Consider the following 56,154-nt stretch of genomic DNA (forward strand, 5'->3'; position numbering starts at 1 on the left):
TGTCAACAGGATTTGAGACGCGCTAACCCTGACTCTTAACAGGGAACAGGGAATAAATTGGTGTGTACTTCATTAGACTGGGAAACGCTATATTATCCTATAGTGAAGCAAAAAAAATGGATACTAGGACTTACGCATTGACAGAATAACAAAATAGTGCATTGATAAATAAGAGTCGTCGAGTAATGGGTATGAGAGAATGAGAGAAATTACTAAACCCTCGACAGCACAATGCAATCTAGACATCTACACCTTATTTTTGCTGTCAGAGCCAAAGTATGGAGGGTGCAGTAGGTTAGCGGAGATATTGGGAGATGTTTCACATGATAGTGTAAACCGCTTTTTATTGAGAGAGAGATACGAACCCAAAGATTTATTCAGCATAATAGAGAAAATTATCAATCTGGAAGGAGGGATATTAAGTGTAGACGATACAGTCATAGAAAAGATTTACAGCGACCCTAAAAATGCGGAATTAATCAGTTATTTTTGGTCAGGGAAAGCCCATAAAACTATTATTGGCTTAAATTTAATTAGTCTATATTACAGTGATATTAATGGTAATTCAGTACCAATAAATTATAGAATATATGATAAAAAGGAGGGAAAAACAAAAAACGATTATTTTAGAGAAATGGTAATTGAAATAATAAGCTGGGGAGTCAAACCCAGAATGGTAACAGGAGATAGTTGGTATTCTGGAGTAGAAAACTTGAAATTTCTAAAAAACCAGAAATTGGGTTTCCTATTCGGAATTGAAAAAAATAGAACTGTTTCAAATGAGCCACACAAGTATTGTCAAGTAAGCACTCTGGCTATTCCCCAAGAAGGATTAAGGACTCATCTGAAAGAATTTGGATTTATAAAATTGTTTAGGAAAGACTTTAAAAAGGAAGACTCTAGACATTATATTTTATATCTACTAGATGAATCTGATTTCCTGTCGTTACCGATGTCAATCCCGAACCCACCACACCACTTAGTGTAGCTTGACCTACCGCGAGTACATGATTACCGATAGCTTTCCGTACCGTTAACTCAAAATTATCGCTTTTGAGCGTTACTTCTGCAATATCCGTTTGTGCAATAGTTGCCAGTAGTTGGCGGATTTCATTAAAGTCTAATGGCACAGTTTTTTTTACCTCGACCTAAACGTAAATGAAAATCTTAAGTGTGGCAGAGATTTAATCCCTTTATAAACAAGGGATTGAAATCGGTAATACCAATTTTGGATTGGTAATTGGTAATTGGAGAATGATTCCCTATTACCCAGTCACTATCAGGTGTAGAAACTTTGTTTTTATCACAATTCATGATACCCATTGGGGTATTGAAACATTTCATCGAGCCATAAAACAAGTATGTGGAATTTGTCGGTTCATGGTTAGAGATACCTGTGCAATCAAAACTCATATATTTTGTTCACTTCAAGCTTTTGTGAAATTGGAGTTTATGCGCTCTGAAAATATAATTAGCAATTGGTATGAAGTACAAAGGAATCTGTTTACTTCTGTTGTCCGTGAGCATATTTTTGCCAACCTTCGCAAGGATGCCATTATCTAGACTACATAGATGATATTTTTTGTCAATGCGTAAGTCCTAGACTATTAATAACCTAGAAATTTTATAGTATAGGTTAACTTTGTCAAGATAATTTAGATGCGTTTCGCCTGATGAAGCAGCTTGAGGAGCGTGTTTTTTAATTACAGGAGTAATGGTTGAAATAATGGTGGCAAATTCTATGATCATGTCTAATTACCGGAAAGTTACCGAAGAGGACGCGGAGAGTCGTCTGTGTCCGACGTTCGACGCAAATGGTTTCAAGCCCCCGACTTAAGTCGTGGAGAATAAAAAAGACATTCCTTGCTGGAATCTCCTGGCTTTAGACATGGGGTATCCCCGTGTCCCCTTCAAAATTCAAATTCACACACCTAACACTGATACTTGCATACTTCTTTTCTATATCAGTCTTGCGAATTTTAGATAATTAATGGCAAAGTATTTACCGCATAAGCTTTCCAGCTTGTTATCTGTCGCCATTATTTTTTGTATTGGTATTGTATATTACAATTTTTTATAATAAAACTCTTATCCCCTGACCGCCTTACACTGAGATATATACATTTGTAAATCATTCTTAACAAAATGTTTAAATCTTTATGTAATAACAAATTTAAATATATATGTAGGCAAATTTTGAAAAATAACTTATTGAATTATTGATATATTGTGGGGTAAGCTACAAATTCACTGATGTGCAACTTCTTCTCCCTTGCCCATCCCATGACTAAACCTCTCTTAAGTGAAATTGCCTGATGATGAATCTTTACCGTCTTTAGGTAAAGGTATCAGACTAAAAAAAAGACAATTGCAGCAAACCAGCTTTATACACTGGAATGCAACGGTTTTTCAGGCAAAAATTCCTCAGACGGCTTGTAAAGCCAAAAAGTTGATCTTGAATTAAGTGGGTTTAGTAGGGTATGCAAACTCAAGATGAAAAGATTTTGTATTCCTGGGACGAAAAATAACAGCGTCAAATAGTGCGTCTGAAAAATATGGTAAAAAATTTGTTGCGGTAAATTGCTACTGTAACCAGGTTTGTGCAGCAGTAATACTGCCACCATCGAGCCGTATCGCCCCTAACTATAAGCAAAACTTATAATTTCATTAAGAATGAAGAAAGGATAGGGATGAGAAGAAGTTGCACATAACGTGATTTGATAGTAAAAAGAGAGACTTGTTGGAAGGAAAATATGTCTTACGCTCAAACGAAAACTCAGGCTAAGTCTGGGTATCAAGCTGGGGTTAAAGATTACAGACTAACTTATTACACACCTGATTACACTCCTAAAGATACAGACCTTTTAGCAGCATTCCGGATGACTCCCCAACCCGGAGTTCCTCCTGAAGAAGCTGGTGCGGCTGTAGCTGCTGAGTCTTCCACTGGTACTTGGACAACAGTTTGGACAGACTTGTTGACCGACCTAGATCGCTACAAAGGTCGTTGTTACGATATCGAACCAGTTCCCGGTGAAGACAACCAGTACATCTGTTACGTTGCTTATCCTTTGGATCTGTTTGAAGAAGGTTCTGTAACCAACGTATTGACCTCTATCGTCGGTAACGTATTTGGTTTCAAAGCTCTGCGGGCGCTACGTTTGGAAGACATTCGTTTCCCTGTAGCTTACATCAAGACTTTCCAAGGACCACCTCACGGTATTCAAGTTGAACGCGACAAGTTGAACAAATACGGTCGTCCTCTGTTGGGTTGTACAATTAAGCCCAAATTAGGTCTTTCCGCTAAGAACTACGGACGCGCTGTATACGAATGTTTGCGTGGTGGTTTGGACTTCACCAAAGACGACGAAAATATCAACTCCGCACCATTCCAAAGATGGCGCGATCGCTTCTTGTTCGTAGCTGAAGCTATCAACAAAGCACAAGCAGAAACCGGCGAAATCAAGGGTCACTACCTGAACGTTACCGCTCCTACCTGCGAACAAATGTTGCAACGGGCTGAGTACGCTAAAGAACTCAAAATGCCCATCATCATGCACGATTACCTGACCGCAGGTTTCACAGCTAACACCACATTGTCTCGTTGGTGTCGTGATAACGGTATTCTGTTGCACATTCACCGTGCTATGCACGCTGTAATTGACCGTCAGAAAAACCACGGTATCCACTTCCGCGTATTGGCTAAAGCTCTTCGCTTGTCTGGTGGTGATCACATCCACACCGGTACAGTAGTTGGTAAGTTGGAAGGTGAACGTGGAATCACAATGGGCTTCGTTGACCTATTGCGTGAAAACTACGTTGAGCAAGACAAGTCTCGCGGTATTTACTTTACCCAAGACTGGGCTTCTCTACCTGGTGTAATGGCAGTTGCTTCTGGTGGTATCCACGTATGGCATATGCCCGCGTTGGTAGAAATCTTTGGTGATGACTCCGTACTACAATTCGGTGGTGGTACTTTGGGACACCCCTGGGGTAACGCTCCTGGTGCTACCGCTAACCGCGTAGCTTTAGAAGCAGTTGTTCAAGCTCGTAACGAAGGCCGTAACTTGGCTCGTGAAGGTAACGATATTATCCGCGAAGCTGCTAAGTGGTCTCCTGAATTGGCTGTTGCTTGCGAACTGTGGAAAGAAATTAAGTTCGAGTTTGAAGCAATGGATACCGTCTGATGATTTAGGATTTGGGATTTTGGATTTGGGATTCATTAAAAATTCCCAATCTAAAATCTAAAATCTATAGGGCTGGGGTCAAGCATGGATCTAAAGCAAATTGCGAAAGACACAGCCAAAACTCTTCAAAGCTACCTGACTTATCAGGCGCTAAGGACGGTATTGGCACAGCTAGGCGAAACAAATCCTCCTTTAGCACATTGGTTGCAAAACTTTTCCGCTGGCAAAATCCAAGACGGAGAAGCGTATATTGAGGAACTGTTTCTGGAAAAGTCAGATTTGGCTTTGCGGATTATGACTGTCAGGGAACACATAGCGGCGGAAGTGGCAGATTTCTTACCAGAAATGGTTTGTACTGGCATTCAGCAAGCCAATATGGAACAGCGTCGCCAGCATCTCGAACGCATTACGCAACTAAATTTATCAAGTCCCAGCCCGGAAACACCAAAGACAGACAATATCTGATAGCCTGCGTGGCGTAGCCATTCCTAATTTGGATAATTTATCCAGTTAGTTCAGTCAAAGAAATAGTAAAAAATCTCCCCCACTTATCAAAAGCTATGCAAACTTTACCAAAAGAGCGTCGTTACGAAACCCTTTCTTATCTTCCCCCTCTGTCTGACGCGCAAATTGCCAAGCAAGTTCAGTACATTATCACACAAGGTTTTATTCCTGCAATTGAATTCAACGAAACTTCTGAACCTACAGAACTTTATTGGACAATGTGGAAGTTGCCTTTGTTCGGCGCTAAAACTGCTCAAGAAGTATTGAGCGAAGTTCAAGGTTGCCGTTCTCAGTATAGTAACTGCTACATCCGTGTTGTTGGTTTTGACAACATTAAGCAGTGTCAAGTTATGAGCTTTCTTGTTCACAAACCCAGCAGATACTAAGAGCTAATTAGCTAATAGTTATTTGATAAATTAAAAAGAGGGGTAGAGTTTTCTATCTCTCTTTTTTTAGTTTTGATAGAGAATAGAATTGTCGGTTGAGTCGCACACACAAAGCTAAAGGTGATTATTATGCAACAAATTACTGTTAATGAAGCATCTCAACATTTATCTGATTTAATTGAAGCCGCACTTGGTGGTGATGAAATTATCATCATGAAAGATAATCAACCTGTAGTGAAATTAATTCCTGTATTACCAATTAAACACCGTCGTCAACCTGGTAGTGCTAAAGGAATGGTAACAATGGCTGATGATTTTGACGCACCTTTAGAAGATTTTCAGGAATATATGTGATGATGTTTTTGATAGATACACATACATTTATTTGGTATGTAACAGATAACTCTCGACTTAGTAATCAAGTTTTAGAATTGATTAACGATGAGAATAATCAGATCTCTTAAAAATCATAGCCCATGATATAGTCATCCATGACAAATCCACCACCAAAGTCTTTAACCTGACTATCAATAATTTTAAAACCAAATCTGGTATAAGCTTTAATTCCTTTTTCATTCCTTTTATTGACATTGAGAATAATTTGTTTAAAATTCATTTTTTGCGCTTTTTCGTGTACATGAGATAACATCTTTTGACCATAACCCAAACCATGTAATGATGGTAATAAATAACATTTATGTAATTTTAAATAACTAATATTATCCATTATTTCTGAACCATAGGATAAATAACCCACTAATTCAGAATTATGTAAAACCTTATCATAAAATATCCCTTGGCTATAAATTTCATTTTCAATTATTCCTGTTCCATACATTTTACTCAGCATATAATCGATTTGTTCATTGCTGATTATTGTAGAATAATGGGTATACCAAATTTTTTCACTGATTTTTCTCATTTCTTCTAAATCAGAATCTAATAACTTGGTAATGGTAATTGATGAATCATTCATAGTGATAATTACAGATAAATTAAATCTAATGAAAGTAAAAATTAAGGTAAGGATTCAGGTGTAAGTATTTCCAAATTTAATTTACCATTTAATTGACTATGGTTACAAAAAAAATCTATGATGATCTCAATAAATCATAACTGGAGATAATTCTATGAGTTACTATATTGCTCCCAGCTTTCTTGATAAACTTGCAGTTCATATTACCAAAAACTTTTTAAATATTCCTGGTATTCGAGTTCCCCTGATTTTAGGTATTCATGGCCGCAAAGGAGAGGGAAAATCCTTTCAATGCGAGTTAGTCTTTGAAAAAATGGGTATCGAAGTAACTTTGATATCTGGGGGAGAATTAGAAAGTCCAGACGCGGGAGATCCTGCGCGGTTGATTCGGTTACGTTATCGGGAAACAGCAGAATTAATCAAGGTACGGGGGAAAATGTGCGTACTGATGATTAATGATTTAGATGCAGGTGCAGGGCGCTTTGACGAAGGCACTCAATATACAGTAAATACCCAGTTGGTAAATGCCACACTGATGAATATTGCTGATAATCCCACAGATGTGCAGTTACCGGGAAGTTATGATTCCAATCCTTTATGTCGTGTTCCGATTATTGTGACTGGAAATGATTTTTCTACTCTCTATGCACCATTAATTCGTGATGGGAGAATGGACAAATTTTACTGGGAACCTAACCGCGATGATAAGGTGGGAATTGTCGGCGGAATTTTTGCGCCTGATGGACTTTCACAAAGAGAAATTGAACAATTAGTTGATACTTTTCCTCATCAATCTATTGACTTTTTTAGCGCCTTACGTTCTCGAATTTATGATGAACAAATCCGCGAATTTATTCATCAAATCGGTTTTGAAAATGTTTCTTTACGAGTGGTAAACAGTTTAGAGGGACCGCCAGCATTTAAAAAGCCAGATTTTACTCTATCTCATTTAATTGAGTCCGGTAAATTTATGGTGGGTGAACAAAAACGGGTGGAAACTTCTCATTTAGTTGATGAATATAATCGCTTAAATCGAGGGAAAGGTTATCAAGCAGCTTCTCCTGTTGCGGAAATTCCAGTTAGTAAACCTGTGGTTAATCAATCTACCCATTTAACTTTAGAAACTCAAGAACAAGTCCGCCAAATTTTAGCTCAAGGTTACAAAATTGGGATTGAACACGTTGATGAACGTCGTTTTCGCACAGGTTCTTGGCAAAGTTGTGGTTCTTTCAATATTGATGCACATTCCGATGCTATTTCTATGTTAGAATCTTGTTTGGCTGAATATAGCGGTGAATATGTCCGCTTAGTAGGTATTGATCCGCAAGCCAAGCGTAGAGTATTAGAAACAATTATTCAGCGTCCGAATGGCAAGTAATTAGGATTTTTTAATGTAGAGACATTCCGGCGGAACGTCTCTACAGAAGTTGAATTTAATATTTAGCGAACTGGAGTTAAAAATAGTTTGGCTTCTGCCTGTCTTCTCCGCCTTAAACCTGCTTCTACATTAGTTCCGGGATTTCTATATTTTAGAAAAGTTTCTTCAATTTCATCCCATTTTTTATCTCTCAAGACTCTAGTCATGCTTTGGAAGTTGGAACCACCATAGAAGTTAGCACCTAAGTTATAACCAAAGCTTAATAAAGCTCCTTGTTGGTTGACATTTAATTCGTTCCAAACAGGTATTTTGATTAGGGGTGGTAAATACTTAGTTTCTAACTGAAAAATTAAAATTTCCTCTGCTTCTGCTTTGGTAATTGTTTCACCCAGTTTCCATTCACTACCATCTTTTTTGCGAGTAGTTCCCCAACCAATGGTGATGGGTTTACCTCCAGAGAGAGGATCTGGATAAGCTTTTAGAAATAATCCTTCAAATTCTTTAATGAGAGCAACTCCAGGAAGTGGTAGTTTTCCAGATGAACCACCATAAAGATTTTTGAAATCAATATTTAGACTTTGTTCCTGAACTAGGGCTTGGGCTGGGGGTTTGTTTGGTGTGGTGATGAGATTATCAAGAGATTGATTTAAAGCATTCTGAGTTTTTTTTCCTACTATTCCATCTGCTATTAAACCCTGTTGTTGTTGAAATTTTTGGACGGCGGCGAAGGTTTTATTACCAAAATCACCATCTATTGGGCCGGGATTGAGTTTAAGGTTTGTTAAAATTCTTTGCAACTGCTGAACTTTTTGTCCTTTCGTGCCTTTTCTGAGAATTTCATTACTATTGAGAATCAATTTGGTGGTCATAAGGCTATCCTTTTTCTAAGACAATTGTGAGAACGTTGCTGAATTTAGATATGAATTTCTACAATACTCACTTTTCAAGTTTGATTTTTGGCATTTACTTTGAGAGGATGTTGGGAAAGTCATAAAATTAACCCTAAAATCTATCTCCTTGTAAAGAAGAGGGATTAGATTTTTGGAGGTTATTGGTTTTATGGAATACTTTTTAAACATCCTCTTATGAGTAAAGCTCATTCATATTCTTATTCAGCAAAGCTTTTTTAGTTTTTATCTTGGGAGTTGGTTGTAAATAGTGACGGCTTTTTCTGCTTTCTTAACCGATTAAAGGTTCAGACATAAAAGTGTACTCAGTTGATGCTTTTGATATCAAAGAGTATAAAACCAATCCTGGTATTTAGGCTTATACTGTGTAAAAAATTAATGATGATAATACAAATAGATGAAATTTAGAAATCAAATAACGAATTATGATAAGTTATTGCCAATCTAAAATTCCAAAATTGATATGCCTTGGTTTGTAAAGATTGAAGCAGGTAGAGTAGATAAACCCACCTTTGATCAATATGTACCCGCCCATACAGCTTATGTACAAAACTTGATAGACAAAGGACATAAAGCCAAAACAGGCTATTGGGCGCAACGGGGAGGCGGGATGATGCTGTTTGAGGCGGCATCTATGGATGAAGCACAGGCGATAGTTGCTGGTGATCCCTTGGTACAGAACGGTTGTGTCAGTTATCAACTTTACGAATGGCGAATTGTTATGGAATGACACACAATTACTGACTTTTGATGTTATGATACTAAAAGACCTGGATCTATGCGACTTCAACGCCCAAATCTTGTCAGGACCGGAAGGTAGCAGCAATACGGGATGCTTGTGGTAGGCGTAGTCTCCGGGTCGCCCCATTTTTAGGAGCGCTCTACAGCAATGCCTGGTTTTGGAGATATTGTTCAAAAAGCTTTTTACCTCGGTGTTGGCTTGGCTTCTTACGCCGGCGAAAAAGCGGGGGGGAAATTAGCCGAACTGCGATCGCAAGTCCAAAAACTGGCTGATGAAATGGTGGCTAAGGGCGAAATGAATACCGAAGAAGCTCGTCGTTTCGTTGAAGATATGATGAAGCAAGCCCAGCAGCCCCAAACATCCAGTACACAGCCTGAAAAAACAGCCCCTTCTGAACCTCGTCGCATCGAAATTTTGGAGGTAGATGAAGAACCAACTGTGAAACAACCAGCAACCGAAAATGTTGATCATTTACGGGATCAAGTGCTAGAACTGCAAAAACAACTAGAAAGATTGAAACATGATCAGTAAAAGCTACTTTTTACTCTGATCATCAGCACAGTCGGTAAGTTGAAAATGGCGCGATACTTAAAGCTGGGTGATGTGCATTAATATGTATTTTAGCACTGCCAACCTAGCTGAATAAAGCGCCCTATTTTTAGGTATTAAGGGCGTTAAGTTTATGGAACCGTGGCAAAAAGATTTAGTTGACATCATCGAAACTGTGGCTGATGAAGTAGAACGCTTCTTCCTAGGAATGAATGACATGGTTGATGCATTTTTTGAACTAACGGAAGAAATTACTGAGCAAGTAAGCAATAATATTGCTATTGAAATTGATCAGTATTTACAGGAATTGGCTGAACCGCTTCTAGAAATTTACTGGGAACTGGAAGACGTAGCAGGAGATGTAGATCCGGGTTTTCCTTATTCAGTTGAAGCTACGGCAGAACAAAATTCCGCTTGCATAGGTTGTAGCAATTATCATGGCCAAGTGTATGGCGGTAATTTATTAGTTTGTGCTATGCACCCCCACGGTTGCGATGATACAAGTTGTCCAGACTGGGAAAAAAGTAATACTGAGTTTTGAGTGTTAAGTTAATATTTATGAATCTCTGCATTTTTTTTGAATAATTTTATGAGTAGTTCCTTACCTGAGACTGTAACCCCAGCTAATCCAGAAATGAAGTATGGCGAACGTGAGATTGAGGAAGGAAAACTGATTACATTTCCTAATCCGCGTGTGGGTAGACGCTACGACATTAATATTAGTTTGCCGGAATTTACCTGTAAATGTCCATTTTCCGGTTATCCTGATTTTGCGACCATATATATTTCCTACATACCTGATGAAAGAGTAGTGGAATTGAAGGCGCTGAAACTCTATATTAATAGTTATCGCGATCGCTATATTTCCCACGAAGAATCAGCTAATCAAATTTTAGATGATTTTGTTGCCGCTTGTGACCCTTTGGAAGTAACGGTAAAGACAGATTTTACTCCCAGAGGGAATGTGCATACTGTTGTGGAAGTAAGACATCAAAAATAAGTTTTTTAACGTAGGTTTGTAGTGAGGACTTAAGTCCTTACTACGAACATTTTGGATATTTTTTCTGTATTACTAACCATATCGGCTCAATTTTTCAGAGATTTGCGACCAATTAATTTGTTAATAAATTTAAATACATTACCTGCAAAAGAACTTACAAAGCGGTAGGTTTTGCGAACCTTATTTAAAAATGAATAAGGTACTCGTAACCGCAAAGGATAGAAAATAGGCAAATATATAAAATAATAAGCCTTTTTCAGATCATCCCATTTTGAGCAGCGGTCCTGGTGGAGAAAATCAGAAATATCAACAACTAAACCCCGTCCCTCAAACATCATCACATTCTTTCCATGAACATCATGAGGTAAAAGTCCACGAGTCCGCGCATAATCCAAAGCACTATCAATATCTTTGATCACCTGGGGAGGAATACGCAAACCTCTGTGCAGACAGTCATAAAGGGTAACACCATATAATCTTTTTAAGACTAACAAGCCTTCTTGAGCATAAAAACACTCAGAAAAAGCCGGGTGGTAACCAAGACGACGGTAAACTTCTAGTTCCTCCTCAAACCCAGGACGACCGGTTGCGTAAACTTTGACTACCAAGTCTGGGTATTCAGGATGATAAACTACTGCTGCGTAGTTTCCTGTACCTAGAAGTTGCCAAGGGGGAGGAAGATGCCGCACTTGTGCTGGGTTGTGAGGATGGACACTTTCCACAATTAACTGGGGTATCAGTTCTTGGTGGATACTTGTAATCAGTGGCTGAATATTGGATTTATCCATAGGATAGAAGCAGCATTATGAGTGGTATCACATGAATAAAATACACCACTCAATTGCTATTATGCCCCATGAAGAAAAAATTATTTTTTTTCTGGGTCACTAAGTTGATCTAAAATTCCTAAAACTTCTTGTTCAAATGCCACTTGGGCGCGGTTAGTTTTACCACCGACATAGAGAATATTACCTTTTTGTAATGCCCAAATTTGGGAATGGGAAAAATAACTCATGACCACACCTAGCATTAGTAAACCAAATCCTGCATAAACAATGGGTATACCAGGATCATATTTAATTTGTAAACCTGTGCTACCAATAACATCAAGAATTTTCAAATTTATCCCATTCACAGGTATGGACATTCCCGCACGGACAGTATTAATTAATTTGCCTTTAGCATCATAAATTAAAACCATTCCTTGCAAATCTTTTGCTAGTAAGGAAACACCTTCACTTAAATCAGGTTTAGTTGGTATCCAAGTTCCCCAAAGTCTGCCTTTACCTTTGGTATCTAATTGTGCCATTGGTAATTGAAAAATCGGACTTTTATTTAATCTCACACGGACACTAGAAATTCCCCAATCTGTTTGATAGAAAACTACACCATGATAACGCAGTGGTTTGTTGACATAAATCTTCTCATGGTCAACTTCTTTCTCATCTTTATTCAACACAGACAGATCAGAATAAAATTGGTCAATTCCCCCCGTAGGTGTGTAATCAATCCAAAACCTATTTACACGCACTGACCAATCTTTTAATACATCTTGAGATGACCAAGCCCCAGCATCAATAAGATTTTTGACCTGGAATGTATCGCCACTAGAAATCATTTCTTGAGCCATAAATCCGGTCATTGCGCCCCAAATTCCACCCAGCAAAATGGCAACAATACCAATATGAACAATAATCGGACCAATGCGTCCAATTATGCCTTTACGGGCGTAAAGCATATCATCTTGTTCTGGATTTTTATCTTGAAATATTTTATAACGGTTTTTTTGTAAAATTGGCGTAAGTGACTGTAAAGGAACAGTCTCTAATTCTGCGCTCAAAGCTAATTTTTTAAAGTTGCGGGTTTCTTCGTAATATTTCCACTTTTGGGCAGCTTTTAGGGCTGGTAATTGACGGGTGAAAGTACAAGCTGTTAAGCTAGTTCCAAATAACACTAATAAAGCCAAAAACCACCAAGTTCGATAGACATGATCTAACCCAACTACTTGAATGACTTTCCAAGTCAAAAAACCAAATAAAGCCGGATGTTCTGGGTAGTTAGATTGGTAAAATGCAGGTGATTGTCCCTGTTCAATGACGGTACCACTAATGCTAAATAAGGCAATTACTAATAAGAGGATAATTGCCAAACGTAAATCAGTTAATACAGGCAAAATCTCCCGCCGGATAAATCGCCCAGGGATTAACCACCAACTTAATTCTGTGGATGTTGTATTATCTATAGTCATTGTCTAGAAACTGCCAATAGGAATGCGAGAAAGTAAAGAAAAAACACCAAAGCCTACCAATAATGCACCGCTGACAGGATTTATCCAACCTGACCAACGGCGCAATTCTAATATTTTTTTAATAGAAGCAGTAAACGTACCTGCTAAAATTAATGGTGCCACATATCCGGCTGTGTAAGAAAGTAATAAAACAGCACCTAAAATTAAATCTTGAGTATTAGCAACCCAACCTAATAAACTGGCTAAAACTGGTGTGCTACAGGGTGAAGCGACTAACCCAAATGTTAACCCAATCGAGTATGAACGCACTCCAGGAGGTAAATCTTGGGAAATCCAATTTGTCTCATTCAAAGATGGAAATTGTAGGGGTAGAGCTTCTAATAAGTTCAATCCCATAATAATAGCAATAATGCTAACTATAATTGGTAAACCAATTCCTATTTGCCCATAGACTTTTCCAACTAAACCTGCTATAATTCCCATCCCTGCCAGTGTAGTTGCTAATCCCAACGCAAACCAAGTTGATTGGGCTGCTGCTTGTAAGCGGGTTTTAGCTTCATAACCGCCGATATAGCCGATGGTAATGGGCAGCATGGAGAGCATACAAGGCGTGAGGCTGGTGAGCAAGCCGGCGGCAAAAATAATGGCAATGCTGACGACGCTAAGGTGGGTGAGTTGGTTAGCAACAAGGCTGTTTGCGAACTGTTCAAGTTGATAAATTTGTGTTTGCAGAGTCTCCAGCATGATTATTGTTAAAGGGGAAATGCTTACTCTGTTTGCATTTTAGCGTATTTTAGTTTGTTGTTTATCGGTTGGACTGACTGTGTGGAAAATCGACATCAATATTTAAAGATAATTTTTTCTAATATATTTAGGTTCAAAAATTGTTCTATCTGACAGTTTTCGCAATAGTTAAAGCTAATTCTCAACAATATTGAGAATATTATCAATAAGTTGACGAGATTTGGTGATTACAGGATTGATATTTTAGCTGTTCTGTGTTTATAATGTTTTTGAGTAAGATCCAAGGGTGTGTTATTACCTTAATTAAACATATAACCTCTGGGATAGCATTCCCAGTCTGGAGACTGGAAACTAGAAAATTGCTTCATGAATAATTTAGGATAGCTAAATATCCTCCCAGGTAATAGTCATCATCATTTCTTTATTGACTGCGGCTATTTTCACTAATCTGTTAGCTTGTCTTTCGATTGTTTTCTCAAAGATATTCCTAACAAGTCTACCATTTCCAAAACTATTATTTTTTTCAGAATATAACTTTGTGAAGTGTATTAGAAGTTTTTCTTTACCTCTGGGGGTTATTCTATAATGCTGTTGCTTACATATTCCCTCGAAAATATTTAATAGTTCTTCCGGTTTATAGTCATCAAAATAAAAATATCTATTAAATCTCGACTGTAAACCAGGATTAGCATCAATAAATATTGACATCTCATCACTATAACCAGCGACAATCACAACTAACCTATCTCGATAGTCTTCCATTCTTTTTAATAAAGTATCTATTGCTTCTTGTCCAAAATCTTTTCCTGAACCTGCTGGTGCTAGTGCGTAAGCTTCATCAATAAATAAAACTCCATCTAATGCTGAATTTACGACTTCATCTACTTTTAAAGCTGTTTGTCCAACATAACCTGCAACCAAACCTGATCTATCAGTTTCGACAACATGGCCTTTAGCAAGTATACCTAATTCTTTGTATATTAGACCCATTAAACGTGCAACCGTTGTTTTACCAGTTCCCGGAGGTCCACAAAATACTGAATGTAGGGAAATAGAAATATTTGGTAAACCTTGTTCTTGACGCATTTTCTGAACTTTCAAAAAATTGATAAAAGTGTTAATGTCATTTTTAACATTTTCCATTCCCACAAGGTGATTTAGTTTCTTAATCACATGATCTAAACCTTGAGAGTTAGAATCATGATTACCTGTACTATTAACCCTCTTACTTCCAGAGATATTTAACTCTCTTTTCATGCGTTGTAGTTCAGCTTCAATATTAGGATCTCGATAAGTCATCTTGTGTTAAGAATTTACTATTTTATGTATAAATACGGTTGGCATTGGTTCATTATAAATCAAAATATAAAATCAAGCAACCGACTACAAATCTTTTTCAATTGCAACTTACAAATTTTTATAATGAATATAAATCACTGTTCTATTTTATGAGAAATAAATTACCTAATATAGATCGTATCCGCGAACATCAAGCAAACGAGCGTACTTTTTTAGCTTGGTTACGCACTTCTATTGCATTAATTAGCTTTGGTTTTGCTATTTCCAGATTTGGTATATTTTTACGTCAAATTAATGCTGCTTTCACACAACAAGAATCTATTGTAAACCCCTTAATCAACTCTGAAAACTTGGGAATTTTTTTAGTAGTATTTGGTATTATTACTATTGTTTTAGCAGCATGGAGATACAATCAAATTTTCTGGCAAATTGAACAAGGCGACTATAGACCTAAACGTTTACCAGTGTTAATTATGACTGGAGCAGTTATAGTTTTTGGATTGCTGAGTATTCCCTTACTCTTAATAAGAAATCAACTACCTCAACGTCCGGTTTCTACACCTAAACAAAATCAATCTTTTCATATTCGGTAATTTTTTTAATTTAGTTAATAATTTACCCGCACCTATACCCTATTTTAAACATAAAAATTAGATGAAATACTTGTAAATTCTGGATTATTTGTTTTTGAGTACATTATTAATATAAAATAGAGCAGTATAAGCATAAGATGATAATATCTAAAAAATTGGCTATAAGCCAAAAATAATTAATATTTTGTAATTCATAAAAATGTAGAAAATATCACAATTTAACTTCCTGACTTTAGCTATTTTCAATGCTTATCTTTTGGGGTTCTCTGCATACAGTTTAAACAACCACAAAAGACACAGGAAGGAAAATCATGAACAAATCTTTTGCCACAATTGATGGTAATGAAGCCGTAGCCCGTGTAGCTTACAAATTAAATGAAGTAATTGCTATTTATCCTATCACCCCCTCTTCAAATATGGGTGAATGGGCTGATGCTTGGATGTCGGAAAATAAACCGAATCTTTGGGGTACTGTTCCCAATATCACTCAAATGCAAAGCGAAGGAGGGGCAATTGCTGCGGTACATGGGGCATTACAAACAGGTTCACTAAGTACAACTTTCACCGCTTCTCAGGGATTATTATTAATGATTCCTAATTTATACAAAATTGCGGGAGAATTAACCAGTTTTGTACTTCATGTTTCCGCTCGTTCTTTAGCTACACACGCTTTATCTATTTTCGGTGATCATAGTGATGTCATGGCTGCAAGGGCGACTGGTTTCGCTTTTTTGTGTTCGGCTTCTGTACAGGAAAGTCATGATTTTGCCTTAATTTCTCATGCTGCAACTTTAGAAGCAAGAGTACCATTTATGCACTTTTTCGATGGGTTTAGAACATCCCATGAAGTGCAAAAAGTTGAATTATTATCAGATGAAGATTTAGAGGAATTTATACCTTTAAAATTAGTATCTGCACATCGTCAACGGTGCTTAACTCCAGATAAGCCAGTATTACGAGGAACAGCCCAAAACCCCGATGTTTACTTTCAATCTCGTGAAGGTGCAAACCCTTATTATGATGGTTGTGCTGATATTGTCCAAAAAATTATGGACAAATTTGGAGAACGCACAGGCCGATATTACAAACTCTATGAATATCATGGAAGTACTGACGCAGAAAGAGTAATTGTAATTATGGGTTCTGGTTGTGAAACTGTCCATGAAACCGTAGATTATCTCAACAACCAAGGGGAAAAAGTCGGAGTTTTGAAAGTGCGCCTTTTCCGCCCTTTTGATGTGGCTAGATTTATAGAAGCATTACCTAATAGTGTCAAATCTATTGCCGTTCTTGATAGAACTAAAGAAGCCGGAAGCGCAGGAGAACCACTATATTTAGATGTGGTGACAGCCATTTATGAAGGCTGGAAAAAAACTACATTCCCGAAAATTGTTGGGGGAAGATATGGACTTTCTTCTAAAGAATTTACTCCCGCAATGGTGAAGAGTATTTTTGATAATCTTACCCTCATTAAACCCAAAAATCATTTTACAATTGGGATTAATGATGATGTCAGTTTCACTTCTTTGAATTTTGACCCCAATTTCTCAACAGAACCAGATCATGTAGTGCGAGCAATGTTCTATGGTTTAGGTTCAGATGGTACAGTGGGTGCAAATAAGAACTCCATCAAAATCATCGGTGAAGGCACAGAAAATAACGCCCAAGGTTACTTTGTTTATGATTCCAAAAAATCTGGTTCAATGACCGTTTCTCACCTGCGTTTTGGAACTGGCAAAATTCGCTCAACGTACCTCATAGACAAAGCTAATTTCATCGGTTGTCACCATTGGGGATTTGTGGAAAGCATTGATATTTTAAAAGCTGCTGCACCAGGGGCGACTTTGTTGTTAAATAGTCCTTATAATGCAGATACAGTTTGGGAAAATCTACCCCCAAGAGTTCAACAGCAAATTATTGACAAAGACCTGAAAGTTTACACTATTAACGCTAGTCAAGTAGCGAAAAATAGTGGTATGGGCAGAAGAATTAACACTATCATGCAGGTGTGTTTCTTTGCTTTAGCAGGAGTATTGACAGAAAAAGAAGCGATCTCTAAAATCAAACAAGCCATAGAAAAAACCTATGGTAAAAAAGGCGTAGATGTTGTCAACATGAATTTAAAAGCCGTAGACAACACCTTAGAAAATCTCCATGAAATCGAAATTCCCCTAGTAGAAAAAGGTAAATTATTTAATGTAGAGACGTTTCATGAAACGTCTCTACAAAAAAATAAACCCGAATTTGTCGAGAATGTTCTTGGGAAAATCATGGTTTGGGAAGGTGATGATTTACCTGTCAGTGCTTTACCTGCTGACGGAACTTTCCCCAGTGGAACTGCAAAATGGGAAAAACGCAACGTTGCGGAAGAAATACCCGTTTGGGATGGTGATGTCTGCGTTCAATGCGGTAAATGTGTGATGGTTTGTCCTCACGCTGCTATTCGCGCTAAAGCTTATCAAGCTAGTGAGTTAGTCAACGCACCGATAACTTTTAAATCAACTAACGCCAAAGATAAGGACTTTGCTAACCAGAAATTTACCATTCAGGTAGCCCCAGAAGACTGTACAGGCTGCGAAATTTGCGTTAGTGTCTGTCCTGCTAAAAACAAGGCTGAACCCACCCGCAAAGCCATTAATATGAGTCCGCAATTACCGTTGCGAGAACAAGAACGGGAAAATTGGAATTTCTTTTTGAGTTTACCAAATCCCGACAGTCGAAAATTGAAATTAAATCAAATTCGTCAACAACAACTCCAGGAACCATTGTTTGAATTTTCCGGTGCTTGTGCTGGGTGCGGAGAAACGCCCTACCTTAAATTATTAACACAATTATTTGGCGATCGCTCACTCGTTGCCAACGCCACCGGTTGTTCTTCCATTTACGGTGGAAATCTCCCCACAACTCCCTGGAGTCAAAATGCTGAGGGAAGAGGTCCCGCATGGTCCAATAGTTTATTTGAAGATAACGCCGAATTCGGTTTTGGTTATCGCTTATCTATAGACAAACAAGCGGAATTTGCAGGGGAATTATTGTCACAATTAAGTAGTAAAATTGGCGATAATTTAGTTAATGCAATTCTCAAAGCCGAACAAAAAACCGAAGCAGATATTTGGGAACAACGAGAAAGAATTGTCATTCTCAAACACAAATTAGCTGAGATTTTGGAAACTACAAAAGACGCAAATCTAAAATCCAAAATCCAAAATCTAAAATCCCTCGCTGATTATTTAGTCAAGAAAAGTGTGTGGATAGTTGGGGGTGATGGTTGGGCGTATGATATAGACTTTGGTGGTATTGATCATGTGATTTCCACAGGACGAAATGTGAACATTTTGGTCATGGATACAGAAGTTTATTCTAATACCGGAGGACAATCTTCTAAAGCCACTCCCAAAGCCGCAGTTGCAAAATATGCGACCGGTGGAAAACCTGCACCCAAGAAAGATTTGGGTTTAATGGCGATGACTTATGGTAATGTTTATGTGGCGAGTGTAGCGTTAGGGGCGCGAGATGAACATACACTCAAAGCATTTTTAGAAGCGGAAGCTTTTGACGGGCCATCAATCATTATTGCTTACAGTCATTGTATTGCTCACGGTATTGATATGACCAAAGGTTTACATCAGCAAAAGGCGTTAGTAGACTCAGGAAGATGGTTGTTATATCGCTATAATCCGGCATTACAAACCCAGGGGAAAAATCCCCTACAATTGGATATGAAAGCACCTTCTGAATCGGTAGAAAAATCAATGTATCAAGAGAACCGATTTAAGATGTTAACGAAGAGTAAACCAGAAGTTGCGAAACAGTTGCTAGAACAAGCGCAAGCAGAAGTTAATGCAAGATGGGAAATGTATCAATATTTAGCGAATAGGTAAAGAGTTTTCATCATTTGTGTAGGTTGGTTTGACGCAAGGAAACCCAACATTACCGAAGCTTTTGTTCGGTGGCGCTGTTCCTGAAGCCAACCTACAATCATATTACCATTTTATGGTAATGGTAAATAAACTATGCGGTCTTTATATTCACCATCTTCAGAAGCTAAAGCAACTAATATTAACTCTTCTATATTTTCACCAACACTTAAATTAGGATTGAGAATAAAAATTCCTGGTATGTGACGATTCACAGCAACATGATCAGCTAAATGTACTGGCATAGAAGTGCGGTTATTTGTCACTAATATAAAATTATTTTCCTCACACCAACAGAGAATTTCAGGATCAAGTGTCCCTTTCGGTGGTATTCCTGGTTCTCCTACTACCTGAACAACAATATCAGGTTCTTTGAGTTTAATTTGTTTTGGATATAAAGGATTGATATTTTCATCAATCAAATATTTAATTGTCATTTCCTTATACTTTTGCTTGTCTTTCTATTCTAAGTTGGCGGAGTTTTTCTGATACTGGTGGTGGATTAAGTCGCTGTTGTTCTCTCATTCTATGACCATGTTCTATCCAATTCTTCATGTAAGCACTGATAGTCTCTTGGTTTTGCAGATAGTAAAGAATAGTCGCATATACTTGTTCTAAAGAAAGTGATTGATATATTTGGGCAATTTCCTCTGGAGAGCGTCCACAATCAATGTATTCATAAAGTATTGTTTCAATTCCAATTCTTGAGTTTTTTAATCTAATATCTCCAGGAGAGAGAAAATTGAAATACTCTACAATATCCTTAGTAGATATAGTTTGGCTGTTCATAAATTTAAAACTATGATTTTCAAAGATTTGGCAATTAACAGTTTAGATTAATTATAACTTATAGGTAGCTTTTATCGTTCCTATACTCCAGATAAAAGTAAGGTTATGGTAGTCATTTACGCGAATTCTTATAAACTATGTATAATAGCAACTTTCTAACTGAGTAAAAAATTGTGGCAATAATTATAAATTATATAAATGTGTTGAACAAATAGGTAATCAGTTTTCACCAAATAAAATTGAATAAATAGAGAGATAGACAAATCCAATCTATCTCTCCACAATAATTATTTCTTGGCAATTATCCAAACGGCGTGAATAATTCCTGGAAGATATCCGCACAAAGTCAAAACTATATTAATCCAAAAGTCTAGACCGAAACCTACTTGCAGAAATACTCCTAAAGGTGGCAAAAAAACCGCGCATAAAATCCGTACTAAATCCATTTCAGCCTCCTGTTAATCTCAAAGATAAACTCACATCTTACAACTATAATTCCTGAAAAGATACGGGAAACCGTACCCTTCAACCACCACTGATTTTAGCCTTGTAACCAAGTTTGACCAAAATCTCTAAAATCTTCTGTTTATGATCTCCCTGAACTTCAATTTCGTCATCTTTCACCGTCCCACCCGTACCACATTGGGCTTTTAACTGTTTTAATAAAGTAGCTAAAGTTTCGGGTTTAGTTTGAAACCCAGTAATGACTGTGACAGTTTTACCTTTGCGTCCAGCACGAGTGGCTTGGATTCTCACATTTTGCTGATTTGGGGGTAAATCTTGGATTCCACGTTCCACAGCGCGTTCGAGTGCGGGTGAACTACCGTTACCAAATTCTTGGTAGACAAAGCGTTTGTCAGATTTGGGATTAGAAGCCATACAATTTAATGCAGAAAAAATAAACTTTCACTGTAAACAATTTTAGTTTAGATATTGTCTATTGTAGACTAAGCGGGGGTAATCGGATATATAATTGCTACATGATAGAGTATAAGAAGGTAAGAGGAAATGAACCACGTTCGCGGAGCGTCCCGAAGGGATAGAAGCGAAGAACACGTTCGTCGAAGACGTTCCGAAGGAAAGGAAGAAGAAGAAGAAGGAAGGATGAGTAGGTTGGGTGATGAGGTGGAGAGGTTGGCTTATGCTGTGATTGGGGCGGGTATTGAGGTGCATAGGATGTTGGGTGCGGGGTTTTTGGAGAGGGTATATCAAGAGGCGTTGGGTTTGGAGTTTCGTTTGCGGGGAATACCTCATAAACCTAAACATTTAGTAGCAGTAAATTACAAAGGTTATCCCATTGGTGAGGGGGAATTAGATTTTCTTGTTGGTGATTCTCTAGTTGTTGAATTGAAGGCTGTGGAAAAATTAGCCCCTATTCATGAAGCGCAAGTTATTTCTTATTTAAAAATGACTAATTGTCCCCTTGGTCTTCTCATCAATTTTAACGTCCCCGTTCTCAAAGAAGGCATTAAACGCATCATTCTTTCCTCTTAACTCTTCTTCTTCTTTCTCTTCCTTCGTGTTCTATCCCTTCGGGACGCTCCGAGAACGTGCCTTCGTGGTTAGTTAATTAATTATTATCTCAATTCCATTTTCTACTTCCATCAATTCTTGACGCTGCTGCTCTATCCAGGCGTTTTCAGCTTGGCGTTGTTCTGGTGTTTCTTGTTGATACCGTTTCTGAAGTTCTAAAAAATCATTATAGAATGCGATTGCTTGTTCAATGGCTTTAGTAACTAATTTCGATAACTCATCAAAAATAGAAACCACTATCTTTTCTAACTTTTTAGCTACTTCCTCATAGGTTTTAGTAAATTGATCTCGGCTAATTCCTAAAGTGCCTTCTTTGGCTAATCCTTTAGCAGTGTTACTCACTGAATCAATTAAATTATTAACACTGTATACATATAAACCATTGCCAAATGATCTTTCTAGTAAGGTGGCCAACGATTCTGTAATTGAATTAAATTTATTAGTTACTTCGCTTTTCTTTCCTGCATTTAACTGACTACTACATATTTCAATAAAAGGTTTTTGAGGCTGAAATCCTTGAATTATTAATAAGATAGTTTCCGATAAATTAGTTTTCATACCATTGATTTGCAATTGTATTTCTCTGTCAAAGTCTTTAATAAATTTATCTTTTTCAAAAAGATTTAATGAATTTTTAGTCTTATTTTTATCATCTTCAAAGTATTGTCTTTTTAATCTTTCAATTCTAGCAGTCCAAGATTTTTTAACTGTTTTTAAAGTCTCAGACTTAGATTGATTGTATAAATTACGAGCTTTAACAGACAAGCCACTCCAATCGCCAATTTGCTCCCATATTTGAGAAGTAGGTACTTCAATTACCCTTTGCTTGCTATGCCAAACATCTTCTGCATGATATAAATCATTAAAACAATTTTTAACTAAACCCTTGAGTTTGGTGGCTGATTGTTTCAGTTCTGTAATACATGGTTTAACTGATTTATTAAGTTGAGTAGCTGATTGCTTCAGTTCCTCAGAACTACCTTCATCAAGCATAATTTGGTCAGCCGACTCAATCACACCTTGAAATGTTTTGTAATAATTATTCATGACTAACCACAGGGATTTACTTTTATAGTTGATTTATACTAGTATTAACACTAGAGATAAGCTAATAAGCATTCTAGTATTTATACTGCTATTTATAATATACCAAATTCAACTCTATGCAACATATTAAGAAAAATAGGATTTTTTTGTGTAAGTATAAAGGCTAGGCTATAAATATCACTTTTCTTATCCCTAATATGCTGTTCACGTTTGCCCCTGCAATTGAAGCTGGAATTAAGTCTGGTACATATGAAATTGTCTCTAATTCATCTACCGGAGAACTAATAGGTATGGCCAGAGATAAAGTATCTGGTCAGTTTGTAGCTCACGCAATCGGTGTAATTGTAGATCAGTCCGCAAGCGTCAATCCTCTAACTGTTCCAGTAGATTTCGTCATGGGTGGGTTGCAGATGTTTCAAACCCATCGGGGGTTTCAAAAAACTTACAGAATGCTTGACACACTTCAAAACTCTGTGGGAGTTTTACAAGCTACTATCCCTGTAATTGGTCTTGGGGTAGGTATAGGTATTGTGTTATCAGCAGTCAATCTATATCAGACTTTCAAATTGCGGAAAGAAGTAGAATTACTCCATCTAGAAGTCAAAAATGGTTTTATTGACTTGAAAGCAGCTTTAAAAGACGAAGGAAAAGAAATCATCAAAAGAATTGATGAAGTTGCAGCAGATGTAAAATTTCACGCACATCAATTAATTTTAATTACAGCACATGGGCGATTTCAAGGAGCATTACAATCAATAAAGACAGCATTGTTGTGTGAAGAAAGTATTAGAAATGCTACGTTGGACAACGCACGGAACACATTAAGTCATGCTTTAGATGACTACAAAAATCCTCTCATTTTCTCAGATACTTGTGCAGCGGGATATCTTCGCCGGATGGAATGTGCTTGGGGAATTGAGCAAACAATAGCTTTAACCTATCAATTACAAAATCAATATGATGCTGTTTTTAATCAACTTGCTCACCTTCAAAATACAATCCGTCAAGATTGTTTGACTGTAATTGATAAATGTCAATCAGAAGAAGAATTAGATTTTCTATTTCCAGAAATATCTTGTATTGTCAATAATGATTTAGCTGTATTATCATCCTGGCAAAATCATATAGATTGGATAAAAACTTTACCTGTCAGTGAACGGAAACTTTTAGCAAGTTCTGAACTTGGATCTGCTGATGATTTAGAAACAAACCAAAACTCACATATGGTGACAGAACCACAAGAATTAGTAGTTTATCAAGATTTGAAAAATAAATCTCATTATTTATCACTACAGGATCAACTAAGATTTATGATTCAGCCTGATTTACGCAGAGAATACGAATCTTATATAACCCAGCAAGCAACAGCTTCTGGCTATAAAGGCTTAGTTCCTGGGAATTGGCAAGAAATAACAGATACAATTCTAGCTAATCTCTACTGGTACTTTCAGGATAAAAGCAAAATAGCAGTTTCTAGCTAAACTGATTAGCTGTTTTTCTGCTTCCTCTCGTTCTCTTTCTCTCATTACCAAGCTCTGCCTCTACTATACCTGGAGGTAGAATCTCTAAGACGGCATTCCCAGTCTGGAGACTGGGAACGAGAAGAGAATTTTCTTTCTTTGCGTCTTTGCTCCTTTGTATGTTTGCGCGAAACCTCAACTAGATTAGATATAAAAATTACTCAATTACCGTGAAAACAGATACTATTTTCTATAGCTTATTTCAAGCATTTCCTAGCATCTTCTTTGAATTAATTAACCATTCTCCCGCAGAAGCAGGTATTTATGAATTCACATCTCGTGAAGTTAAACAACTAGCTTTTCGTTTAGATGGTTTATTTTTACCAACAACCAAAGATCCAGAAAAACCATTTTATGTAGTTGAAGTTCAGTTTCAGCCAGATGATGATTTATATTATCGTCTATTTGCGGAACTTTTTCTCTACCTACGACAATACAAAACTCCTCATCCTTGGCAGGTTGTGATTATCTATCCCAGTCGTAATATAGAAAGAGAACAGCTTTTGCAATTTGGTGAAATCTTGCTGCTGGAGCGAGTTAAACGCATTTATTTAGATGAGTTGGGAGAGAGTTCTTTAGGGGTGGGTGTTGTTAAACTGGTGATAGAAACAGAGGAAGCTGCACCAGCACTAGCAAAACGCTTAATTGCCCAAGCAAACCAACAACTAACTGATGCAACCATCAGACGGGATTTAATTAACCTCATTGAGACAATTATCGTCTACAAATTACCCAAAAAGAGCAGAGAGGAGATTGAAGCTATGTTAGGTTTAAGCGAGTTGAAACAAACTAAGGTTTATCAAGAAGCTTTAGAAGAAGGGGAAGTTAAGGGTAAAGCTGAAGGTAAAGCTGAAACAACAAGAAAGTTGGCTTTAAATTTGCTGAGAATTGGGATGAGTTTAGAACAAATTGCTGAAGTTACCGAATTATCTCTTGAGCAAGTTCAGGTTTTACAAAAGGAGATACAAGAATCTTGATTTTCTCTAGTTCCCATACTCTCTAGTTGCCATGCTCTGCGTGGGAATGCAATTGAGAGGCTCTGACTCTACTATACCTGGAGGTAGAACCTCCAAGATGGCATTCACAGTCTGGAGACTGGGAACGAGAGAATAATGCTCTTTATCGGCATCCTCAACAGTTCTAGAATTAAAATTAACTTTGTTCTTTTATTTTACCCAATCCGTGACTACTACTCCCCTCTCCCCTAATTTCTCACAAACTGCTTCCGTTCCCGATAATCTAGGACGCTTTGGCCGCTTTGGTGGTAAGTATGTCCCAGAAACCCTAATGCCTGCTTTAGCTGAATTAGAAACAGCATATCAGCAATACCGTAATGAACCTGGTTTTCAAGCCGAATTACAAGGGTTACTACGCGATTATGTAGGACGTGCTACCCCATTATATTTTGCTGAACGCCTCACTGCTCATTATGCCCGTCCTGATGGCACAGGGGTGCAAATTTATTTAAAACGCGAAGATTTAAATCACACCGGCGCACATAAAATTAATAATGCTCTCGGTCAGGTATTATTAGCCAAGCGCATGGGTAAACAGCGCGTCATTGCTGAAACTGGTGCAGGACAACATGGCGTAGCTACAGCGACGGTTTGCGCTCGGTTTGGTTTAGAATGCGTGATTTATATGGGTGTTCACGACATGGAACGCCAAGCTTTAAACGTATTCAGAATGCGGCTGATGGGGGCAGAAGTTCGCCCAGTGTCTGCCGGTACGGGAACTCTTAAAGATGCCACTTCTGAAGCCATCCGGGACTGGGTAACGAATGTAGAAAGCACTCATTACATCCTCGGTTCTGTCGCTGGCCCCCATCCTTACCCAATGATGGTACGGGATTTCCACGCTGTCATTGGTGAAGAAACCCGCGCTCAAGCATTAGAAAAATGGGGCGGTTTACCTGATATTCTCATGGCTTGTGTGGGTGGTGGTTCTAATGCAATGGGACTATTTCACGAATTTGTGAAGGAGCCATCTGTGCGGTTAATTGGGGTGGAAGCTGCTGGAGAAGGTGTGAATACTGGCAAACACGCCGCTACCTTGACAAAAGGACAAGTTGGTGTATTGCATGGGGCGATGAGTTATCTTCTCCAAGATGATGATGGCCAAGTCATTGAACCTCACTCGATTAGTGCAGGGTTAGATTATCCAGGTGTGGGGCCAGAACACAGCTATATGAAAGATATTGGTCGGGCTGAATATTACAGTGTGACTGATGCTGAAGCTTTGGAAGCATTTCAACGGCTGTCGAAGTTAGAGGGAATTATACCTGCTTTGGAAACTTCTCATGCGATCGCTTACCTAGAAACTCTCTGTCCCCAACTAACTGGTAGTCCCAAGATTATCATCAACTGTTCAGGACGGGGTGACAAGGATGTGCAAACAGTTGCAAAATTTCTCACTCCTCAGTAAGTTTCACCGATAACATTCACACCAGATCAGTTTTTTTTGAAATGTTTTCCTGATAGTTTTAGTGTCCACGACATCTGTCAGTGGATACTATTTTTTGGAGATTTTTTGGTTAATAATGTTGTGTCAAGAACACTTGAGGCGGCATCTACCAGAGACATCAACCAATGGATACTATGGTAATGAAAAAGTCATAAAATTGGCAGATTTTCAGATAAGTAAAATGCAATAGTCATAAAAATGAACTCCTAACTCTGAAAATTCCGATAATTACTCAGATCATGAAGACTTAATAGTATCCTGGTATGTATTCTCAGAATCAGAAGATAGAGTATATGTCTTATAAATCCATACACTACTTAATTCTCTATGTTTCGACAAACTGCTTTTGGCATCGCTTTAAGTACGCTTGTCTTCGCTAGTGGATTCATGACCGCTCCTGTAACCAGCAATAATTCTCACAAAAAAACCGCTCAAAATCAGCAGTCATTGAATACTTCTAGTCAAGCAGCAATATCGAATCTTAATTTTCAAACTACTACGCTAGAAAAATCAGTTTTTGAGCAAATTAATCAATATCGGGCTTCTCAAGGACTACCAAGTTTAACCTTAAATACCAATATCACTCAGCAGGCCAGAATTCACAGTCAAAACATGGCTAAAGGAGTGGTTAAGTTTAGTCATCATGGATTTGAACAGCGAGTTAAGGCTATCCCTCTTACCTTGAACAGTGCAGCCGAAAATGTGGCTTTCAACGTTGGTTATAACAATCCGGCTAACCAAGCTGTGATTGGTTGGCTTAACAGCCCTGGACATCTAAAAAATATACAAGGAAAATACAAACTTACAGGAGTGGGTGTCGCCACTAACTCCAAAGGCGAAGTCTACCTCACGCAGATTTTTTTGAACACCAGATGAACACGAGATAGATTTTATTACTGATTTCTTGCACAATAATGATGTAGTGTCTGATGAATTATTTGTCTGATAGACACAATCATTTATTTTGTGAACCATTCATGACATTACCAGATTTTCAGGTTAGCGATCGCGATCTTGATGACGCTAACCTCTCCCAGTATTTAGAATCTGATGCGATCGCTGTCGATACCGAAACAATGGGACTATTACCACAGCGCGATCGCTTGTGTCTCGTCCAGTTGTGTAACCCAGAGGGAAAAGTCACAGCTATCCGCATCGCTAAAGGACAAACAACAGCCCCAAATTTAAAAAAACTCTTGGAAGCAACCCACGTCCTCAAAGTATTTCACTTTGCCCGTTTTGACGTTGCTACCTTACACCACAACCTAGAAATTAAGGTTCAGCCTGTTTTTTGTACCAAGATTGCCAGTAAGTTAGCCCGCACTTATACCAACCGTCACGGACTCAAAGATGTAGTGCAAGAGTTAGAACAAGTAGAACTGGATAAAAGTTCTCAAAGTTCCGATTGGGGTAACGCCGCTAATTTATCTGAAGCCCAACTCAATTACGCCGCTAATGATGTCCGTTACTTACTGAACATACAGCAAAAGCTGACGCAAATGCTGCAACGAGAAGGACGTTGGGAATTAGCCCAAGAATGCTTTCAAGTTCTGCCCACAATAGTGTCTTTGGATTTGTTGCAGTTTAAAGATTTATTTGAACACTGAGGCACAATTCTCCCACAATTCCCAATTCCCAATTAAGGAACACCAAAAAAGAAACTATCCAATTTTGGGGGATAGACTTCTAGTCTGTCCAGGGTAATTGGATATTTTTCTATTTTCTATTTGTAAGTCCCTGAATTATTAAGTAGTCATCATAAACTGCGTACACCAGGACACATGAAAAAAACTTCTTATTCCCCTCCTCGCTTGCGGGGAGGGGTTAGGGGTGGGGTCTTATTTTCAAGTCAGGTGAACGGAAAAAACGTAGACGCGAAGCGGCTTCTCGAAGAGTAATATGTAACGAAAAGTCAAGTTGCCCAAAACCTTTTCTTTGTTCCCTGTTCCCTTGTCATAACGACAATTTTTAACGCCAAACTGCTGTAATTACGAATTTCATTTCTGTTGGTTTTCTAAGTGATTTTGTATCCTAGATACAACATTATAGTCGTCTGCCCCTGCGGGCGTTAGTGCTTCAATAATGCCTTCTGTTGCACCACCGATAGCTTTCCATGCACCAAAACCACCTTTGATTTGAGATACATTTAAAAACCCAGCAGCACGCAGTATTTGAGCAGCTTGAGCAGTTTGCTCCTCATTCATACCGTAAACGTAAATATCACGCTTGTGATCTAAAGATAATGCTGCACGGTCTGCTAGTTCATCTATGGGCATAGACATTGCTCCCATAATATGACCTTCGTTGTAAATCGAGCGATCGCGCACATCTAAAATTGTAAAAGCCGGTTCCCCCCATTCTAGACGAGATTTAATGACATGAACATCAGACTCTGTTTCTATTGATTGCTGATGGGTATTAATACTACTGAAAACATTGTTAGTCATAGGTTTCACCGATTACCTGATCAGCAATTTAGCAAAATATCTCAACTTGATTTATCTTTCGTTAGTATGAAAATTTCCAACCTCTTTCTTTGGGTACAGTTAGAGATACATAGCATTCCTAAATCATTTACAAACACCTTCTGTTCCCTATTCCCTGCCCTCATGAGTCAATTTACAAATCAAATAGGATTGCTATATACTAAATAGGTTTTAAAAACCCTGTAGGTTTGATGTGTAGCATTTATTAATGATATTTGTATCAAAATCTAGATCAGCAGTCACGCAGATAAGATTTTCTGATACAAAAAGTCTAATTTATAACCCGATTTACTTCATTCCATTTGAATAATAAAATGTAACGATTTGACCCAGATAATAATGATTGCTACGGATACATGATAGCTCTCGTTTTTTGGGCTGTTTGTAGTTCTAGGGATGCTTGAAAATTACATGACTTTGAAGGGTAGATTGTCGAATTTATACCTAAACTTTTTCAAAAAATCCCCAAATTGTACATTACGCATACATTTTTTAAGCATTATCATGTTTTAAGTTTTGATGAACTTTATGGAAAATTTAGGGTATACAAGTATTACAGGATTTCTCACCTCTAGCCAGATTAGGAGCGAATGGACTCTAAAAAACAACACTTAAACCCCAATTTATCGCTACAGCAAATTGCCAAATCAATAATAGACTGCATTGCCTTATGGATACGCCTTCCACTAATACTCCCAAAATTCTGATTGTAGATGATGATTTCAGCGTCCGAAATCTCGTATACCGTTTTTTAAGTCGAAAATATCAAATAGAATCAGCCGCAGATGGTAAGACTGGACTGGCTTTGTTTGAGCAATTCAACCCAGCTTTAGTAATTCTGGATTGGAATTTGCCAGACGCTAATGGTTACAAACTTTGTCAAGAAATGCAAAGTCGTACCAATGTTTTAGTTTTGATACTCACTAGCCGCAATGATGAAGCTGATAAAATTAAGGTTCTAGCCGCAGGTGCAGATGACTTCATGACTAAACCATTTAGTTTGGCAGAAGTGGAAGTCCGAGTAGAAGCACTTTTAAGACGCATTCGTTATATCCATCCCAGTCAATCACAGCGCCTGATCTTTAAACAATTAGCGATTAACCCAGAAGGTAGAGAAGTAACGCTAAACGATAAACCTTTAGCCTTAACTGCTTTAGAGTTTAACATTTTACATTTTTTAGCCAGTCATCCAGGTCAAGCTTGGAGTCGTCCCCAACTCATCCAAAAAATTTGGGGTTGTGATTACGTAGGAGATGGACGAGTTGTCGATGTCCATATTGGTCAGCTACGGAAAAAAATGGAAGTTGATTCTAGTTTGCCAGAGTTTATCAAAACTGTACGGGGATATGGTTACAAGTTTGAACCACCCGAAGGTAGCAAAATTTAAACTTTAGAAAAAGCAACTCATCACCACAATATTGCTGTTCTTGCTTAACAACTTGCTTTTAATAAGGATTTGCCTAAGTACGTTTATTGAGGCTTGATTAGATAATTCATGTTATTTTTGTACATTGGAACCAGCAAAAACCAGGAAATTTGTGTCTACTCAAGCCTCAATACAAAGCTTTAATTTTTTTCTTGCAGATAAACAACAAAAAAGTCACAACATCCCCTCTCCCGATTTTACAGATGAAGCCTGGGATACCATTGATACTATAATTCGGAGAATTCAAGCTGACTTCACTGTTACTGCTAACTGCAATCCCAAAGCATCAAGTAAGGTACTTAAAGAATAAAATTCAATTTCTCCTTTTTCGGCAAGAATTTGGGAAAATTTATCGTAGGATTGCTGTACTGCTACGGAAAAATTATCAATTCCACCCTGAGCCTCAATCACATTTCTAAGTGCTTTATTTAACATAGTAGGATCACTTTCTTCTATAACTACTTCAATATAAGCTGCTGCTTCTAGAGGATCTTGTAAGTCTTTAATTAGTTTTTCGTGATAGCTTGTACTTCTAGGCATCATTTTGACTCCGATAATCTTCCCAATATTCTTTAGCTTTAAGAATATCTTGGACTTGAGTGCTTTTGTCACCACCACACAAGAGCAAAATAATTTTTGATTCTTCCTGTCCAAAGTATATCCGGTAGCCTGGTCCATAGTCTATTCTCAGTTCAAATACACCTTCTCCAACGGACTTATAATCTCCTAAATTACCATCTTCAACTCGGTCAAGTCTGGCTCTAATTTTAGCTTTTGCTCTTCTATCTCGTAGAGAATCAAACCAATTATCAAAAGGATTTGTACCATCTACTGTTAAATAATTCTTGATTTCTCTAGGTTGGATGTTCATGGAGTTATGTTTTAAATTACTACACTCCCAACCTACATCTCTCTGGCTTAGATATTCAGGGTGGGTGAATTTAAAAGACACACCACAACTTACACAGCCAACCTGCGATTAACCAATTCTACGGCCAAATTAATCGCCTCTTTCATACTCGTAGCATCAGCAATTCCCTTACCCACAATATCAAAAGCCGTTCCGTGATCAGGTGAAGTCCGCACAAAAGGTAAACCAATCGTAGTATTTACAGCCCGATCAAAAGCCATCAACTTCACCGGAATTAAACCTTGGTCGTGATAAAGTGCTAAATACGCATCAGCCGGATTTTTGATTTCAGCATTTCCAAACCAAGCAATACCCGGTTTAACCCACATAGTGTCTGGTGGTATTGGTCCCTCTAGCTGCATATTTGGACGCTTGCACCTTTCTGACTCTATCCAGGGAATTAACCAATCTATTTCTTCGGTTCCCAGTTGTCCCATTTCACCGCTGTGGGGATTCAAACCTGCGATCGCAATTCTCCCATTTTCAATCCCAAAATCTCTCTCTAAACACTCCACCAGCAAATCTAGTTTCTGAGTTAATAATTGCGGTGTCAGAGTATCAGCTACTTGACGTAAAGGAATATGTGTGGTAGCTAGTATTGTGCGGATTGTCCAACCAGTAATAGGCGATCGCGCGACAAACAACATTCCAAAACGCTCAACACCAGATTTATCAGCTAAAAGTTCCGTTTGTCCAGGATAATTGTAACCTGCGGATTTCCAAGCAGATTTAGCAATAGGTGCTGTCACAATCCCATCAAATTCACCAGCTAAAGTTTGAGCTATCGCATATTCCATATAAGCAAAACTCGCCGCCCCACTTGCTGCATTACCCACACCGGGAATAATTTCACCCGTAGTCGGCACATCAATCACAGACAATTCTGCTGGATTTGCCAAAGATACTGAACTTTCTGTTAAATTTCTATAAGTACGTAACAGTAAATCCCTGCTACCTACCACAACCAGATCACAGTTTTTGCTAACTTCCGGATCTGCTAAAGCCTTCAAAATCACCTCTGTTCCAATTCCCGCAGGATCTCCCAGCGTCAGCGCCAAACGTGGACGTTTATCTTTAAAAGGATTCATTTGATATATAAATCTCATTCATAATAATTATCATTCATTTGCCCCTCTTCCCACAAGCACAAGGATTTGCCGCCAAACCAGTGGAGATTAACTGCTAAAGTAGTTTAAAATTGTTCACACAGGTCTAATCTCAAAGTACCTCTTGTAGAGCTGCTGTTAGACCTAGTTTACCTGAGTTGCTGGACTAGCAAAAATGAGATTTGAACCTTCAAGTCAAATCCAGTAGTCACAACAACGGGAAACATAAACAAACCATTCACAAAGGAGAATCACAGCAAATGGGTGGCGAAATCTTAAATGCAGCTTTATTATCCTTCGGTTTAATCTTCGTAGGTTGGGCCTTAGGTGCATTATTACTTAAAATTCAGGGTGCAGAAGAATAGAGAAGCAGGGAGCAGAGGGCAGGGAACAGAGGAGAGAAGAGATGATTTTTTCAGTTCCCTGCCCCTAATCCCCAATTCCTTTTTCTGAAAATTAATGTAAATTTTTATTTACATAAGATAATTCTGTTAAGATTCTTTTCATAAAACATTAAAATTTATAAAGACCCCATGACATTATTAATCGTCGGTGCCACTGGCACCTTAGGAAGACAAGTGGCTCGTCGTGCAATCGATGAGGGGTATAAAGTGCGCTGTTTAGTTCGCAGTACCAAGAAAGCTGCTTTTCTAAAAGAATGGGGTGCAGAACTTGTAAAAGGTGACTTGTGTTATCCCCAAACCTTAGAGGGAGCATTAGAAGGTGTAACCGCAGTCATTGATGCCTCCACATCTCGCCCCACAGACTCACTAACCATTAAGCAAGTGGACTGGGATGGCAAAGTAGCATTAATTCAAGCTGCGAAGGCTGCTAACGTTGAGCAATTTATCTTCTTTTCGATTTTGGATGCCGAGAAGTATCCCAATGTACCGCTCATGGAAATTAAGCGATGTACAGAACTATACTTAACTGAATCCGGCTTAAACTACACCATTTTACGTTTAGCTGGCTTTATGCAAGGCTTAATAGGTCAATATGGCATACCTATTTTAGAAAACCAGCCTGTGTGGGTGACAGGAGCATCTTCTCCAGTTGCCTATATGGATACTCAGGATGTTGCTAAATTTGCTATCCGTGCCTTGAGTGTGCCAGAAACCCGCAAGCAATCCTTCCCCGTAGTTGGTACTCGTGCTTGGAGTGCAGAAGAAATTATTAGCATTTGCGAACGCTTATCTGGAAAAGATGCCAGAGTCACAAGAATGCCCATTGGCTTACTGCGTACTGTACAGCGTTTGCTGCGATGCTTTCAGTGGGGATGGAATGTTGCTGACAGACTAGCTTTTACCGAAGTCTTAGCTAGTGGTTCCCCCCTCAATGCCTCAATGGATGAAGTATATACAGTATTTGGCTTAGACAAACAACAAACTGCTACCGTAGAAACCTATCTGCAAGAGTACTTCAGCCGAATTATGAAAAAGCTGAAAGAGTTAGATTACGAGAAAACTAAAATTAAAAAGCAGAAAAATAAAAAGACCCCTTTTAAACAATCTTCAAAAGTCAATAGTCAATAAATTGAAGATTGATGACGACATTAGTCAAAAATGTGTAACTATTACAGTGATTGAAGCGTTCATCCCGCTCCTCCGGGGATTGGGATGGTTGCAAAACACCTTTCTACTTAGATGCTGTCAAAAATCTGGTAAAATTAAAACGCCAAGGTGAAACTCCTCTACCATCGCGAAAATTCTGCTGAAACTATGCAGCACTTTCAGGTAGGAATTAGGGGCAGAAAGTGAAAAAAATCAGGTTTTAACCTATTTTTACACATGATTTTAGAATCTTCGCGTCACTAGACCGGAGAAAAGTCAAAAAAAAGTCAAGCATCGCCTAAACTTGGATATTTGAGTGTGCCGAAAGCAGGCATTATCTACAACGACATTAAACCGATAGCGAGTCGTGTCGCTATCGAACTGAAAGACCAGCTAACCGCAGCTGGTTGGGATGTGTGTGTAACAACGAGTATCGGTGGTATATTGGGCTACTGTAATCCACATAGCCCCGTATGCCACACCCCCATAGAAGGTCTAACACCCCCTGGTTTCGACTCAGACATGGAGTTTGCAGTAGTGTTAGGGGGAGATGGCACTGTTTTAGCTGCATCGCGTCAAGTCGCGCCCTGTGGTATCCCACTCCTGACGGTGAATACTGGTCATATGGGATTTTTGACGGAATCTTACCTTAACCAATTACCCCAAGCAATGGAACAGGTGATGTTAGGTAAGTATGAAATTGAAGAACGAGTCATGCTCACCGTCAAAGTTCTGCGAGGAGATTCGGTATTATGGGAAGCCCTTTGTTTAAATGAAATGGTGCTGCATCGAGAACCATTAACCTCAATGTGCCATTTTGAAATCAAAATTGGTCGTCATGCAGCAGTTGATATTGCGGCTGATGGAGTGATTGTCTCCACACCAACAGGTTCAACAGCTTATTCCTTAAGCGCTGGTGGTCCAGTGGTTACTCCTGGTGTACCTGTGTTGCAGTTAGTACCGATTTGTCCTCATTCCCTGGCTTCGAGGGCTTTGGTGTTTCCCGATAGCGAACCAGTCAACATCTATCCGGTTAATGTCCCCCGGATGGTGATGGTGGTAGATGGGAATGGAGGCTGCTATGTTTTACCAGAGGATCGAGTATATTTAGAGCGATCGCCATACACTGCTAGGTTTATTCGTCTACAATCACCAGAGTTTTTCCGGATTTTACGGGAAAAATTAGGTTGGGGTCTGCCACATATTGCCAAACCCACGTCAGTAGAATTGCCTTAATTGTTATGAGTTAGTTAGTGTAATCTTGGGGGGTAAACGCCAATTTAGTGTAACTCGCACTTCTCCATTAGGTAAAGTTGATATTTCCCATTTACCATTGAGAAGTTCATCGGCTATAGTATCCATAATCTTAGTACCATAGCCGCCTTTTTTGGATCTATAAGTAGATGCTAAAATAGCTCCATCATTTGCTATTACTAAAGTACATTTATCTCCCTTTTGCTCTAAACTAACAAATACTTGGGTAGCCGTACCGTGAGGTGGTTGAGCGTGTTGGATCACATTATTCAATGCTTCACGGAAAAAGCGGTAAACTTCCTCTCTGTGTTCAATCCAAATACTGTTTAATTCTGGTTCTTGAAGAGGCTGAATTTCTGTAATTACTTTCAAAGTTAATTTTTCAGAAATCACTAATTCTTCTAATGTGGTTTTTATTCCTATATCTAACCCTTTTTGAAGTATGGGATTAACTGCAATTTTCTCACTTAAATCTCGAATACTGCTCAATTTATCTCTAATTTCCTGCCCTAAAGCTGTCAACTTATCTAAAATTAAATCTATATCTAAATCAGATTCTAATTCAATTTTGTCCATTACCAATTTTAATTCTTGTAAAGCCCCATCATGAATATCAGCCGCAATACGATTGAGGATTTTGCGGGTGCGTGAAAGAATAGCTTCTTGTTCAGCGGCTTTTAGTTGGGTAATTTGATAGTTTTGTAGTGTAATAACCTCTTTTTGTTGTCCAAAAATAAAATAGATAAAAATAGATATTCCTGTAATTGTCCACACGAATAAAGGTTGAATAATCAATAATATCCATTTATATTTCCAGATAACTAAACACAGTCCCAAGTACCCGCTAAATATTGCAAAAACCATGAATAATAAATGCCAATTTTGATAATTATAAATACCCGTACTGATTAAAAATCCCCCCAAAATAACAATTATTAACTCAACCCAATGGCTGGGAATTTGTAAAAATGAATCTGTCATTAAACTGGCCATAATATTAGCCTGAATTTCTACGCCGGCCATGCTGTCACCGTTCGGTGACAGCATGGACATTGTTTGTATGTTGTTCGCTTCTACAAAACCAATAAAAACAACCTTTTTGCGGACTTGTTGAGAGAGTTTGTGAGGAGAGGCAACTAGACATTTTTTGTCTTTATTAGGTTGACAAATAGATGTTAATTCTAAAAAAGGAAAAGTTCCCGACTTCCCCCAAAATTTGATTTTTATGGGAGTTGTAATTTTCGCAAATCGTGAGGAATGATTAACTTTTTGCTGTTGCTTTTCCCACTTTTCTAAAGCTAGAAGGGTCACAGATTTAAAAGTTTGTATTTGGTCAATTTTTTCTGAGAGAAAGAACTGACTCACTAAATGAGAACTCCGCGCAGTGCTACTTAAATGGGTGGGTGCTTCCGCTTCGGGTTCGTACTCAAAAAAACCCTGAATAGTCTCAGGAAGTATTAAAGGTTGAAGTCGTTCGCTATCAAAAGGAATAAGATGATTGTAGATAAAAAATTTTGGTTTTTTGGAATTAGTAATTGAATTTGTGCGCGTGACTAAAACAATTTGCTTATGATGATTTTTTACGAGATTTTTTAGAGGTTTATTGATTATTTCATTTATTTTGATGGGGTACTCAAGTTCTGGTGATTCTTCCCAGTCATTGTGGAGGTTCAAAACGACGACGGAAGCACCTGCTTCTAAAAGATGCTCTACTAAATCTGCATAGAATAATCTGCCTAAAGATAGCTTTTGATTGGCTAAATCCTTTGGTTGAATTTTTACTAAAATGATTTCTGGAGGTGGAGTTTTTAGCTGGTTCAATCTCAGGAAAGTATCTTGAAGTTGTAATTCCAATTTTTGAACTACAGGAATTTGAGAAAAAATGAAATTGTAGAATACACTGCAACTGATTCCTAAACTGAGAAATTTAATTTGCGAACCTTTTCTCCACAACATTTGGTTACGGTTTAAGAAATAAACGATAACGAATAATTCGATAGGGATTATTTTGAGACAAGCTGATTCCTAATTCTTTCCCTGTTTGGAAAAATTGCCAAGTTCCAGCTTTTGTCTCTACAGTTCCATTGATATCTGTAGTGTTATTTAGCTGAAATGGTGGTTCATTTTTTGAAGGTCCAGAGAGAAACTGCACGTTGTTGTCTGTTATCTCCAATTTTAACCCAACTGTGCCACCTTCACCAGCACCACTGACAATTTTGCCTGTTCCTGACCAAATTTGTTGAGCTAAAGCAGGTGAACTTAGTCCCCACAGTAAGGACGCTGTGGTGAGGATGATATGCAGTTTTTGGATAGGGAATTTCATAATTGCAGTCTGAACAGGTGGAGAAATGATGTTCTCACACTTATCAGATTTGGGTTTTTAGATGGGTTCGTATGTTCGCAATTTTATTTGCGGGAGTTCGCACATTTTTCTGCGGGGATACACATTGATTTTTTTGGTGGGTAAAAATACTATCGGTGAAAGGTTGATTTTAGAGAAAGCTTTCTAAAACTAACAACTTAGTAATTCACAGTATTTTTGAAAAAAAGCGTATGAAATTGTTAATTAACATAAAGCCAAATTTTGTTTTCCATGCTTGTTTAGCAGCAGGCGTATCCGCTCTTGGTATTTTATCAGCCTCAGTTGCTTATGCTGGTAATGGTGTCCCTGATTATATTGTTGAATATAAAGGACAGCCAGCAATTGCAGTTTTTGAAGATGTAAAGCAATCTTACGCGCTCGGTTGCCCAGGATTCCGTAGTCTTTGGAAAAAAGTTCCAGTACAACGGGCTGTCAGTTCCAAAGTGTTTAACAACATTGTCAGTGCGAATCCTATCGTTGCGGATATCCCATGCAATGGTTCAGTTAATTCATATGCACCCTCTGGAGAACCAGGCGCATTGGTGTTTAGTCACCGTGATGGTCAGTCTTACAGACATTATATAAACAGCCTCGATTTTGTCAAAACTGTGGGGGGCGGCGAGTTGATTCCGATTTCTAGAGAGGAGTTTTACAACCGCTATCCAAATCGGGGTATTGACTTTCGTGTAAGTCGGTAGTGATTCTTGCAAAGGCGATCGCTCTTTTGAGAACAGGATGATTTTGGGCGATCGCTCTTTTGATAAAACGATGATTTTCAGATCCCCGACTTCTTTGAGAAGTCGGGGATCTAGTTTCCCAAATCTATTTACAAAACATCTATTTTTGTTATATGATTAGAATACATTTGTAAAATATTGAGAAACTTATGACTCAGATTACAATTGAAGAAGCTACTAAAGATTTATATAAACTTCTAGAACAAGTCGCTAAAGGTGAGCAATTTGTTTTGATGAAAGAAGGCAAAGAAATTGCTCGTCTTCTTCCTCCTCAACAGGCAAATAAAGTATTTCCTAGTTTAAACTCTTTTAGAAAATCCATAGTTTTAAAAGGAAGTGCAATGAGTACCACGATATTAGAAGAAAGAGAGAACGACAGATATTGATTTATTTAGATACTAGTGTCATTGTTCCTTATTACGTGCCTGAAAAATTAAGTGATGTTGTGGAACAACTATTACAAAAACAAGAAGATAAACCAATAATTAGTCAATTAGTTGAGGTGGAATTGTTTTCTGCTTTATCTCGTAGGGTAAGAATGGGTGAAGTTTCCCAAAATGACGCTAGACGGATTACAGAATTGTTTGAAAATCACCTTAATGAAGGTTTATATCGTCTTGTTTTATTGGAAAATCAACATTACCGTTTAGCTAGAGATTGGATATCCAGATTTGATCTGCCTTTAAGAACTTTGGATGCTTTGCATTTAGCTGTATGTAGCATTAATAATTTTTCTCTGGTGACAGCAGATGATAAATTAGCTCAATCTGCTACTATTTTAGGGATAGATATTCTTTTATTAAATTCCAATGTCAATTTTATTTAGATATGCGATTACTAGGTCGCGGTTTGCGATTTCTGCGGAGCGCTTCGCTATCGCTCTTTTGATAAAATATACGTACTTAATGTAAACTGTACGTATATAATCATTACCCAGGACATGAACGCCAAGCCACTCCGGTTTCTTGTTGTAGAAGATCATCCAGAAGTAGCCCAAAACAATTGTGATTTTTTGAGAAAATTCGACTCTTCTGCTATTTGTGTCATCGCTTCTACTCCCCAAGAAGCAATACAACGTCTAAAAATAGAAACACCAGATTTAATAGTCCTTGATTTACAATTTGCTTTACCTTCTGGTTCTCAGTCAGCTAAATCTTCTTTAGAATTATTAGAGTTAATTTTTAATACTTATTCCTATTTAAATATCCTCATCTATAGCAGTGAACCAGCCTGGATGATAAAACTTGTTAAATCTATTAATCATCACTGCGGTGGATTTGTGGTGGTAAATAAAATGGAACGACGCAGATATTTTTTAGAAGGGGTTGAAAGTGCGCTGAATGGAGAATTGAAACTGCCTAGAGAATTACGTCAAGAATTAAACTTGAATGATAAAGAGTTGGAAGTTCTCAGGCTGTTGTGTCATGAATCCTTAACAGATCAAGCGATCGCTGAACATCTTTACATATCACTCAGGGCTGTGCAGAATCATATCCAACATCTAAAAGTGAAATTGGGTGTTGATGAAGTTAAGCAAAAAGACATCAATACCCGTGTTGCTCTATGTATGACAGCACTTGGGCAAAAATTATTATAGTTTTGATTGAGTTACAACCGGAAAATTAGTAACTTGAGTTAGTATTGTGTGAAATATCAGTAAGAGGGTAACAGGTTATAACTCATATTACCAATTAATTACCAATTACCAATTACCAATTACTAATTAATATGATACTTGCTCACAGTCCCTGTGTTCTAGTGATTGAACCCGATGAAAGTCTAGCTAATCAGCTGGCTTTTGATTTACAAGAAGCTGGCTATGATGCCATTTTAGCTCACGATGCAAACAGCGGTTTACAACACTGCCGCGATAACTCCGCCGGTAATAACCATCGCCAACCTGCTTTAATTGTTGTAGACAGAATGCTGCCAGGAGAATCAGGACTCTCCTTGTGTAAAAATCTCCGCAGCATGGGTAACTGTTCCCCCGTGCTAGTTTTAATGGCTAGGGATACGGTTGATGACCGTGTAGCTTGTCTAGAAGCTGGTGCTGATGATTACATTCTCAAACCATATCGTGCAGAAGATTTTCTGAAGTTGATTCGCCTCTATCTTAAACCTGATGTTGATACTACAGAGCAATTACGCTTTGGCGATCTGGTTTTAGATATAGGAACCCGTCGCGCTATCCACAATGGTAGAGCGATTGACTTGACAATGAAGGAATTTGAACTATTAAAGTTCTTAATGGAACATCCTCGTGAAGTATTAACCCGCGAACAAATTTTAGAAAATGTTTGGGGTTATGACTTTATGGGTGAATCGAATGTGATTGAAGTATACATTCGCTACTTGCGGTTAAAAATTGAAGAAGATGGTCTCAAGCGTCTTATTCAAACGGTGCGGGGTGTGGGATATGTGTTAAGAGAATCCTGATTTACAGTTTTCTATCTGTCTCCATCACTTTGCGTTCTTGGTATTAATTAGACTGAGGACAGCTATGGTTAAAATGCCTCTGGTGGAGAAATATCAGATCCCACACAGACACCAGTACTACTAGACTTGATACCGGGCTTAACATTTGCTTCAGTTTTTTGAGTTGACTGACATAGTAATGAAGTAGTGGGAATAATTATTTCTGAATTTAATACAGATTTATTTTGTGATTGCTGAGTCATGAATGATAATCCCCCCACAGCACCAGCGACAAGGGCTGTATATCCCATATACAAATGAAAGGGACGGATTTCTATATCCAATAGCCCAACAGAATTTTTGACGTGATACCAAGAGGGCAAAACTGATTTAGCCTGATTAGGCATAGGTAAGAAAGCAGCTAAAATTATACCATTTATCCCCAAAGCATTGCCCATAACACGGATAAAACCACGAATCAGGACATCCTCTGGCAATAAATCGAAATTTGCATTTTCCACCGCTTCCATCTGATGAATTGATATATGGGTATAAATATGCAGTTTTTGCAGAGTCAGACCTTGTGACTCCCTGGCTTGCTTGAGTTGTTGACCAATTTGACGTAGACTTTCCAGCCGCTTTTCTGCGGCTATTTGATCAGCTAATCTAACTTTTCCCTGTTTTTGATGTGGCCAAAACCACTTGATGGGATTGTGCTTTTGGCGATGAGTTTCTTGTCCTGTATTTTCTACTACATGAGATTGAGGTTTTGATGGTAAATTTTCTTGGGTAGTATTTACCAATTCGGATTTTGAGGCTAATTTTTTAATATTTTTGCTACTTTGAGGCAAGTTGCTAGATTGTTCTATATCTACATTGGGTGACTCAGTATTATCTGTAGGTGAATTGATATTTGCATCTAGATGATGCTGTCGTGCGAATTGCTTAAATGCTAAACTAATTGCTTCTCTGCCTACAGCTTTAAATAAAAGTTTGGCTTGTTCATCTGATGAACCAAGCAACTTTTGCAAGTTAGTGACAGCACGAGTATAAACTTGACTACGATGTAGTTCAGCTTCTATGTTAGTTAGAAGCGATCGCAATTCATCTTGACTAATTTGAATAGTAGGATTGCCAGGAATCTTGAATAAGTAAGCAGATGCCATAGTCATGATCTAAGTATCTCCCTGTCCTAGAGCCAAAAATGGTTTTATCTGTGTCAGTTCTTCTGGAACTAGCTGACTCATCCGGATTATTAGGTATCATTTTCTGCTCCCAAGAGCAAAGACTCATAATTAAATAATAGGCTGTTGCTGCAAATATTCATCCACAAAATGGCAAATAAAAATGCCAGACGACTGAAAGAGCGGCTACACAAACTAAATCCACCTGCGGGGGTTTTGCTTGTATATACTAAAGACGGCTGGGAACTTTACTTTTAAACGCAGAGGCTCACTGAGGTAAACGCAAAGGTACGCAGAGTTTTTGTTCAAGTTTTCGCTCTCTGATTTATCCAATACTGTAAAGTCCAGATATTAGCCGTTTTTAGTATAACCGCTTATGGGTAGTGTGCCATAGGTATGTTCTAATTGACCACCGACCACTGACAACTTACACCAATTCAGCTATTGTTGCTTTTTGAAGATGCCAATTAGTTGATTGCTCATAAGCATAGGCTACTTGTAATAATTGGTCTTCTCTGAGGACTTTACCAATTAACTGTAATCCAATGGGTAGACCTTTGCTATCAAAACCACAAGGGATGCTGATACCTGGTAAACCAGCAAGATTGACGGGAATTGTCATCAAGTCATTTAAATACATACTCAAGGGATCGGTGATTTTTTCGCCGGCTTGAAATGCTGTGGTGGGAGCAGTAGGAGAGACTAAAACATCAACTTGTGCAAAAGCTGTTTCAAAGTCTTCTTTAATTAATGTGCGGACTTTTTGGGCTTGTAAATAATATGCGTCGTAATAACCGGCGCTCAGAGCATAAGTACCAATCATAATCCGGCGTTTGACTTCTGCACCAAATCCGGTGGAGCGTGTACGGGTGTACATGGAAAGTAAATTGTCTGCGTCTGGGGAACGCAAACCGTATTTAACGCCGTCGTAACGAGCTAAATTCGCGGATGCTTCAGATGGGGCGATGATATAGTAGCTGGGTACGCCATAACGGAAGCGAGGACAGGAAATATAGTGAATTTCTGCGCCTAAACTTTCTAGTTGTGCGATCGCACCCTTCACAGATGCTTCTACTTCAGAATCTAAACCTTCACCGAAAGTTTCTTTAATTACACCGATTTTTAATTTTTTTCCTTTCAAGTCTGGTGTTAAGCTGGCTGCATAATCGGGAATTTCGACTTTTAAGCTGGTGGAGTCTTGGGCATCATATCCTGCGATCGCACTCAACAATATGGCCGCATCTTCAACTGTCCGCGCAAAAGGTCCAATTTGATCCAAAGACGAAGCATAAGCCACTAAACCATAACGGGAAACTAACCCATAAGTCGGTTTCATCCCCACCACACCGCAAAAAGAAGCCGGTTGACGAATTGAACCACCAGTATCAGAACCGAGTGATACCACACATTCTTCCGCAGCAACCGCAGCAGCAGAACCACCGGAAGAACCACCGGGAACTCTGGAAATATCCCAAGGGTTAGCGGTAGTTTGATAAGCGGAGTTTTCTGTGGAACTACCCATAGCAAACTCATCTAAGTTGGTTTTACCAACCGTTACTGCTCCGGCATCAGCGAGTTTTTGGGTTACTGTGGATTCATAGGGTGGGATAAAGTTTTCTAGAATTTTAGAAGCGCAGGTAGTACGAATTCCTTTGGTACACATATTATCTTTTACACCAATGGGAATCCCTGCTAAGATACCGATTTCTTCCCCAGCAGCGATTTTTGCATCCACAGCACGAGCCTGATCTAAAGCCTGTTGTGCCGTGACAGTTAAGAAACTGTGCAGTTTTGGTTCTAATGCTTGAATGCGATCTAGGGCTTCTTGGGTAATTTCAACGGCAGAACGTTCTTTTTTTACTAGCTGTTCGTGCAACTCGCGGATGGATGCCATAATTTTTCTCTTTATTAATCAAGTCATTGATTTTAGCATTTACAGGACTGGGGATTGGGGAATTTTCGTCTGAACGCTATAATCCTTTTGAATAAACGTAAATGCTAGACTCAGTATGAGTAAAAGGTTACAATGACTATGAAAATTATATCCATTTAGGAGTTTATCTAGAGAAATGCCTACAAATACAAATAATTCAGAAAAGAAAGGCACATATGACATATTTCGAGAAATTGCTATAGGGCTAAAAGTCCAACCAGAATATTTGTTTATATTTGGAATCCTTTTAGTTTTTGCAACTGGATCGGTTTTAGTCGGAATAACTTCAAATAATCCAAGTGTTCAATTACTTACATTTGCAGTATTTTTCATTTCTTTGACGGCTTCAACAGTTGTTATATGGCTTGTTATAAGCAGTAAAAAGAATGTTAATGAACTTAAATTAAGTGAAGAAGTGTTGAAATTAAGTGGGAGAGTTGATCGTCTTTCAAATGAAATTGAATCCGCTTGTAAATTGATTAATCTCGTACATTATGGCACACTAAGTTTTCCTGCTGAACAGTTATATAGTATTTGGAAAAAATTGATGTACGACTTAGATAATAAGTTTTATGCTTTTAGTTATATAAATCCAGACGAATGGACGCAAGAACATACTAGAAGACTTCTATCTCCACTAAAAAGTAAAATTGATACTGAATATGCTGATGTAAATCGTATATTTGTAATTGATGATTTGAGCGAATTACAAAATTTAAGTCAGATCATTGAATATCATCAAAAGTATGGAATAGGTGTTTCATATGTTGAAATAAATAAACTGTATGAATCAACTCCTCCAATTTGTGAAAAACCCCTTAATTTTGGGTTCATACTCATTGATGATATGCGTTTAGCTATATTCCATTTGCATGAAAATCGTAAACTTAAGAGCATTGAAATTGTTTCAGATAGAGAAATATTTAAAAAATATGAAAAGATTTATGAGCGTGTTAGAAATCTAGCAAAACCTTTACCTTCTTCAACTTCAAAAATCTAGCATGATAGCTGCTCTTGTGACAATCATTAAATTAATTAAAGAAGGCTGGATAATTACAAATGACCCCTTACATTTAAAATGGAGTCAAAAAGATATGTATGTAGATTTAGGAGAAAAAAAACTTTTAGCAGCAGGAAAAGGAACTAAAAAAATTGCCGTAGAAATTAAAAGTATTGTTTTAGGTTTTCATACGCAAAATGTTAGGCAATATACGGGATATGCTGTGAGATAAGGTGCTTCAGGAACAAAAAGAAATTTTATTCAATTCTATCTAACCACTGTTTTGGATCGCGTTTCGCATGGAAGCAAGCAAATACAAAAACAGTATCTTGGTCAAAAACGTAGAGAATTACATAAGGGAATCGACGGATTAATACTCTTCTTACCTGTTTGTAGATAACTTGGTAAGCAAGGGGTTGTCTTCCAATTCCAGACAGACAAGCATCAACAGCACGAACAAATTCCGAACCTAAACCTGGATTTTGGGATTCGTACCACTCAAAAGCATTCTGGATATCATATTCTGCTTCTGGCTGAATAATCAGGTTATAGTTCATTGGGAGAAGCCTAACCGTTTCTTAACGTCTTCCCAACTAGAACCATTTGTAGGGTTTTTTTGGTAATTTTCTAACCGCCGATCTAATTCTTGTTGTTGTGCTTGACTCAAGGGAAGTTCATCTTGCTGTTCTAAGATGCTGTCCCATAAATCTTCAGCAAGTTGGATGCGTTCTGCAATGCTGAGTTCAGAAATGTCAACTTTCAAGAGGGGATGGAGACTCATGAGTAGATAGTGAGTGGTGAGCTTTTATCTATCTTATAACATTGGATGTTTTGAATGTTGTGGTTATACTGATATCAGGCAACATACGGTTATGCTGTTATGTAACTCGCTACGCTACATACTCGTTTATCGTGCTTTGAGTATTGAATGCTATAATTAAACAAATGTAATTTATTGACTATCAAAATATGGAAACAATTGCTATTCAAGTTGATGCTGAAGTTGCCAAAGCTTATCAAGAAGCAGAACCACAAAAACAGCAAAAAATCCAAACTATTGTTAACGATTTACTCAAGTTAATTATTCAAGAAAAATCCCTAGATGAAATCATTGCAGAAATGCAAGAACAAGCGAAAAATAAGGGTTTAACTCAAGAATTTTTAGATGATATTCTTGAAAATGGATGAATTACGTTTTGTTATTGATACAAACATTTTGGTTAGTGCCGTCTTGATTCAGTCATCTGTTCCAGATGTGGCATTCAAAAAAGCCAAAAGCTTAGGAATAATTTTATTTTCAGACTCGACTTTTTAAGAATTACAAGAAATTCTCAATCGCTCAAAATTCGATAAATATATTTCTGTCAGTATTCGGACTCAATTCTTAGCTAAATTAAAACTAGAAGCAGAACAAATTAAAATGGAGCAGATTATCAAAGAGTGTAGAGATCCAAAAGATGACAAATTTTTAGAGGTTGCTATTAATGGTAATGCAACTTATATAATAACAGGAGATAAAGATTTATTAGAACTGCATCCTTTTCGAGGAGTTGATATTATTACCGCAACGCAATTTTTAGAAGCTTTCTCAGATTTATAATAAAATGCGATCGCTCATTCTAACCTTGACCTAAAATATAATAAACTCAACAATAACAAAATTTTTATGTTCTACAAAATTCCACTACTACTTACACCTCAACCCGAAGGAGGTTTCACCGTAACTTCTCCACTATTACCAGAATTAATCACTGAAGGCGATTCTATGGATGAGGTTTTAGCCAATGTAAAAGATGCCTTTGAAGCAGTTCTGGAAATGTATGAAGATTTAGGTAAAGAACTTCCTCACAACCTACAATCTGTAGACCAAACCTCACCAGCTTTGATAGAAACAATTATCTCCATCAGATGAACTATAGAGAAGTTGCTAAGAAATTATCTAGGCTTGGATGTGAAGAAATCCCCAGACGTGGTGGAGGTTCACATAGGAAGTGGTTTAATCCAATTACTCAGAAATCAACTGTAATTCCTGATTGGAGTGGTCGCGATTTAAAACTAGGAACATTACGAGCAGCTATCAAACAACTAGGAATTGAATGGTCTGAGTTTGAAGAGGCATAACAAGTTATTATTTAATGGGATAAATCTTTGTTTGTAAAGTTTTCTTCACCCGATTCAGTCAGTTAGTATAATAGAAATCATAATTGTTAACCTGACATCAGTAAATAAACAAATTTTCAAAAGCTAAGTAATATGGTTAAAATAATTACACGGAATTACGTTGGCAAAGAAAATGTCTATGACATTGGGGTGGAGCGTGACCATAATTTTGCCATCAAAAATGGTTTAATCGCCTCTAATTGCTTCAATAAATCCCACTCTACTGCCTACGCTTACGTAACTTATCAAACTTCATACTTAAAAGCCAATTACCCGCTAGAATATATGGCGGCGCTGTTAACAGCTAACAGTGGTGACACCGACAAAGTGCAGAAATATCTAAACAACTGCATGAGTATGGGTATTCAGATAGATCCACCAGATATCAATCGCTCTGGTTTGGATTTTACACCAGCAGAAAAGAAGATTTTATTTGGATTTTCCGCAGTGCGTAACGTGGGACAAAATGCGATCGCAGGGATTTTAGAAGCGAGAGCAGAAGGTGGAGAATTTAAATCCCTGGGCGATTTTTGCGATCGCATAGATTTACGTGCTGTAAACCGTCGGACGTTGGAATCACTGATTCACTGTGGAGCCTTTGACAAAATTGAATCTAACCGCCAACAATTAATTAGAGATTTAGAATTAGTCTATGATTGGGCGCAATCTCGTGCTAAAGATAGAGCCAGTGGACAGGGAAATCTATTTGATTTAATGGGGGGCGGATTTGCAACTAATAATAATCAACAAAAAGCTAATAATGCTTTTGAATCTGCTCCCAAAGCCGAACCAACTCATGATTTTCCACAACAAGAAAAGTTGCGATTAGAAAAAGAACTATTAGGCTTTTATGTATCTGCTCACCCACTCAAAGACATTAAGCAATCCTCATCACTGCTTGCACCAATTAACCTAGCCCAGCTTGGGGAACAAAAAGATAATATAATGCTTTGTGCCGTTGTCATACTCAATAATGTCAAAAAAGTGGTGACTAAAAAAGGTGATCCAATGGCGATTTTACAAATAGAAGATTTAACCGCATCATCAGAAGCAATTGTCTTCCCCAAAAATTATGAACGTGTTAGCTCAGTACTGAAAGTTGAGGACAGATTAATAATTTGGGGTAAAGTAGACCGACGCGATGAACAAACTCAATTTATAGTTGAAGATGCAGAACCAGTGGAAAAAGTCCAGATGGTAATGGTTGAATTAAATCCACAGGAAGCAGGTACTATTGAAATCCAGCATCGACTGCGATCAATTTTAAAGGAACAATCAGGAGATAAAGATAAAGCCAAAGTACCAGTAATTGGCATTATTCAAGCAGGAAACAATCGTCAACTCGTGCGATTCGGAAAGCAGTTTTGGGTACAAGATTCAGCCACAACCAAGCAAGTCCTACAAAACGCTAGATTTAATGCTCACGTCAAGCAATTGACAGATAATTAACGTAAGCTGCTAGTTAGAAGAAGGAGAAGACGCGGGGACGCGGGGATTTGAGGACGCGGGGAAAGAGGAAGAACTTAGCTGAAAATCTTCCAAAAGACTTGTTTCATCTGCTTTTTTAAATTTTCAATTTTTAATTCCGAGAAAGAGGTATTAGCGACTTGGGTTAATTAGTAATTCACAATTTGTCATCAAAAATTGTCATCTCCGAGGATGTAACAGTTATGCTAGTTAAATTGAGAAAAATATCAATCAGAGTAAAATTGAGGTAAATATGAAGGTGTTAAGGACACTTTTGTTGATTAGCATTGGATTCTTACCGTCCCTGTTGTCCTTGTGGGTGATTTGCATAACCAAGAAGCGGACACGCGCACGCACAAGACAAATAGCTTTAAACTATTCACAGATGCAACCCCCCATTACACCTGTTGAGAGCGATCGCTACTATCTAGAAGGTGTAGGCTATTTAGTAGGCGATATTAGTTGCCAATTTAATGCTCGCTCTGGTTACATCCGTTGTGCTGTCAATCCTAGCGGTCCCTGTAAAGACTGTCATTACTATGAACCCAAAGAATTAGGTATTACCGCTTTCTCAGAATTAAAAATTGAAAATTAAAAATTAAAAAAGCAGATGACACAAGCTTTTGAGGAATTTCTAATGGTTAGTTGATTTATGCAGTTATGTACTCATAGTCAAAAACGAGCTTAAAACATCAAAATTTTGCATAATTACGACTAAATTAGCACAAGTTTTCTCGCTGCTAATTTATATATTCTCAATTCCAAATTGACAGGTAATGTATGAATTTGATGACAATCTACTTTTATAGCACTCGTGAGGAATATGGTTGTTTTTCTAACTTCTCACCACACGGCTTTACCCTAGATGATTTATATTGGACTACCAGCGAACATTACTTTCAAGCACAAAAATTTATTGGTACACACCATAGCGAACAAATTCGCCTCGTCAAAACACCAAAGGATGCAGCAAGAATGGGCAGACAAAGAAATCGTCCCCTGCGTTCAGATTGGGAACAAGTGAAAGACGATATCATGCGTAAAGCATTGCTATGTAAATTTTCCAGCCACTCGGATATTCGAGAAATTCTCCTTTCTACAGGCAATCAAGAACTAGTTGAAAATTCGCCCATAGACTATTATTGGGGATGTGGATCTGATGGTAGTGGTAAGAATATGCTGGGCATAATTTTAATGGAAATAAGAGAGCTACTACGCAATAGCTAATACCTACTCTAGAAACATTGCTAATTTTCAAGTAGGATCAAGTATAATAATATTATTCCTGTCAATCTTTGCCGTAGTTAATTTGTAAAATAGGTATGTAATAGGTTGTTGGGTAAATCATAAAATTTAAAGTCACAATCCCAGTATTAGGAGTATAAATACTATGTCTACATTACAAAAAGTCAAGAAATATTACAAATGGTTCTGGGATGTCACTCTTGGCGGTGACTATGATGCTTGGGGTACTAGTACCTACTTTATGGAAATTGGTGGTGATTTGTATGCCCGTAGACAAATAGAAGTTTATGAAAATGGCAACGTATTATTCTATGATAGTAGCCATTTTGCCGATAATCATGGGATGCTATGCGATAAAAAAATAGATGATGGAAATATCGAAGAATTTGAAATTTCCAAAACCGAATTTGAACAAGTATGGCAAAGCAAAACTCCCATTAATAAATGACAAAATGAGAGGGTAACAAGAAAAAGTTATCACTCATGATTAATAGGTCTAGGATAGGGTTTTGTCCTAATTTCTTTTAGCTTCATGAGTTAGAATAAAAACTATGAGGCTAACAACTGAATGCTGAGGAATGAATTACCTTTTGTATAAGTAAATGCCAGTCGCTACAGAATCTTTTCGTGTCGATGATCTCCTAGTGCAGATTTACAACTCTGAAGCAGAAATGGCGCAAGATGTTGCCAAAATCACACACCAGTATTTACAGGAACTACTTCAGCAACAGGATACAGTTGCTGTATTATTAGCTACAGGAAACTCTCAACTTAAATTTCTCGATGCTTTAACCGCCTTAGGTGGAATAGATTGGTCAAGAACGACCTTATTCCATTTAGATGAATATTTGGGAATTACAGCTGATCATGCTGCTAGTTTCCGGCGTTATTTGCGGGAGCGTGTCGAGCAGCGGGTTTTTCCTAAAGAATTTTACTACATAGAGGGTGATACATTAGAACCTATAGCAGAATGCGATCGCTACACAAAACTTCTGCAAGCTCAACCAATTGACTTATGCTGTCTTGGTGTTGGTGAAAATGGACACTTGGCTTTTAATGACCCAGCAGTAGCCAATTTTCAAGATCCAGCTAAAGTTAAACTGGTAAAACTTGATAGGGTGAACCGTCTCCAACAAGTAAATACAGGACAGTTTCCCAATTTAGAAGCCGTCCCCCAATACGCATTTACTGTTACTATTCCCATGATTTGTGCAGCTAAGAAAATCATCTGTCTAGCATCAAATACACGCAAAGCAAAAATAGTAAAAGAGATATTACATGGGTCTATTACCACAAATTGTCCGGCTTCTATTTTGCGTAAACAAGCTCAAGCCACCTTATTTTTAGATGTAAATTCTGCTAACTTGTTATACAGCAGAGAATAGGAAATAGGGTTGAAACTTTCTTGTTATATGGCTTTGTTCTTAATTTAACTTTCTATTTTGAATTTTTAGTCAAGTTATTATTGAGCTTACAAGCAGACAAGCAGGATTCCAGATAGGAACATTCTTCACATTTAAGTTCTTGTCCAGGATTAGCACAGCCACAGGGAGGATTTACAAAACATTCATCAGGATGTTTAGGAATCCAAGACCTTTTAAATATAAAGTATAAAGTTGCTTCCTGTAGACAAACCATCAAATCTTGCACCATAATCAACACACCCTACATAAATGCCTGAATTGAAGTTTGCTTTGTTAATACGCAAACAAAAGAACACTGCTGATATTGTCTCTATTCTCCCTGACCAAGAAAATCATCGCCTCATACTTAAAGCAGATATAATTTTACCCTAGAGAAATACCTTGATAGATAATCAAGCTTTTACCTAGTACACAAGGGCGTAAATCAACCAACTATTAAAAATTTCTAAAAAGCTTGTATTATCTGCTTTTTAAATATTTAATATTTAAGGTTATGAAACTTGTTTAATTAGCCGACCATCTTCCATATGAATAATGCGGTCAGCAATATCTAGAATTCGGTAATCATGAGTGACAATTAAAATAGCACAACTCTGCTCCTTAGCTAGTTCTTGCATAAGGTTAACAACATCTCTGCCTGATTTACTATCTAAAGCCGCAGTAGGTTCATCAGCTAAGACTAATTTGGGATGACTAACTAAAGCACGAGCAATAGCTACACGTTGTTTTTGTCCTCCAGAAAGATCAGATGGGTAGTAATTAACTCGATTTTCCAATTTCACAGCATGAAGCATAGCTTCTGATTGTTTACGAGCTTCCCATTCAGAAATATTTTGTTGTAGTTCCAGTGACATTTGTACATTTTGTCTAGCCGTCAAAAAATCTAGTAAATTGTGAGCCTGAAAAATATAGCCAATTTGGCGACGCACTTCCACTAACTTGTTATTGCTGGCTCCCAATAATTCCTGTCCAATAAACTTGAGACTTCCCTCTTGAACAGAACGCAAAGCTCCTATTAAACTTAATAAAGTTGTTTTACCCGAACCAGAAGGACCTGTCATAATCACAATTTCCCCAGAACTAATTGTCAAATTAATATCAAATAAAATCTGGTTACGTAATGTGATTCTACCAAAGTATTGATTAAGGTTTGAGATTTCTAAAAGAAATTTTGATTGCAACATTTTTAATCAGGTTAAAAAATTTCTGCTGGGTCTACTTTGCGGAGTTTATTCGTAGAGAAAAAGCCGGAAATTAAACACATTATAATCGCTGACATAAACACTAAAAATGCTTTGTTTATATCCATATTAATTGGTAGTTTAGTGGCATTTTTAGCAAGATCATAAAGCCCAAGAGATATAGCAAAGCCGGGAATGTAACCCAAGGCGGCTAAAATCAAAGCTTGTTGAAAAACTACAATCAAGAGATATTTATTTTTAAAACCCATGGCCTTGAGAGTGGCGAATTCCACAATGTGCGTAGATACATTACTATAAAGTATTTGATAAACAACAATGACACCAACAACAAAACCCATAGCTACCATCAAATTAAATACAAAACCAATAGGTGTTCTCAGATTCCAATATTTTTTTTCAAAATCAATAAAATCTTGGCTAGTGATAATCACCACATCTTTCGGTAACTTGGCTGATAAATTTGCCAAAACTGCTTGCGGATCTGCATCAGGTTTGAGATTAATGATGCCTATATCTATTTTTTCTGCTGAACGTCCTTCAAAGATTCGCATGAAAGTAGACGAACTAACAATCAAATTTCCATCAACACCAAAAGACGGACCAAGACTAAATAAACCACTGACTTTAACTTTATAACCAATTAAGCCCTGATAGCTAAATATTTCCAGACGCATCGGTCGCTTTTGCTGAAAATATTCAGCAATTGGACCAAACTCTGGACGAGAAGCACGGTCAAAAAACACCTGATCAGGTATTTGCAGTAATTTAAAATCTTTCTGAACTTCTGGTAATTTAAAGATTGATTTTACCGGATCAAAACCCAGCACATATATAGGATACTTGCGACCATTAAGCGGATTTTTGAGTTTGGCAAACTGCACATATAAAGGATTGACTGATTCGACACCAGGAAAAGCTAATGTCTGGTATAAACGACTGCGAGAAAAGCTTTGATTGGAAGTCAAAGATTTATATTGAGCGCTAATTACAAATAAATCGCCTTGCAGATTCTTATGTAACTGTGTAGCACTAGCATAGAGAGCATCTTGAAAGCCGATTTGCATAAACATTAAAACAGCAACAAAAGCAATCCCTGCTAAAGCCACAAAAAAGCGCACTCGTTGTTTGGCTAATTGTAGCCAAGCGAGAGGAATATTGAGAATCATGTTTAAAACCTCTGGGAGTCTAGACTATATTTGTCGAATCCTGATTACAGTGTAGGGAAATAGAAAAAACTTTAACCTTTTCCAATTTATTAAAATTTGAATTTGAAACTGTTTAACCGTAAAGTTCTGACATCGGTATTAATATTAATTACCAACAGAGTTTATACCTTAATTACTACCTGCACCTGTAAATTAGTTAATGCGGCAACTCGTTGATTATCTGTTGGTTTATCGATGCGAATTTTGACATCAACTATTTTGTTATCAGTATCAGATCCGGGATTATTATTGAAGATATTCTGTTTACCAACTTGCAAACCAATATCTGTAACTGTTCCCCCTAACTTTCCTGTAAAAGCATCACTAGTAATGATAGCCGACTGACCTAAACGCACTTTTTTAATATCAGTTTCGTAGACTTCTGCTACTACATACATCTGGTCAGTGCGACCTAATTGAGCTATACCATTACTACCAATTATTTCTCCTGGCCAAGCATTAATTTTCAGGACTTGACCATCTATGGGTGAGCGGATAGAACTTAAATCTAACTCGGCTTGAGCTTGTTTAACTGATGCTTTTGCATTCTCAACATCAGCTTGTGCTGCTTGCACATCAGTAGGACGAATTTCCGCAATACTTCTAAGTCTAGCCTCACCTTCCGTTAACTGTTTTTGAAGAGTTTCTACAGTTCGATTGAGGGAAGCTTTGGCTTCATTGAGTTGCTGTTGCACTGTATCCCTTCGCAAGCGTTTTGTATCTGCATCAGAAGCGGAAATAGCACCGTCTTGATATAATTTTTGATATCGTTGATTTTCTGTTTCTGCATTTTGCAACTCAGCTTCTAGACGAGCAATTGTTGCCTTTTGGGTAGAAATTTCTCCGCGCAATTCAGCCTCTAAGCGAGAAATTGTTGCCTTTTGAGCATAAATATCACCTTGTTTTGCCCCTGCTTCTACTTGCTTAAGACTCGCTTGGGCAACTTGTACTTGTCGTTTGGCCTTTTCTAAGGCTGCAATATTAGGAGCGTAACTATCAAGAATTGCGACAACTTGTCCTTTTCTTACTTTGTCGCCTTTATTAATCAGAAGTTTGGCAACTCTAACACCTCCTCCTTGGGAATTGGGAGCAGACAAACGAATAATTTCTCCTTGAGGTTCTAAACGTCCTAATGCTGCAACAGCAGTCACTGTAGGAGTAGAACTGCTAGAAGGAATTGGAGCATTTGATTTAGATGTGAAATCAAATCGTGAAAAGCTGTAGAGAGTTACTGCACCAGTAGCTACAGATGTAGCAATTGCCAAAGTTATCGACATCCAACCTACAGGTTTTGTCAATGACTGCTTGTCTTTGTGTACCATAATTTTGCCTTTTAAATTAGCAATTAGCACGTCGTTTAGCTCCCCCGCAGGGGTTGACATAAGTTCTTTGTCTTCATCAAAGAGACAAAGAGGTAGAAGTACACTCGATAGCATTCCCTGATAACGTCGGTTCGATTCTTTCTTTTTTTCTTTCTAAATATTGGGCAACGATAAAACTAGGAAGATGGATAAATCATAAAATTATCCATCTATCCCTGATACCAAATTAGGATAGTTCGTATTGTTTGAGATTTCCATAACAGTCTATTAGTGAAGACAATTATTGCAAAATCTAAAATCCTAACTTGGTATTAGCTTTATCTACTGTCAGTAGAGCTATTTAGTATTTTTGCATCACTAAGATGCATCCTTATTTATTGAGCATCAGTTCTTTTTTCTTTTTGACAATTGCTAAGTATTCGCTGCGAGTTCCATCCACGCGATAATGGTCACAAATTTGGCAAAGTTTGAGGATATCCAATCGGCTGAATACTTTTTGATGCTCAATACCATTGTCGTTGCGCCACCGCCAGAAAGTTGTTCTATCAATCCGGCGATTGCTTTCAGTCCATCTTCGCCGTGATAGAAAATCTACCAATTCGTCTTCATAAAATGAGTAGCCTTTTGGTAATTTGAGAAGTTCTTCTCTCAACTCATTTAGCGGGATGAGTGGATCTAGTTCAGATAGTCTCATGCCAGCAAGCCCTTATAGTTTCTTGTAAGTCCAATTTTGCAAAAAGCTCAACGCAATACGGTTAAATTACATTAAGTTGTGCTAGAGTACTGCACGGTTAAGAGTGGATAGAGTGATGAATTAATAAGGTGAATTTATATATTGACTCTACCTAACTCTTTATCTACCCACTGCCTTAAAACAACAGCATGGATTTACATTATTCAACCACAAACAATAAACTGATTACTACTCAATTTCAACCCATATGCAACAAATTATTTCAGAAAGAATCAGTGATATGTCTAGATAA

Annotated in this window: 61 protein-coding genes, 1 other RNA gene and 4 pseudogenes; 40 read left to right on the plus strand and 26 right to left on the minus strand. The window is 37.8% G+C overall.

What is annotated here, in order from left to right:
- Nucleotides 1-259 precede the first annotated feature (259 nt).
- Nucleotides 260-931 (plus strand): annotated as a pseudogene (locus A9Y75_RS00005) (IS701 family transposase); the annotation flags it as partial.
- Nucleotides 932-947: 16 nt separating this feature from the next.
- Here A9Y75_RS00005 and A9Y75_RS29185 read toward each other — a convergent pair.
- A pseudogene (locus tag A9Y75_RS29185) lies at nt 948-1,130 on the minus strand (acetyl-CoA carboxylase, biotin carboxyl carrier protein); the annotation flags it as partial.
- A gap of 169 nt (nt 1,131-1,299) precedes the next feature.
- Here A9Y75_RS29185 and A9Y75_RS00010 point away from each other — a divergent pair.
- The 5 genes and pseudogenes from A9Y75_RS00010 to A9Y75_RS00030 all read left to right on the plus strand — a co-directional run.
- Nucleotides 1,300-1,563: pseudogene (locus tag A9Y75_RS00010) on the plus strand (IS701 family transposase); the annotation flags it as partial.
- 1,190 nt (nt 1,564-2,753) lie between these two features.
- Nucleotides 2,754-4,184: a form I ribulose bisphosphate carboxylase large subunit gene (locus tag A9Y75_RS00015; protein WP_016949411.1), complete on the plus strand. Its 1,431-nt coding sequence runs from the start codon at nt 2,754-2,756 to the stop codon at nt 4,182-4,184.
- An 84-nt stretch (nt 4,185-4,268) separates the two neighbouring features.
- Nucleotides 4,269-4,698, plus strand: a pseudogene (locus A9Y75_RS00020) (chaperonin family protein RbcX).
- Nucleotides 4,699-4,744: 46 nt separating this feature from the next.
- The gene (locus A9Y75_RS00025; protein ID WP_071187038.1) at nt 4,745-5,074 is read left to right on the plus strand and encodes a ribulose bisphosphate carboxylase small subunit; all 330 of its coding nucleotides are present in this window, start codon (nt 4,745-4,747) and stop codon (nt 5,072-5,074) included.
- Between the two features lie 129 nt (nt 5,075-5,203).
- Entirely contained in the window at nt 5,204-5,428 is a 225-nt protein-coding gene (locus A9Y75_RS00030; RefSeq protein WP_071187040.1) for a type II toxin-antitoxin system prevent-host-death family antitoxin, read from the plus strand.
- A 106-nt stretch (nt 5,429-5,534) separates the two neighbouring features.
- Here the strand turns inward: A9Y75_RS00030 and A9Y75_RS00035 are convergent, their stop codons facing one another.
- Complete coding sequence (locus tag A9Y75_RS00035) at nt 5,535-6,050, minus strand: GNAT family N-acetyltransferase (RefSeq protein WP_071187041.1); 516 nt, start codon at nt 6,048-6,050, stop codon at nt 5,535-5,537.
- 154 nt (nt 6,051-6,204) lie between these two features.
- Here A9Y75_RS00035 and A9Y75_RS00040 point away from each other — a divergent pair, with 154 nt between their 5' ends.
- Entirely contained in the window at nt 6,205-7,428 is a 1,224-nt protein-coding gene (locus A9Y75_RS00040; protein ID WP_071187043.1) for a ribulose bisphosphate carboxylase small subunit, read from the plus strand.
- Between the two features lie 62 nt (nt 7,429-7,490).
- On the opposite strand, the gene A9Y75_RS00045 is transcribed toward A9Y75_RS00040, so the two are convergent.
- Entirely contained in the window at nt 7,491-8,297 is an 807-nt protein-coding gene (locus A9Y75_RS00045; protein WP_071187045.1) for a peptidoglycan-binding protein, read from the minus strand.
- Between the two features lie 502 nt (nt 8,298-8,799).
- On the opposite strand from A9Y75_RS00045, the gene A9Y75_RS00050 reads away from it, so the two are divergent.
- From A9Y75_RS00050 to queF, 5 genes are all read left to right on the plus strand, one after another.
- Nucleotides 8,800-9,066, plus strand: a complete 267-nt coding sequence (locus A9Y75_RS00050) for a YciI family protein (RefSeq protein WP_071187047.1) — start codon at nt 8,800-8,802, stop codon at nt 9,064-9,066.
- 37 nt (nt 9,067-9,103) lie between these two features.
- An RNA gene (gene ffs / locus A9Y75_RS00055) (signal recognition particle sRNA small type) lies at nt 9,104-9,200 on the plus strand.
- 25 nt (nt 9,201-9,225) lie between these two features.
- Complete coding sequence (locus tag A9Y75_RS00060; RefSeq protein ID WP_071187048.1) at nt 9,226-9,609, plus strand: phasin family protein; 384 nt, start codon at nt 9,226-9,228, stop codon at nt 9,607-9,609.
- 151 nt (nt 9,610-9,760) lie between these two features.
- Nucleotides 9,761-10,168, plus strand: coding sequence for a hypothetical protein (locus A9Y75_RS00065; RefSeq protein WP_071187050.1), 408 nt, complete (start codon nt 9,761-9,763; stop codon nt 10,166-10,168).
- Nucleotides 10,169-10,216: 48 nt separating this feature from the next.
- The gene (gene queF / locus A9Y75_RS00070) at nt 10,217-10,627 is read left to right on the plus strand and encodes a preQ(1) synthase (RefSeq protein ID WP_071187052.1); all 411 of its coding nucleotides are present in this window, start codon (nt 10,217-10,219) and stop codon (nt 10,625-10,627) included.
- Between the two features lie 86 nt (nt 10,628-10,713).
- On the opposite strand, the gene A9Y75_RS00075 is transcribed toward queF, so the two are convergent.
- The 4 genes from A9Y75_RS00075 to A9Y75_RS00090 form a co-directional block, all read right to left on the minus strand.
- Nucleotides 10,714-11,415, minus strand: coding sequence for a serine/threonine protein kinase (locus A9Y75_RS00075; RefSeq protein WP_071187054.1), 702 nt, complete (start codon nt 11,413-11,415; stop codon nt 10,714-10,716).
- Nucleotides 11,416-11,495: 80 nt separating this feature from the next.
- Nucleotides 11,496-12,875, minus strand: coding sequence for a cytochrome c biogenesis protein (locus A9Y75_RS00080; RefSeq protein WP_071187057.1), 1,380 nt, complete (start codon nt 12,873-12,875; stop codon nt 11,496-11,498).
- A 3-nt stretch (nt 12,876-12,878) separates the two neighbouring features.
- Nucleotides 12,879-13,619, minus strand: coding sequence for a cytochrome c biogenesis protein CcdA (locus tag A9Y75_RS00085; protein WP_071187059.1), 741 nt, complete (start codon nt 13,617-13,619; stop codon nt 12,879-12,881).
- 384 nt (nt 13,620-14,003) lie between these two features.
- On the minus strand, nt 14,004-14,918 hold the full coding sequence (locus A9Y75_RS00090; RefSeq protein ID WP_071187061.1) for an AAA family ATPase: 915 nt from the start codon (nt 14,916-14,918) through the stop codon (nt 14,004-14,006).
- A 149-nt stretch (nt 14,919-15,067) separates the two neighbouring features.
- On the opposite strand from A9Y75_RS00090, the gene A9Y75_RS00095 reads away from it, so the two are divergent.
- Together A9Y75_RS00095 and nifJ are read left to right on the plus strand one after the other, a co-directional pair.
- Nucleotides 15,068-15,511, plus strand: coding sequence for a DUF202 domain-containing protein (locus tag A9Y75_RS00095; protein ID WP_071187063.1), 444 nt, complete (start codon nt 15,068-15,070; stop codon nt 15,509-15,511).
- A gap of 311 nt (nt 15,512-15,822) precedes the next feature.
- Complete coding sequence (gene nifJ / locus A9Y75_RS00100) at nt 15,823-19,392, plus strand: pyruvate:ferredoxin (flavodoxin) oxidoreductase (protein WP_071187066.1); 3,570 nt, start codon at nt 15,823-15,825, stop codon at nt 19,390-19,392.
- A gap of 110 nt (nt 19,393-19,502) precedes the next feature.
- Here nifJ and A9Y75_RS00105 read toward each other — a convergent pair whose 3' ends face one another.
- The 4 genes from A9Y75_RS00105 to A9Y75_RS00120 form a co-directional block, all read right to left on the minus strand.
- On the minus strand, nt 19,503-19,865 hold the full coding sequence (locus A9Y75_RS00105; RefSeq protein ID WP_071187068.1) for a DUF5615 family PIN-like protein: 363 nt from the start codon (nt 19,863-19,865) through the stop codon (nt 19,503-19,505).
- Between the two features lie 4 nt (nt 19,866-19,869).
- Nucleotides 19,870-20,217 carry a DUF433 domain-containing protein gene (locus A9Y75_RS00110; RefSeq protein WP_071187071.1) on the minus strand — a complete coding sequence of 116 codons (348 nt, stop codon included), beginning with the start codon at nt 20,215-20,217 and terminating at the stop codon, nt 19,870-19,872.
- Between the two features lie 287 nt (nt 20,218-20,504).
- The gene (locus A9Y75_RS00115; protein WP_016952002.1) at nt 20,505-20,663 is read right to left on the minus strand and encodes a YqaE/Pmp3 family membrane protein; all 159 of its coding nucleotides are present in this window, start codon (nt 20,661-20,663) and stop codon (nt 20,505-20,507) included.
- Between the two features lie 79 nt (nt 20,664-20,742).
- Complete coding sequence (locus tag A9Y75_RS00120) at nt 20,743-21,096, minus strand: translation initiation factor (RefSeq protein ID WP_071187073.1); 354 nt, start codon at nt 21,094-21,096, stop codon at nt 20,743-20,745.
- A gap of 225 nt (nt 21,097-21,321) precedes the next feature.
- On the opposite strand from A9Y75_RS00120, the gene A9Y75_RS00125 reads away from it, so the two are divergent.
- Nucleotides 21,322-21,711, plus strand: coding sequence for a GxxExxY protein (locus A9Y75_RS00125; protein ID WP_071187076.1), 390 nt, complete (start codon nt 21,322-21,324; stop codon nt 21,709-21,711).
- Between the two features lie 72 nt (nt 21,712-21,783).
- On the opposite strand, the gene A9Y75_RS00130 is transcribed toward A9Y75_RS00125, so the two are convergent.
- Nucleotides 21,784-22,797 carry a hypothetical protein gene (locus tag A9Y75_RS00130; RefSeq protein WP_071187077.1) on the minus strand — a complete coding sequence of 338 codons (1,014 nt, stop codon included), beginning with the start codon at nt 22,795-22,797 and terminating at the stop codon, nt 21,784-21,786.
- Between the two features lie 197 nt (nt 22,798-22,994).
- Between A9Y75_RS00130 and A9Y75_RS00135 the strand changes: the two genes are divergently transcribed.
- The 5 genes from A9Y75_RS00135 to A9Y75_RS00160 all read left to right on the plus strand — a co-directional run bounded on the left by A9Y75_RS00135 (nt 22,995) and on the right by A9Y75_RS00160 (nt 28,387).
- On the plus strand, nt 22,995-24,278 hold the full coding sequence (locus tag A9Y75_RS00135; protein ID WP_071187079.1) for a hypothetical protein: 1,284 nt from the start codon (nt 22,995-22,997) through the stop codon (nt 24,276-24,278).
- A 209-nt stretch (nt 24,279-24,487) separates the two neighbouring features.
- Nucleotides 24,488-25,294 (plus strand): Rpn family recombination-promoting nuclease/putative transposase, encoded by an 807-nt coding sequence (locus A9Y75_RS00145; RefSeq protein ID WP_071187084.1) that lies wholly within the window; start codon nt 24,488-24,490, stop codon nt 25,292-25,294.
- 205 nt (nt 25,295-25,499) lie between these two features.
- Entirely contained in the window at nt 25,500-26,741 is a 1,242-nt protein-coding gene (gene trpB / locus A9Y75_RS00150; RefSeq protein WP_071187086.1) for a tryptophan synthase subunit beta, read from the plus strand.
- Between the two features lie 366 nt (nt 26,742-27,107).
- Nucleotides 27,108-27,656 (plus strand): CAP domain-containing protein, encoded by a 549-nt coding sequence (locus A9Y75_RS00155; RefSeq protein WP_071187089.1) that lies wholly within the window; start codon nt 27,108-27,110, stop codon nt 27,654-27,656.
- 101 nt (nt 27,657-27,757) lie between these two features.
- Complete coding sequence (locus tag A9Y75_RS00160; protein ID WP_071187091.1) at nt 27,758-28,387, plus strand: ribonuclease D; 630 nt, start codon at nt 27,758-27,760, stop codon at nt 28,385-28,387.
- Nucleotides 28,388-28,777: 390 nt separating this feature from the next.
- On the opposite strand, the gene A9Y75_RS00165 is transcribed toward A9Y75_RS00160, so the two are convergent.
- Nucleotides 28,778-29,227 carry a rhodanese-like domain-containing protein gene (locus A9Y75_RS00165; RefSeq protein WP_071187093.1) on the minus strand — a complete coding sequence of 150 codons (450 nt, stop codon included), beginning with the start codon at nt 29,225-29,227 and terminating at the stop codon, nt 28,778-28,780.
- Between the two features lie 709 nt (nt 29,228-29,936).
- Here A9Y75_RS00165 and A9Y75_RS00170 point away from each other — a divergent pair.
- The gene (locus tag A9Y75_RS00170; protein ID WP_071187095.1) at nt 29,937-30,653 is read left to right on the plus strand and encodes a response regulator transcription factor; all 717 of its coding nucleotides are present in this window, start codon (nt 29,937-29,939) and stop codon (nt 30,651-30,653) included.
- 282 nt (nt 30,654-30,935) lie between these two features.
- Here A9Y75_RS00170 and A9Y75_RS00175 read toward each other — a convergent pair whose 3' ends face one another.
- The 3 genes from A9Y75_RS00175 to pdxA form a co-directional block, all read right to left on the minus strand.
- Complete coding sequence (locus A9Y75_RS00175) at nt 30,936-31,232, minus strand: hypothetical protein (RefSeq protein ID WP_071187097.1); 297 nt, start codon at nt 31,230-31,232, stop codon at nt 30,936-30,938.
- On the minus strand, nt 31,225-31,563 hold the full coding sequence (locus tag A9Y75_RS00180) for a type II toxin-antitoxin system RelE/ParE family toxin (protein WP_071187099.1): 339 nt from the start codon (nt 31,561-31,563) through the stop codon (nt 31,225-31,227). Before A9Y75_RS00180 ends, A9Y75_RS00175 begins: the two co-directional genes overlap by 8 nt.
- Before the next feature lie 89 nt (nt 31,564-31,652).
- On the minus strand, nt 31,653-32,690 hold the full coding sequence (gene pdxA / locus A9Y75_RS00185; RefSeq protein WP_071187101.1) for a 4-hydroxythreonine-4-phosphate dehydrogenase PdxA: 1,038 nt from the start codon (nt 32,688-32,690) through the stop codon (nt 31,653-31,655).
- A gap of 278 nt (nt 32,691-32,968) precedes the next feature.
- Between pdxA and A9Y75_RS00190 the strand changes: the two genes are divergently transcribed.
- The 3 genes from A9Y75_RS00190 (at nt 32,969) to A9Y75_RS00200 (ending at nt 35,494) form a co-directional block, all read left to right on the plus strand.
- Complete coding sequence (locus tag A9Y75_RS00190) at nt 32,969-33,073, plus strand: PetM family cytochrome b6-f complex subunit 7 (protein WP_006199111.1); 105 nt, start codon at nt 32,969-32,971, stop codon at nt 33,071-33,073.
- A gap of 168 nt (nt 33,074-33,241) precedes the next feature.
- Nucleotides 33,242-34,240 carry an SDR family oxidoreductase gene (locus A9Y75_RS00195; RefSeq protein ID WP_071187103.1) on the plus strand — a complete coding sequence of 333 codons (999 nt, stop codon included), beginning with the start codon at nt 33,242-33,244 and terminating at the stop codon, nt 34,238-34,240.
- A gap of 336 nt (nt 34,241-34,576) precedes the next feature.
- A complete protein-coding gene (locus tag A9Y75_RS00200; RefSeq protein WP_071187105.1) occupies nt 34,577-35,494 on the plus strand; it encodes an NAD(+) kinase in 918 nt (305 codons plus the stop codon).
- Nucleotides 35,495-35,497: 3 nt separating this feature from the next.
- Here the strand turns inward: A9Y75_RS00200 and A9Y75_RS00205 are convergent, their stop codons facing one another.
- Nucleotides 35,498-37,468: a CHASE2 domain-containing protein gene (locus A9Y75_RS00205; protein WP_071187107.1), complete on the minus strand. Its 1,971-nt coding sequence runs from the start codon at nt 37,466-37,468 to the stop codon at nt 35,498-35,500.
- Between the two features lie 4 nt (nt 37,469-37,472).
- A complete protein-coding gene (locus A9Y75_RS00210; RefSeq protein WP_071187110.1) occupies nt 37,473-37,835 on the minus strand; it encodes a hypothetical protein in 363 nt (120 codons plus the stop codon).
- A gap of 230 nt (nt 37,836-38,065) precedes the next feature.
- On the opposite strand from A9Y75_RS00210, the gene A9Y75_RS00215 reads away from it, so the two are divergent.
- The 5 genes from A9Y75_RS00215 to A9Y75_RS00235 all read left to right on the plus strand — a co-directional run bounded on the left by A9Y75_RS00215 (nt 38,066) and on the right by A9Y75_RS00235 (nt 41,047).
- Nucleotides 38,066-38,572 (plus strand): hypothetical protein, encoded by a 507-nt coding sequence (locus tag A9Y75_RS00215; RefSeq protein WP_071187112.1) that lies wholly within the window; start codon nt 38,066-38,068, stop codon nt 38,570-38,572.
- A 188-nt stretch (nt 38,573-38,760) separates the two neighbouring features.
- Entirely contained in the window at nt 38,761-38,997 is a 237-nt protein-coding gene (locus A9Y75_RS00220) for a type II toxin-antitoxin system Phd/YefM family antitoxin (protein ID WP_071187115.1), read from the plus strand.
- Nucleotides 38,994-39,437, plus strand: coding sequence for a type II toxin-antitoxin system VapC family toxin (locus A9Y75_RS00225; RefSeq protein ID WP_071187117.1), 444 nt, complete (start codon nt 38,994-38,996; stop codon nt 39,435-39,437). The genes A9Y75_RS00220 and A9Y75_RS00225 overlap by 4 nt, the downstream gene beginning before the upstream one ends.
- Before the next feature lie 114 nt (nt 39,438-39,551).
- Nucleotides 39,552-40,208: a response regulator transcription factor gene (locus A9Y75_RS00230; protein ID WP_071187119.1), complete on the plus strand. Its 657-nt coding sequence runs from the start codon at nt 39,552-39,554 to the stop codon at nt 40,206-40,208.
- Nucleotides 40,209-40,339: 131 nt separating this feature from the next.
- Nucleotides 40,340-41,047 (plus strand): response regulator transcription factor NblR, encoded by a 708-nt coding sequence (locus A9Y75_RS00235; protein ID WP_071187121.1) that lies wholly within the window; start codon nt 40,340-40,342, stop codon nt 41,045-41,047.
- 68 nt (nt 41,048-41,115) lie between these two features.
- Here the strand turns inward: A9Y75_RS00235 and A9Y75_RS00240 are convergent, their stop codons facing one another.
- Nucleotides 41,116-42,198 (minus strand): helix-turn-helix domain-containing protein, encoded by a 1,083-nt coding sequence (locus A9Y75_RS00240; protein ID WP_071187123.1) that lies wholly within the window; start codon nt 42,196-42,198, stop codon nt 41,116-41,118.
- A gap of 439 nt (nt 42,199-42,637) precedes the next feature.
- Nucleotides 42,638-44,104, minus strand: coding sequence for an Asp-tRNA(Asn)/Glu-tRNA(Gln) amidotransferase subunit GatA (gene gatA / locus A9Y75_RS00245; protein WP_071187125.1), 1,467 nt, complete (start codon nt 44,102-44,104; stop codon nt 42,638-42,640).
- A 175-nt stretch (nt 44,105-44,279) separates the two neighbouring features.
- Between gatA and A9Y75_RS00250 the strand changes: the two genes are divergently transcribed.
- Together A9Y75_RS00250 and A9Y75_RS00255 are read left to right on the plus strand one after the other, a co-directional pair.
- Nucleotides 44,280-45,143 carry a hypothetical protein gene (locus A9Y75_RS00250; protein WP_071187128.1) on the plus strand — a complete coding sequence of 288 codons (864 nt, stop codon included), beginning with the start codon at nt 44,280-44,282 and terminating at the stop codon, nt 45,141-45,143.
- A 1-nt stretch (nt 45,144) separates the two neighbouring features.
- Nucleotides 45,145-45,375, plus strand: coding sequence for an element excision factor XisH family protein (locus tag A9Y75_RS00255; RefSeq protein WP_071187130.1), 231 nt, complete (start codon nt 45,145-45,147; stop codon nt 45,373-45,375).
- A 25-nt stretch (nt 45,376-45,400) separates the two neighbouring features.
- Here A9Y75_RS00255 and A9Y75_RS00260 read toward each other — a convergent pair whose 3' ends face one another.
- A complete protein-coding gene (locus A9Y75_RS00260) occupies nt 45,401-45,700 on the minus strand; it encodes a type II toxin-antitoxin system RelE/ParE family toxin (protein ID WP_071187132.1) in 300 nt (99 codons plus the stop codon).
- Nucleotides 45,697-45,924, minus strand: coding sequence for an addiction module protein (locus A9Y75_RS00265; RefSeq protein ID WP_071187134.1), 228 nt, complete (start codon nt 45,922-45,924; stop codon nt 45,697-45,699). Before A9Y75_RS00265 ends, A9Y75_RS00260 begins: the two co-directional genes overlap by 4 nt.
- Before the next feature lie 188 nt (nt 45,925-46,112).
- Here A9Y75_RS00265 and A9Y75_RS00270 point away from each other — a divergent pair, with 188 nt between their 5' ends.
- From A9Y75_RS00270 to A9Y75_RS00310, 9 genes are all read left to right on the plus strand, one after another.
- Nucleotides 46,113-46,331, plus strand: a complete 219-nt coding sequence (locus A9Y75_RS00270; protein ID WP_071187136.1) for a hypothetical protein — start codon at nt 46,113-46,115, stop codon at nt 46,329-46,331.
- A 139-nt stretch (nt 46,332-46,470) separates the two neighbouring features.
- The gene (locus tag A9Y75_RS29190) at nt 46,471-46,743 is read left to right on the plus strand and encodes a putative toxin-antitoxin system toxin component, PIN family (RefSeq protein WP_269086269.1); all 273 of its coding nucleotides are present in this window, start codon (nt 46,471-46,473) and stop codon (nt 46,741-46,743) included.
- 66 nt (nt 46,744-46,809) lie between these two features.
- Complete coding sequence (locus A9Y75_RS00280; protein WP_071187138.1) at nt 46,810-47,055, plus strand: type II toxin-antitoxin system HicB family antitoxin; 246 nt, start codon at nt 46,810-46,812, stop codon at nt 47,053-47,055.
- A complete protein-coding gene (locus A9Y75_RS00285; protein WP_071187140.1) occupies nt 47,052-47,264 on the plus strand; it encodes a type II toxin-antitoxin system HicA family toxin in 213 nt (70 codons plus the stop codon). Before A9Y75_RS00280 ends, A9Y75_RS00285 begins: the two co-directional genes overlap by 4 nt.
- Nucleotides 47,265-47,396: 132 nt before the next feature.
- Nucleotides 47,397-48,752, plus strand: a complete 1,356-nt coding sequence (locus A9Y75_RS00290) for an OB-fold nucleic acid binding domain-containing protein (RefSeq protein ID WP_071187142.1) — start codon at nt 47,397-47,399, stop codon at nt 48,750-48,752.
- 277 nt (nt 48,753-49,029) lie between these two features.
- Nucleotides 49,030-49,365 (plus strand): DUF6464 family protein, encoded by a 336-nt coding sequence (locus A9Y75_RS00295; protein ID WP_071188767.1) that lies wholly within the window; start codon nt 49,030-49,032, stop codon nt 49,363-49,365.
- A 194-nt stretch (nt 49,366-49,559) separates the two neighbouring features.
- Nucleotides 49,560-49,997 carry an NADAR family protein gene (locus tag A9Y75_RS00300; RefSeq protein ID WP_071188768.1) on the plus strand — a complete coding sequence of 146 codons (438 nt, stop codon included), beginning with the start codon at nt 49,560-49,562 and terminating at the stop codon, nt 49,995-49,997.
- Nucleotides 49,998-50,160: 163 nt separating this feature from the next.
- A complete protein-coding gene (locus tag A9Y75_RS00305; protein WP_071187144.1) occupies nt 50,161-50,463 on the plus strand; it encodes a hypothetical protein in 303 nt (100 codons plus the stop codon).
- Nucleotides 50,464-50,617: 154 nt separating this feature from the next.
- A complete protein-coding gene (locus A9Y75_RS00310) occupies nt 50,618-51,400 on the plus strand; it encodes a glucosamine-6-phosphate deaminase (RefSeq protein WP_071187146.1) in 783 nt (260 codons plus the stop codon).
- A 530-nt stretch (nt 51,401-51,930) separates the two neighbouring features.
- Here the strand turns inward: A9Y75_RS00310 and A9Y75_RS00320 are convergent.
- The 4 genes from A9Y75_RS00320 to A9Y75_RS00335 all read right to left on the minus strand — a co-directional run bounded on the left by A9Y75_RS00320 (nt 51,931) and on the right by A9Y75_RS00335 (nt 55,862).
- Nucleotides 51,931-52,623, minus strand: a complete 693-nt coding sequence (locus A9Y75_RS00320; protein WP_071187151.1) for a DevA family ABC transporter ATP-binding protein — start codon at nt 52,621-52,623, stop codon at nt 51,931-51,933.
- A gap of 11 nt (nt 52,624-52,634) precedes the next feature.
- Nucleotides 52,635-53,807, minus strand: a complete 1,173-nt coding sequence (gene devC, locus A9Y75_RS00325; protein WP_071187153.1) for an ABC transporter permease DevC — start codon at nt 53,805-53,807, stop codon at nt 52,635-52,637.
- 161 nt (nt 53,808-53,968) lie between these two features.
- Complete coding sequence (locus tag A9Y75_RS00330; RefSeq protein ID WP_071188769.1) at nt 53,969-55,168, minus strand: ABC exporter membrane fusion protein; 1,200 nt, start codon at nt 55,166-55,168, stop codon at nt 53,969-53,971.
- Between the two features lie 370 nt (nt 55,169-55,538).
- A complete protein-coding gene (locus A9Y75_RS00335; RefSeq protein ID WP_071187154.1) occupies nt 55,539-55,862 on the minus strand; it encodes a hypothetical protein in 324 nt (107 codons plus the stop codon).
- Nucleotides 55,863-56,154 lie beyond the last annotated feature (292 nt).

The organism is Trichormus sp. NMC-1, assembly GCF_001858025.1.
Classification (GTDB): domain Bacteria; phylum Cyanobacteriota; class Cyanobacteriia; order Cyanobacteriales; family Nostocaceae; genus Anabaena.

Excerpts from the sequence above, each read along its gene's own strand:
- A9Y75_RS00015 (WP_016949411.1), top strand. The coding sequence starts at position 2,754 with ATGTCTTACGCTCAAACGAAAACTCAGGCTAAGTCTGGGTATCAAGCT.
- A9Y75_RS00025 (WP_071187038.1), top strand. The coding sequence starts at position 4,745 with ATGCAAACTTTACCAAAAGAGCGTCGTTACGAAACCCTTTCTTATCTT.
- A9Y75_RS00030 (WP_071187040.1), top strand. The coding sequence starts at position 5,204 with ATGCAACAAATTACTGTTAATGAAGCATCTCAACATTTATCTGATTTA.
- A9Y75_RS00035 (WP_071187041.1), bottom strand. The coding sequence starts at position 6,050 with ATGAATGATTCATCAATTACCATTACCAAGTTATTAGATTCTGATTTA.
- A9Y75_RS00040 (WP_071187043.1), top strand. The coding sequence starts at position 6,205 with ATGAGTTACTATATTGCTCCCAGCTTTCTTGATAAACTTGCAGTTCAT.
- A9Y75_RS00045 (WP_071187045.1), bottom strand. The coding sequence starts at position 8,297 with ATGACCACCAAATTGATTCTCAATAGTAATGAAATTCTCAGAAAAGGC.
- A9Y75_RS00050 (WP_071187047.1), top strand. The coding sequence starts at position 8,800 with ATGCCTTGGTTTGTAAAGATTGAAGCAGGTAGAGTAGATAAACCCACC.
- A9Y75_RS00060 (WP_071187048.1), top strand. The coding sequence starts at position 9,226 with ATGCCTGGTTTTGGAGATATTGTTCAAAAAGCTTTTTACCTCGGTGTT.
- A9Y75_RS00065 (WP_071187050.1), top strand. The coding sequence starts at position 9,761 with ATGGAACCGTGGCAAAAAGATTTAGTTGACATCATCGAAACTGTGGCT.
- queF (WP_071187052.1), top strand. The coding sequence starts at position 10,217 with ATGAGTAGTTCCTTACCTGAGACTGTAACCCCAGCTAATCCAGAAATG.
- A9Y75_RS00075 (WP_071187054.1), bottom strand. The coding sequence starts at position 11,415 with ATGGATAAATCCAATATTCAGCCACTGATTACAAGTATCCACCAAGAA.
- A9Y75_RS00080 (WP_071187057.1), bottom strand. The coding sequence starts at position 12,875 with ATGACTATAGATAATACAACATCCACAGAATTAAGTTGGTGGTTAATC.
- A9Y75_RS00085 (WP_071187059.1), bottom strand. The coding sequence starts at position 13,619 with ATGCTGGAGACTCTGCAAACACAAATTTATCAACTTGAACAGTTCGCA.
- A9Y75_RS00090 (WP_071187061.1), bottom strand. The coding sequence starts at position 14,918 with ATGACTTATCGAGATCCTAATATTGAAGCTGAACTACAACGCATGAAA.
- A9Y75_RS00095 (WP_071187063.1), top strand. The coding sequence starts at position 15,068 with ATGAGAAATAAATTACCTAATATAGATCGTATCCGCGAACATCAAGCA.
- nifJ (WP_071187066.1), top strand. The coding sequence starts at position 15,823 with ATGAACAAATCTTTTGCCACAATTGATGGTAATGAAGCCGTAGCCCGT.
- A9Y75_RS00105 (WP_071187068.1), bottom strand. The coding sequence starts at position 19,865 with ATGACAATTAAATATTTGATTGATGAAAATATCAATCCTTTATATCCA.
- A9Y75_RS00110 (WP_071187071.1), bottom strand. The coding sequence starts at position 20,217 with ATGAACAGCCAAACTATATCTACTAAGGATATTGTAGAGTATTTCAAT.
- A9Y75_RS00115 (WP_016952002.1), bottom strand. The coding sequence starts at position 20,663 with ATGGATTTAGTACGGATTTTATGCGCGGTTTTTTTGCCACCTTTAGGA.
- A9Y75_RS00120 (WP_071187073.1), bottom strand. The coding sequence starts at position 21,096 with ATGGCTTCTAATCCCAAATCTGACAAACGCTTTGTCTACCAAGAATTT.
- A9Y75_RS00125 (WP_071187076.1), top strand. The coding sequence starts at position 21,322 with ATGAGTAGGTTGGGTGATGAGGTGGAGAGGTTGGCTTATGCTGTGATT.
- A9Y75_RS00130 (WP_071187077.1), bottom strand. The coding sequence starts at position 22,797 with ATGAATAATTATTACAAAACATTTCAAGGTGTGATTGAGTCGGCTGAC.
- A9Y75_RS00135 (WP_071187079.1), top strand. The coding sequence starts at position 22,995 with ATGCTGTTCACGTTTGCCCCTGCAATTGAAGCTGGAATTAAGTCTGGT.
- A9Y75_RS00155 (WP_071187089.1), top strand. The coding sequence starts at position 27,108 with ATGTTTCGACAAACTGCTTTTGGCATCGCTTTAAGTACGCTTGTCTTC.
- A9Y75_RS00160 (WP_071187091.1), top strand. The coding sequence starts at position 27,758 with ATGACATTACCAGATTTTCAGGTTAGCGATCGCGATCTTGATGACGCT.
- A9Y75_RS00165 (WP_071187093.1), bottom strand. The coding sequence starts at position 29,227 with ATGACTAACAATGTTTTCAGTAGTATTAATACCCATCAGCAATCAATA.
- A9Y75_RS00170 (WP_071187095.1), top strand. The coding sequence starts at position 29,937 with ATGGATACGCCTTCCACTAATACTCCCAAAATTCTGATTGTAGATGAT.
- A9Y75_RS00175 (WP_071187097.1), bottom strand. The coding sequence starts at position 31,232 with ATGCCTAGAAGTACAAGCTATCACGAAAAACTAATTAAAGACTTACAA.
- A9Y75_RS00180 (WP_071187099.1), bottom strand. The coding sequence starts at position 31,563 with ATGAACATCCAACCTAGAGAAATCAAGAATTATTTAACAGTAGATGGT.
- pdxA (WP_071187101.1), bottom strand. The coding sequence starts at position 32,690 with ATGAATCCTTTTAAAGATAAACGTCCACGTTTGGCGCTGACGCTGGGA.
- A9Y75_RS00190 (WP_006199111.1), top strand. The coding sequence starts at position 32,969 with ATGGGTGGCGAAATCTTAAATGCAGCTTTATTATCCTTCGGTTTAATC.
- A9Y75_RS00195 (WP_071187103.1), top strand. The coding sequence starts at position 33,242 with ATGACATTATTAATCGTCGGTGCCACTGGCACCTTAGGAAGACAAGTG.
- A9Y75_RS00205 (WP_071187107.1), bottom strand. The coding sequence starts at position 37,468 with ATGTTGTGGAGAAAAGGTTCGCAAATTAAATTTCTCAGTTTAGGAATC.
- A9Y75_RS00210 (WP_071187110.1), bottom strand. The coding sequence starts at position 37,835 with ATGAAATTCCCTATCCAAAAACTGCATATCATCCTCACCACAGCGTCC.
- A9Y75_RS00215 (WP_071187112.1), top strand. The coding sequence starts at position 38,066 with ATGAAATTGTTAATTAACATAAAGCCAAATTTTGTTTTCCATGCTTGT.
- A9Y75_RS00220 (WP_071187115.1), top strand. The coding sequence starts at position 38,761 with ATGACTCAGATTACAATTGAAGAAGCTACTAAAGATTTATATAAACTT.
- A9Y75_RS00230 (WP_071187119.1), top strand. The coding sequence starts at position 39,552 with ATGAACGCCAAGCCACTCCGGTTTCTTGTTGTAGAAGATCATCCAGAA.
- A9Y75_RS00235 (WP_071187121.1), top strand. The coding sequence starts at position 40,340 with ATGATACTTGCTCACAGTCCCTGTGTTCTAGTGATTGAACCCGATGAA.
- A9Y75_RS00240 (WP_071187123.1), bottom strand. The coding sequence starts at position 42,198 with ATGACTATGGCATCTGCTTACTTATTCAAGATTCCTGGCAATCCTACT.
- gatA (WP_071187125.1), bottom strand. The coding sequence starts at position 44,104 with ATGGCATCCATCCGCGAGTTGCACGAACAGCTAGTAAAAAAAGAACGT.
- A9Y75_RS00250 (WP_071187128.1), top strand. The coding sequence starts at position 44,280 with ATGCCTACAAATACAAATAATTCAGAAAAGAAAGGCACATATGACATA.
- A9Y75_RS00255 (WP_071187130.1), top strand. The coding sequence starts at position 45,145 with ATGATAGCTGCTCTTGTGACAATCATTAAATTAATTAAAGAAGGCTGG.
- A9Y75_RS00260 (WP_071187132.1), bottom strand. The coding sequence starts at position 45,700 with ATGAACTATAACCTGATTATTCAGCCAGAAGCAGAATATGATATCCAG.
- A9Y75_RS00265 (WP_071187134.1), bottom strand. The coding sequence starts at position 45,924 with ATGAGTCTCCATCCCCTCTTGAAAGTTGACATTTCTGAACTCAGCATT.
- A9Y75_RS00270 (WP_071187136.1), top strand. The coding sequence starts at position 46,113 with ATGGAAACAATTGCTATTCAAGTTGATGCTGAAGTTGCCAAAGCTTAT.
- A9Y75_RS00280 (WP_071187138.1), top strand. The coding sequence starts at position 46,810 with ATGTTCTACAAAATTCCACTACTACTTACACCTCAACCCGAAGGAGGT.
- A9Y75_RS00285 (WP_071187140.1), top strand. The coding sequence starts at position 47,052 with ATGAACTATAGAGAAGTTGCTAAGAAATTATCTAGGCTTGGATGTGAA.
- A9Y75_RS00290 (WP_071187142.1), top strand. The coding sequence starts at position 47,397 with ATGGTTAAAATAATTACACGGAATTACGTTGGCAAAGAAAATGTCTAT.
- A9Y75_RS00300 (WP_071188768.1), top strand. The coding sequence starts at position 49,560 with ATGACAATCTACTTTTATAGCACTCGTGAGGAATATGGTTGTTTTTCT.
- A9Y75_RS00305 (WP_071187144.1), top strand. The coding sequence starts at position 50,161 with ATGTCTACATTACAAAAAGTCAAGAAATATTACAAATGGTTCTGGGAT.
- A9Y75_RS00310 (WP_071187146.1), top strand. The coding sequence starts at position 50,618 with ATGCCAGTCGCTACAGAATCTTTTCGTGTCGATGATCTCCTAGTGCAG.
- A9Y75_RS00320 (WP_071187151.1), bottom strand. The coding sequence starts at position 52,623 with ATGTTGCAATCAAAATTTCTTTTAGAAATCTCAAACCTTAATCAATAC.
- devC (WP_071187153.1), bottom strand. The coding sequence starts at position 53,807 with ATGATTCTCAATATTCCTCTCGCTTGGCTACAATTAGCCAAACAACGA.
- A9Y75_RS00330 (WP_071188769.1), bottom strand. The coding sequence starts at position 55,168 with ATGGTACACAAAGACAAGCAGTCATTGACAAAACCTGTAGGTTGGATG.
- A9Y75_RS00335 (WP_071187154.1), bottom strand. The coding sequence starts at position 55,862 with ATGAGACTATCTGAACTAGATCCACTCATCCCGCTAAATGAGTTGAGA.